Source organism: Asticcacaulis sp. P2_C5 (assembly GCF_056404555.1).
In genome coordinates this window covers 1-56861 of the sequence record NZ_JBFUDU010000008.1, presented here as the reverse complement: position 1 = coordinate 56861, position 56861 = coordinate 1, and the positions used below count along the sequence as shown (strand labels likewise).

General features: G+C 62.2%; 55 protein-coding genes and 1 tRNA gene (1 of these 56 running past the window's edge). 3 read left to right on the top strand and 53 right to left on the bottom strand.

Annotated elements, in window-relative coordinates; genetic code table 11:
• The 3 genes in view from AC1DXO_RS15015 to AC1DXO_RS15005 are tightly spaced (at most 28 nt apart) and all read right to left on the bottom strand, a layout consistent with a single transcriptional unit that may run on beyond the window.
• A protein-coding gene (locus AC1DXO_RS15015; RefSeq protein ID WP_476978981.1) for a CHAT domain-containing protein crosses the window boundary here: on the bottom strand, nt 1-1768 show its 5' portion. Its footprint begins 1463 nt before the window's first position; only the first 1768 of its 3231 coding nucleotides appear in the window; its start codon is at nt 1766-1768; its stop codon lies beyond the left edge, outside the window.
• The gene (locus tag AC1DXO_RS15010) at nt 1765-13269 is read right to left on the bottom strand and encodes a two-partner secretion domain-containing protein (protein WP_476978980.1); all 11505 of its coding nucleotides are present in this window, start codon (nt 13267-13269) and stop codon (nt 1765-1767) included. Before AC1DXO_RS15010 ends, AC1DXO_RS15015 begins: the two co-directional genes overlap by 4 nt.
• Before the next feature lie 28 nt (nt 13270-13297).
• On the bottom strand, nt 13298-15067 hold the full coding sequence (locus AC1DXO_RS15005) for a ShlB/FhaC/HecB family hemolysin secretion/activation protein (RefSeq protein WP_476978979.1): 1770 nt from the start codon (nt 15065-15067) through the stop codon (nt 13298-13300).
• A 402-nt stretch (nt 15068-15469) separates the two neighbouring features.
• Here AC1DXO_RS15005 and AC1DXO_RS15000 point away from each other — a divergent pair, with 402 nt between their 5' ends.
• A complete protein-coding gene (locus AC1DXO_RS15000) occupies nt 15470-15619 on the top strand; it encodes a WGR domain-containing protein (protein ID WP_476978978.1) in 150 nt (49 codons plus the stop codon).
• Between the two features lie 382 nt (nt 15620-16001).
• Here AC1DXO_RS15000 and AC1DXO_RS14995 read toward each other — a convergent pair.
• Together AC1DXO_RS14995 and AC1DXO_RS14990 are read right to left on the bottom strand one after the other, a co-directional pair.
• Nucleotides 16002-16086: transfer RNA gene (locus tag AC1DXO_RS14995), tRNA-Leu, on the bottom strand.
• Between the two features lie 461 nt (nt 16087-16547).
• Nucleotides 16548-16805: a FliM/FliN family flagellar motor switch protein gene (locus AC1DXO_RS14990; protein ID WP_476978977.1), complete on the bottom strand. Its 258-nt coding sequence runs from the start codon at nt 16803-16805 to the stop codon at nt 16548-16550.
• An 81-nt stretch (nt 16806-16886) separates the two neighbouring features.
• Here AC1DXO_RS14990 and lipB point away from each other — a divergent pair, with 81 nt between their 5' ends.
• The gene (lipB, locus tag AC1DXO_RS14985) at nt 16887-17591 is read left to right on the top strand and encodes a lipoyl(octanoyl) transferase LipB (protein ID WP_476978976.1); all 705 of its coding nucleotides are present in this window, start codon (nt 16887-16889) and stop codon (nt 17589-17591) included.
• On the opposite strand, the gene AC1DXO_RS14980 is transcribed toward lipB, so the two are convergent.
• The 4 genes from AC1DXO_RS14980 to AC1DXO_RS14965 form a co-directional block, all read right to left on the bottom strand.
• Nucleotides 17588-17995: a DUF805 domain-containing protein gene (locus tag AC1DXO_RS14980; protein WP_476978975.1), complete on the bottom strand. Its 408-nt coding sequence runs from the start codon at nt 17993-17995 to the stop codon at nt 17588-17590. The genes lipB and AC1DXO_RS14980 overlap by 4 nt on opposite strands.
• A gap of 188 nt (nt 17996-18183) precedes the next feature.
• Nucleotides 18184-19422, bottom strand: a complete 1239-nt coding sequence (locus tag AC1DXO_RS14975; protein ID WP_476978974.1) for a vWA domain-containing protein — start codon at nt 19420-19422, stop codon at nt 18184-18186.
• 338 nt (nt 19423-19760) lie between these two features.
• Nucleotides 19761-21500, bottom strand: coding sequence for a pilus assembly protein TadG-related protein (locus AC1DXO_RS14970; protein WP_476978973.1), 1740 nt, complete (start codon nt 21498-21500; stop codon nt 19761-19763).
• A 211-nt stretch (nt 21501-21711) separates the two neighbouring features.
• Nucleotides 21712-22521, bottom strand: coding sequence for an RluA family pseudouridine synthase (locus AC1DXO_RS14965; RefSeq protein ID WP_476978972.1), 810 nt, complete (start codon nt 22519-22521; stop codon nt 21712-21714).
• Nucleotides 22522-22681: 160 nt separating this feature from the next.
• Here AC1DXO_RS14965 and AC1DXO_RS14960 point away from each other — a divergent pair, with 160 nt between their 5' ends.
• Nucleotides 22682-25951, top strand: coding sequence for a PAS domain S-box protein (locus tag AC1DXO_RS14960; protein ID WP_476978971.1), 3270 nt, complete (start codon nt 22682-22684; stop codon nt 25949-25951).
• A 97-nt stretch (nt 25952-26048) separates the two neighbouring features.
• Here AC1DXO_RS14960 and AC1DXO_RS14955 read toward each other — a convergent pair whose 3' ends face one another.
• The 44 genes from AC1DXO_RS14955 to AC1DXO_RS14740 all read right to left on the bottom strand — a co-directional run.
• Nucleotides 26049-26546, bottom strand: a complete 498-nt coding sequence (locus AC1DXO_RS14955) for a DUF805 domain-containing protein (protein ID WP_476978970.1) — start codon at nt 26544-26546, stop codon at nt 26049-26051.
• 4 nt (nt 26547-26550) lie between these two features.
• Nucleotides 26551-27060 carry a DUF805 domain-containing protein gene (locus AC1DXO_RS14950; protein ID WP_476978969.1) on the bottom strand — a complete coding sequence of 170 codons (510 nt, stop codon included), beginning with the start codon at nt 27058-27060 and terminating at the stop codon, nt 26551-26553.
• A 6-nt stretch (nt 27061-27066) separates the two neighbouring features.
• Entirely contained in the window at nt 27067-27558 is a 492-nt protein-coding gene (locus tag AC1DXO_RS14945) for a DUF805 domain-containing protein (RefSeq protein WP_476978968.1), read from the bottom strand.
• Between the two features lie 27 nt (nt 27559-27585).
• Entirely contained in the window at nt 27586-28047 is a 462-nt protein-coding gene (locus AC1DXO_RS14940) for a DUF805 domain-containing protein (RefSeq protein ID WP_476978967.1), read from the bottom strand.
• 23 nt (nt 28048-28070) lie between these two features.
• The gene (locus AC1DXO_RS14935; RefSeq protein WP_476978966.1) at nt 28071-29423 is read right to left on the bottom strand and encodes a replication-associated recombination protein A; all 1353 of its coding nucleotides are present in this window, start codon (nt 29421-29423) and stop codon (nt 28071-28073) included.
• 36 nt (nt 29424-29459) lie between these two features.
• Nucleotides 29460-29963, bottom strand: coding sequence for a hypothetical protein (locus tag AC1DXO_RS14930; RefSeq protein WP_476978965.1), 504 nt, complete (start codon nt 29961-29963; stop codon nt 29460-29462).
• Nucleotides 29964-30069: 106 nt separating this feature from the next.
• A complete protein-coding gene (locus AC1DXO_RS14925) occupies nt 30070-32817 on the bottom strand; it encodes a TonB-dependent receptor (RefSeq protein ID WP_476978964.1) in 2748 nt (915 codons plus the stop codon).
• A 141-nt stretch (nt 32818-32958) separates the two neighbouring features.
• Entirely contained in the window at nt 32959-34395 is a 1437-nt protein-coding gene (locus AC1DXO_RS14920; protein ID WP_476978963.1) for a Do family serine endopeptidase, read from the bottom strand.
• A gap of 100 nt (nt 34396-34495) precedes the next feature.
• Nucleotides 34496-34867: a DUF1801 domain-containing protein gene (locus AC1DXO_RS14915; protein ID WP_476978962.1), complete on the bottom strand. Its 372-nt coding sequence runs from the start codon at nt 34865-34867 to the stop codon at nt 34496-34498.
• Entirely contained in the window at nt 34867-36162 is a 1296-nt protein-coding gene (locus AC1DXO_RS14910) for a TCR/Tet family MFS transporter (protein WP_476978961.1), read from the bottom strand. Before AC1DXO_RS14910 ends, AC1DXO_RS14915 begins: the two co-directional genes overlap by 1 nt.
• 115 nt (nt 36163-36277) lie before the next feature.
• A complete protein-coding gene (locus AC1DXO_RS14905) occupies nt 36278-37537 on the bottom strand; it encodes an alkaline phosphatase family protein (protein WP_476978960.1) in 1260 nt (419 codons plus the stop codon).
• 130 nt (nt 37538-37667) lie between these two features.
• Nucleotides 37668-37823 (bottom strand): hypothetical protein, encoded by a 156-nt coding sequence (locus AC1DXO_RS14900; RefSeq protein WP_476978959.1) that lies wholly within the window; start codon nt 37821-37823, stop codon nt 37668-37670.
• Nucleotides 37824-38143: 320 nt separating this feature from the next.
• The gene (rplQ, locus tag AC1DXO_RS14895; protein WP_476978958.1) at nt 38144-38560 is read right to left on the bottom strand and encodes a 50S ribosomal protein L17; all 417 of its coding nucleotides are present in this window, start codon (nt 38558-38560) and stop codon (nt 38144-38146) included.
• 234 nt (nt 38561-38794) lie between these two features.
• Nucleotides 38795-39811, bottom strand: coding sequence for a DNA-directed RNA polymerase subunit alpha (locus AC1DXO_RS14890; RefSeq protein WP_476978957.1), 1017 nt, complete (start codon nt 39809-39811; stop codon nt 38795-38797).
• 84 nt (nt 39812-39895) lie between these two features.
• Nucleotides 39896-40285, bottom strand: coding sequence for a 30S ribosomal protein S11 (rpsK, locus tag AC1DXO_RS14885; protein WP_023459532.1), 390 nt, complete (start codon nt 40283-40285; stop codon nt 39896-39898).
• 12 nt (nt 40286-40297) lie between these two features.
• The gene (gene rpsM / locus AC1DXO_RS14880) at nt 40298-40666 is read right to left on the bottom strand and encodes a 30S ribosomal protein S13 (protein WP_023452160.1); all 369 of its coding nucleotides are present in this window, start codon (nt 40664-40666) and stop codon (nt 40298-40300) included.
• A gap of 258 nt (nt 40667-40924) precedes the next feature.
• The gene (locus AC1DXO_RS14875) at nt 40925-41509 is read right to left on the bottom strand and encodes an adenylate kinase (RefSeq protein WP_476978956.1); all 585 of its coding nucleotides are present in this window, start codon (nt 41507-41509) and stop codon (nt 40925-40927) included.
• Nucleotides 41506-42876, bottom strand: a complete 1371-nt coding sequence (secY, locus tag AC1DXO_RS14870) for a preprotein translocase subunit SecY (protein WP_476978955.1) — start codon at nt 42874-42876, stop codon at nt 41506-41508. The genes AC1DXO_RS14875 and secY overlap by 4 nt, the downstream gene beginning before the upstream one ends.
• A gap of 120 nt (nt 42877-42996) precedes the next feature.
• Nucleotides 42997-43482 (bottom strand): 50S ribosomal protein L15, encoded by a 486-nt coding sequence (gene rplO / locus AC1DXO_RS14865; RefSeq protein WP_476978954.1) that lies wholly within the window; start codon nt 43480-43482, stop codon nt 42997-42999.
• Between the two features lie 161 nt (nt 43483-43643).
• Nucleotides 43644-43820, bottom strand: a complete 177-nt coding sequence (gene rpmD / locus AC1DXO_RS14860) for a 50S ribosomal protein L30 (protein WP_476978953.1) — start codon at nt 43818-43820, stop codon at nt 43644-43646.
• A 6-nt stretch (nt 43821-43826) separates the two neighbouring features.
• Nucleotides 43827-44396 (bottom strand): 30S ribosomal protein S5, encoded by a 570-nt coding sequence (gene rpsE / locus AC1DXO_RS14855; RefSeq protein ID WP_476978952.1) that lies wholly within the window; start codon nt 44394-44396, stop codon nt 43827-43829.
• Nucleotides 44397-44405: 9 nt separating this feature from the next.
• Complete coding sequence (gene rplR, locus AC1DXO_RS14850; protein WP_476978951.1) at nt 44406-44759, bottom strand: 50S ribosomal protein L18; 354 nt, start codon at nt 44757-44759, stop codon at nt 44406-44408.
• Nucleotides 44760-44762: 3 nt separating this feature from the next.
• Nucleotides 44763-45296 (bottom strand): 50S ribosomal protein L6, encoded by a 534-nt coding sequence (gene rplF / locus AC1DXO_RS14845; RefSeq protein WP_476978950.1) that lies wholly within the window; start codon nt 45294-45296, stop codon nt 44763-44765.
• A 42-nt stretch (nt 45297-45338) separates the two neighbouring features.
• Entirely contained in the window at nt 45339-45737 is a 399-nt protein-coding gene (gene rpsH, locus AC1DXO_RS14840) for a 30S ribosomal protein S8 (RefSeq protein WP_476978949.1), read from the bottom strand.
• Between the two features lie 15 nt (nt 45738-45752).
• The gene (gene rpsN, locus AC1DXO_RS14835; RefSeq protein ID WP_476978948.1) at nt 45753-46058 is read right to left on the bottom strand and encodes a 30S ribosomal protein S14; all 306 of its coding nucleotides are present in this window, start codon (nt 46056-46058) and stop codon (nt 45753-45755) included.
• A gap of 19 nt (nt 46059-46077) precedes the next feature.
• Nucleotides 46078-46650 (bottom strand): 50S ribosomal protein L5, encoded by a 573-nt coding sequence (gene rplE, locus AC1DXO_RS14830; RefSeq protein WP_476978947.1) that lies wholly within the window; start codon nt 46648-46650, stop codon nt 46078-46080.
• Entirely contained in the window at nt 46643-46957 is a 315-nt protein-coding gene (gene rplX / locus AC1DXO_RS14825) for a 50S ribosomal protein L24 (protein WP_476978946.1), read from the bottom strand. The genes rplE and rplX overlap by 8 nt, the downstream gene beginning before the upstream one ends.
• Nucleotides 46958-47326 (bottom strand): 50S ribosomal protein L14, encoded by a 369-nt coding sequence (gene rplN, locus AC1DXO_RS14820; protein ID WP_006273901.1) that lies wholly within the window; start codon nt 47324-47326, stop codon nt 46958-46960.
• 22 nt (nt 47327-47348) lie between these two features.
• Entirely contained in the window at nt 47349-47588 is a 240-nt protein-coding gene (gene rpsQ / locus AC1DXO_RS14815) for a 30S ribosomal protein S17 (protein WP_476978945.1), read from the bottom strand.
• Between the two features lie 12 nt (nt 47589-47600).
• Nucleotides 47601-47807 carry a 50S ribosomal protein L29 gene (rpmC, locus tag AC1DXO_RS14810; RefSeq protein WP_476978944.1) on the bottom strand — a complete coding sequence of 69 codons (207 nt, stop codon included), beginning with the start codon at nt 47805-47807 and terminating at the stop codon, nt 47601-47603.
• A 5-nt stretch (nt 47808-47812) separates the two neighbouring features.
• Nucleotides 47813-48247: a 50S ribosomal protein L16 gene (gene rplP, locus AC1DXO_RS14805; protein WP_476978943.1), complete on the bottom strand. Its 435-nt coding sequence runs from the start codon at nt 48245-48247 to the stop codon at nt 47813-47815.
• A 3-nt stretch (nt 48248-48250) separates the two neighbouring features.
• Nucleotides 48251-49006 (bottom strand): 30S ribosomal protein S3, encoded by a 756-nt coding sequence (gene rpsC / locus AC1DXO_RS14800; RefSeq protein WP_476978942.1) that lies wholly within the window; start codon nt 49004-49006, stop codon nt 48251-48253.
• Nucleotides 49006-49389, bottom strand: coding sequence for a 50S ribosomal protein L22 (gene rplV / locus AC1DXO_RS14795; protein ID WP_006273896.1), 384 nt, complete (start codon nt 49387-49389; stop codon nt 49006-49008). The genes rpsC and rplV overlap by 1 nt, the downstream gene beginning before the upstream one ends.
• A gap of 1 nt (nt 49390) precedes the next feature.
• The gene (rpsS, locus tag AC1DXO_RS14790) at nt 49391-49669 is read right to left on the bottom strand and encodes a 30S ribosomal protein S19 (protein WP_476978941.1); all 279 of its coding nucleotides are present in this window, start codon (nt 49667-49669) and stop codon (nt 49391-49393) included.
• Nucleotides 49670-49671: 2 nt separating this feature from the next.
• Nucleotides 49672-50508: a 50S ribosomal protein L2 gene (rplB, locus tag AC1DXO_RS14785; RefSeq protein ID WP_476978940.1), complete on the bottom strand. Its 837-nt coding sequence runs from the start codon at nt 50506-50508 to the stop codon at nt 49672-49674.
• Between the two features lie 15 nt (nt 50509-50523).
• The gene (locus tag AC1DXO_RS14780; protein ID WP_476978939.1) at nt 50524-50820 is read right to left on the bottom strand and encodes a 50S ribosomal protein L23; all 297 of its coding nucleotides are present in this window, start codon (nt 50818-50820) and stop codon (nt 50524-50526) included.
• Nucleotides 50821-50825: 5 nt separating this feature from the next.
• A complete protein-coding gene (gene rplD, locus AC1DXO_RS14775; RefSeq protein ID WP_476978938.1) occupies nt 50826-51458 on the bottom strand; it encodes a 50S ribosomal protein L4 in 633 nt (210 codons plus the stop codon).
• A gap of 2 nt (nt 51459-51460) precedes the next feature.
• Nucleotides 51461-52198 (bottom strand): 50S ribosomal protein L3, encoded by a 738-nt coding sequence (rplC, locus tag AC1DXO_RS14770; protein ID WP_476978937.1) that lies wholly within the window; start codon nt 52196-52198, stop codon nt 51461-51463.
• A gap of 4 nt (nt 52199-52202) precedes the next feature.
• Nucleotides 52203-52511: a 30S ribosomal protein S10 gene (gene rpsJ, locus AC1DXO_RS14765; protein WP_006273890.1), complete on the bottom strand. Its 309-nt coding sequence runs from the start codon at nt 52509-52511 to the stop codon at nt 52203-52205.
• Nucleotides 52512-52933: 422 nt separating this feature from the next.
• Nucleotides 52934-54082: a GNAT family N-acetyltransferase gene (locus AC1DXO_RS14760; RefSeq protein ID WP_476978936.1), complete on the bottom strand. Its 1149-nt coding sequence runs from the start codon at nt 54080-54082 to the stop codon at nt 52934-52936.
• 73 nt (nt 54083-54155) lie between these two features.
• Nucleotides 54156-54785, bottom strand: coding sequence for a glutathione S-transferase family protein (locus AC1DXO_RS14755; protein WP_476978935.1), 630 nt, complete (start codon nt 54783-54785; stop codon nt 54156-54158).
• Between the two features lie 86 nt (nt 54786-54871).
• Nucleotides 54872-55768 carry a retropepsin-like aspartic protease gene (locus tag AC1DXO_RS14750; protein WP_476978934.1) on the bottom strand — a complete coding sequence of 299 codons (897 nt, stop codon included), beginning with the start codon at nt 55766-55768 and terminating at the stop codon, nt 54872-54874.
• Between the two features lie 2 nt (nt 55769-55770).
• A complete protein-coding gene (locus AC1DXO_RS14745) occupies nt 55771-56283 on the bottom strand; it encodes a MarR family winged helix-turn-helix transcriptional regulator (RefSeq protein ID WP_476978933.1) in 513 nt (170 codons plus the stop codon).
• A gap of 248 nt (nt 56284-56531) precedes the next feature.
• Nucleotides 56532-56861, bottom strand: a 330-nt coding sequence (locus AC1DXO_RS14740; RefSeq protein ID WP_476978932.1) for an EF-Tu C-terminal domain-related protein, incomplete at its 5' end; no start/stop codon positions are given.

Here is a 56861-nt window from a genome sequence, read left to right as displayed (position 1 = left end):
CAATCGCCGTGGCATCCAGCGCCGTATTGCTCGAAATCTGATACCGCAACTGAACGACCTTGCGTTCAAGTTCCGAACGATCGCGCACCTTCGCGCCCAAGGTCGTCCCACCGGAGACGACCGTTTGCAGTTGCGCGACCTGACGCGCCACCGCTGGTTCACCGACCGCCTGGATCGCCTTGAAATAAAGCTCTGCCGCGTCGGGATCGGTGTTCGCTCGCTGAATTAAGATATCAAAGTAGGGTTCGAGCTCGACCGGCTGCCGCTCCACGACGTCGCTCGATGCCAACAGCGAATCGATCGCGGTGCTATAGGCTGCAATCACCTGGTCGGCGGTGTAGGCCGGATCCCGCGCCAGCAGACTGGCGCGCTCAAGTTCGGTTTCGGCGATCACCGGCCCGGCGAAGGCATTGACGCCGCCGGCCAGTAAGGCCGCGCTCGGCCCGAGGTCGAACAGGCAGCCTGTCTGATCCTTCAGCACCCCGCCCTGCAACAGGGCCAGGGCGCAGTCGAAACTCTTGATAGCGGCAGCGGTCTTGCCCGCACGCGCCTCTAGCCGACCGCGCTGGCGTTCGATCCGTGCCTTTGTCGGCAGCAGACTGTCGGCACGCACGCTATTCTGGAGCAGGTTGACGTAAACAATCGACTGTTCCAGCGCCGTGCTGGCCTTGTCATCTTCGCCGATACCGAGCCATGCCACCGAAGCCGCCCAGTGACGCTGGGCCTCCAGCAGCTTGCTGGCCAGTTCGCCACGGTCGACCACGGCGGTCGAACCGCTGGCGGGATTATTCTGCGACGGTTGGTTGAGCGTGACCAGGGTTGCCGGGTCCATTAACGGATTGGCCGTGTTCTCGCCCGATTGAAGCGCGTTCAACGCTTGCTGCCAGTTCCGCCGATTGATGGCGTCGAGCGCCTGATAGGTCGATTGCTTGCGCAGCAGGTAGGTGCCGATCTTGCCGGCGCCGGCGGTGGTCAGCAGGCGCTCGGCGTCCGCGAAGTGAGCGTCGGCGGACCCGAGCTGGCCGATATTGCTGTCGGCGACCGCAGCCTCCAGGTCGAACTCGGCACGGGTAAAGGCTGCCGCATCTGGACGCAGGCGGCTAAGACCGTCGTTCAGCATACGCGACGCTTCGACGAAGGAGCCCTGCTGGTTGAGCAGGATTCCCTGCGACAGGGTCACTTCGGGGATGAAGCTGGTGTCGGCAGGCGGTGTCGCAGCCGCTGTCGTCTGGACCGCTGGCAGGGCCTCGGGCTTGAGCGATGGCGTGTTGTCGGCATAGCGGTCGGTAACGGGCGCCGCCGCGCCGGACAGGGTACGCAGGCCCGTCTCCATCGGGCCGATGGCGGTGAACGCCGCTTCGCCCCGGTACAGCAACTTGCCGCGTGTGAACTGCGCCAAGACGAGCGGAATGCCTTGGCTGGCGTCGTAGCACTGACGCGCAGCGACGTCGCCAACGGCGGTGATATTCGCGGCCTGCTCCGGCGCACAGGCTTCATCCGGCGCCTTTGTCGCATATCGGGCATCGATGACGAACAGCGTACCCTGAGCGCGCGCGGCCGACACCCCGCGGCACGTGATGGTATAGGTTCGATCGTAGCGGCTGACCCGCGGATCGTTCCAGGTGCGCGTCGCCGTGCAAGGATCGCCCTTGGCATCGCGGCCGAGATAGAAACTGTCCTGGAGATCCAGCTCGGCCGCATGTGCCAGCATTACCGGAAACTGCAGGGCGAGTACGGCGGCGAGACTGAGGAGGAGGCGCGGCGTCATTGCTGGGTTCCCTGCGGCGGGCATGGATGGTCGAGGCTGTTCGGATCGCAACGCTGATCCAACGCCGAGGCCGGGGTGGCGATGTCGGTGAACAGGGTCTCGTTATTGGAGCTGATGACCGAGTCGAACGACAGGTCGGGCGCTTCGGTCTTGAGCACGCTGAGTTTGGAGCTGTCGAACACGTTAAGCGGCGGTTGGACCAGGGAGGATGACAAACACGCCGTGGCTGCGCCAATAACGCAGCCGTTGAAGCGCGTATTGCCGGCCGACACCGGGCCGCTGACGACGATGACGTCACGCCCGAGCAGGGCCGCCGCCACGCCGTCTATACCGTTGATCCGGCCATAGGCGGAGAAGGCGTTGAGCGCTGAACCGGTCGCGGCGTCGATGCCGATGGCGCCATCTACGGGCGAGGCGAGTTCGCCGCCGAGGATGACACCCGTGTTCTGACCGGCCAGACCGCTGTTCTGGAACAGGGCGAAGTTGGTATATTCGACCGTCATCCGTCTTGCCCGAACCAGGACCGGATCGCTGTAGGGCAGCCGCGCGCGGTAAAGGGTCGAGCCCGGATTGCTGACATAGGCACGCGCCGCCACCTCAGCGCTGATCGGGTTGCCGCCCACGTCAACGCCGATACTGTCGAGGAAACTCTCTTCCTGGCCGGCGCCAATGGCGTCGGCACGCAGGTCGAGCAACCCCTGTCCGACATCGATGCGGCCTCCCGCGTCCGGTGTGGCCGAAATACGGATCGTTCCAGCCTTGGAACCATCCGTCGTGTCGCCGCCGATGACCACCACCCGCGCCGCGGTCGATGTACTGCGATTATCCGCGCCGGGGTCGAGTACGAACCGGCCGGTGATATCGACGCGACTGGTGGTCAGGAGCTTGACCGTGGTCGCCGGGTTATCCACCGTCCAGGACGTGTCCCCTATACGGATCGCCTTGCCGTGTGCGTCGAGCAAGACCATGCTGTCGGCACCGCCGGCCTTGAGATGATTGAGTTCGCCGCTCGAAAGATCGAAGCCGGCCGTTCCTTCGGGATCGGTGCCCAGGCGCAGGTCGGACGTGGCGTTGACGATGATGGTGCGGGCGCGGATGTCGCCGGTCAGGTCGCCGTCGGCGCCGTTGAGCGTCACCGTATGATCCGCCGCCGTCACATCGGCCAGCCGGACCAGCTTGGCCGCGGTCAGATCGATATTGCCTCCGCTTGAGGTCAGCGAGGCCAGGTGCAGGTCGCCGTGTTGGGCATCCGCTGCGATATCGCCACCGGCGGTCAGGCTGCCGGTCAGATCGATGTCGCCGCTGCCGCTGTCGGTCAGTGTGGCGCCGGCGCCGGCCGTGCCGGTGCCAAGGGCGAGGCCGCCGCTGCTGGCAGTGAGGGCCAGTGCGCCCTGGGCATCGGCGCGGGCGACATCCACCGCACCACCATTGATGACAATATTGCCGCCCGTGCTGGTCAAGGTTCCGCCCTTGGCCAGCCCGCCCGATGTCACGGTCAACTGGCCGCCGGAGGTCAGCGAACCGCTGATGGTCGCCTTGCCGGTGGCGGTAAGGGTTGCCGTGCTTCCCGCCGTGCCCGTGCCAAGCGCGGTATCGCCGGAGCTCGCGGTCATAGCCAGCGCGCCGGCGGCATTCGCCGTGTCCACAGTCACCGTGACGCCGCTCACCGTTACGTCGCCGCCCGTGCTGCTGAGCAGCGCGACGTGGGTCGCTCCGCCCGACGTAAGCGAAGCCGTGCCGCCGCTGACCAGGGACGTCGTCACGTCCATCTTGCCAAAGGCGTTGAGCGAAGCTGTCATGCCCGCCGTGCCGGTCGCCAGCAGCAGATCACCTGTGGTCGAGCGCACATCGAGCGCGGTCCTGGCCTTGGCGCCAGTGATATCGACGCTGCCGCCGGTGACGGAGACATCGGCGCCGGTACTCTCGATATTGGCGATATTGGCCGCACCGCCAGCCTTGACGCTTGCCGTATTGCCCGAGGTCAGGCTGCCGATCGTCGCCGCGCCGACCGCATCCAGGCTTGCTGCCGTGCCGGCCGTGCCGGTCGTCAGGCGGAGATCGCCGGAGGTCGCGGTCAGGGTCAGTTGCTGCGCGGCATTGGCCGTTCCGACATCGACAGCTGCCCCGCTGACCGATACGTCGCCGGCTGCCAGCGATGTGGTCACAGTGACGTCACCGGTCGCGCTAACGGAGGCGGATGTCACTGCGGAGCCGGTGCCAAGCGTCGCGTCACCGTTTGTTGCCATCACCGACAAGGAGCCCGTATCGGCGGTCACCGACAATGCGTCGAGGGAGCCCGCGGTTAGTACGACCGCGTCACCGTCGACAGTGCCCAACAGGGCTGTGCCGCCAACGACCGTTTTCACCAGGCCCGCGTCGGCCATGAGGTCAGCGCGGGCCGAAGCGGTAGCGCCGGTCAGATCGCCCGTTGTGGTGACATTCACGTCGCCGCCGGTGCTTTCAACATCTGCCAGCCGCGCATCGCCGACAGACGCAATCGTCGTCGTGCCTCCGGAGGTCAGGCTGGTGACATGGACATCGCCGCCTCCGCCCGTCGTCGAAATATCGGACGTTGTGCCAGCCGTACCGGTGCCGAGCGTCGCGTCGCCGTTGCTGGCTGTGAGAGATAACGACGTAAAGGCATCGGCCGTACCGACATCTACGCTGGTACCGGTGACGGACACGTCCGCGCCGGTAGACGTGATTGAATCCACCTTCGCCAGGGTTCCGGCATTGACCGAAGCCGTGCTGCCCGCCGTCAAGGCAGCGACATCGGCAACCTGCCCGGCGGTGAGGGAAACGTTGCCGCCCCCTGTCAGCGTACTCGTCACGGTGGCATTGCCACTGACAGTCAGAGTGGCGTCGGTTGCCGCGCTGCCGTCAGCCAGGGTAATGTCGCCGCCGGTCGAGGCCAGGGACAGCGTGGCCGTGTCCGCCGTCGCAGATGTTACATCCATCGACGCCGCGATGATATCGACGGCATCACCCGTCACTATGCCCAGCAGAGCTGTTCCACCGGCATTTACCTTCACCAGGCCGGCATCCGCCGTCAGGTTCGCACGGTCGGAAGCGGTGGCGCCTGTCAGGTCGCCGGTCGTGGTGACATTCACATCGCCGCCGGTACTTTCAACATCTGCCAGACGTGCATCGCCGACCGACGTAATGGTCGCCGTACCACCCGAGGTCAGGCTGGTGACATGAACATCGCCGCCTCCGCCCGTGGTTGAAACATTCGCTGTCGTTCCGGCCGTGCCGGTGCCAAGGGTTGCATCGCCGTTGCTGGCCGCTAGGGACAAGGATGTAAAGGCGCCAGCGGTACCCACGTCGACACTCGCGCCGGTGACGGACACATCCCCCGCGGTGGAGGTGATCGAATCCACGCTCGCCAGGGTTCCGGCATTGACCGAAGCCGTGCTCCCCGCCGCCAAGACAGCGACATCGGCCGCCTGTCCGGCGGTGACGGAACCGTTGCCACCCGCTGTCAGCGTACCCGTAACGGTGGCTTTGCCACTCGCAGTGAGCGTGGCATCGCTTGCCGCACTTCCGTCAGCCAGGGTAATATCGCCGCTGGTCGCGACCAGGGACAGCGCGCCTGTATCTGCCGTAGCCAAGGTGACATCCATCGACGCCGCAGTGATATCGACAGCATCACCGTCCACCGCACCCAGCAGGGCTGTTCCGCCAGCATTCACCTTCACCAGGCCGGCATCCGCTGTCAGGTTCGCACGGTCCGAAGCTGTCGCACCTGTCACATCACCAGCCGTGACGGTGACATTTCCGCCGGTGCTTTCAATAGTGCTGAGCCGTGCGTCGCCATCGGATGAAATCGTCGCCGTACCGCCCGAGGTCAGGCTGGTGACATGGACGTCACCGCCTCCGCCCGTAGTTGAAACATCCGCTGTCGTGCCAGCCGTGCCGCTGCCAAGGGTTGCATCGCCGTTGCTGGCCGTCAGGGACAAGGACGTAAAGGCGTCGGCCGTACCGACATCTACGCTGGCACCGGTCACCGACACCTTGCCGCTCGTGCTCGTGACGTTGGTTACGTCGGCGAGGGTGTCTGCGTTAACCGAAGCTGCGCCGCCGACGGTCAGGGTGTTGACGTCAGCCACACCCCCGGCCGTCACCGTGCCGGCGCCACCGGCGTTCACTGTGCCCGTCACGGTGGCATTGCCACTGGCGGTGAGTGTGGCGTCTGTTGCCGCGCTGCCGTCAACTAAGGTAATGTCCCCGCCAGTCGCGGTCAGGGACAAGGTCGTCGTGTCGGCCGTGGCGGAGGTGGCATCCATCGATGCCGCAGTGATATCGACGGCATCACCCGTCACTATGCCCAGCAGAGCTGTTCCGCCGGCATTCACCTTCACCAGGCCGGCGTCCGCCGTCAGGTTCGCACGGTCTGAAGCGGTGGCGCCTGTCAGGTCGCCCGTCGTGGTGACATTCACGTCGCCGCCGGTGCTTTCAGCATCTGCCAGCCGCGCATCGCCGTCGGACGCAATCGTCGTTGTGCCGCCAGAGGTCAGGCTCGTGACATGGACATCGCCGCCTCCACCCGTAGTTGAAACATTCGCTGTCGTTCCGGCCATGCCGGTACCAAGAGTTGCATCGCCATTGCTGGCCGTCAGGGACAAGGACGTAAAGGCGGCGGCCGTACCGACATCTACGCTGGTACCGGTGACGGACACGTCCGCGCCGGTAGACGTGATTGAATCCACCTTCGCCAGGGTTCCGGCATTGACCGAAGCCGTGCTGCCCGCCGTCAAGGCAGCGACATCGGCAACCTGCCCGGCGGTGAGGGAAACGTTGCCGCCTGCTGCCAGCGTACTCGTCACGGTGGCATTACCACTGGCAGTGAGCGTGGCATCCGTCGCTGCGCTGCCGTCACCCAAGGTCACATCGCCGCCCGTCGACGCCAGGGACAAGGTCGTCGTGTCGGCCGTGGCGGAGGTAGCATCCACCGACGCCGCCGTCACATCGACTGAGTCCCCGTTAATGTCGCCAAGCAGAGCTGTTCCGCTCGCATTAACCTGCACCAGGCCCGCATCCGCCGTCAGGTTCGCACGGTCAGACAATGTCGCACCTGTCACATCACCAGCCGTGACGGTGACATCTCCTCCGGTGCTTTCAATAGTGCTAAGCCGTGCATCGCCGTCGGACGCAATCGTCGCCGTACCGCCCGAGGTCAGGCTGGTGACATGGACGTCGCCGCCTCCGCCCGTGGTTGAGACATTCGCCGTCGTTCCGGCCATGCCGGTGCCAAGAGTTGCATCGCCGTTGCTGGCCGTCAGGGACAACGACGTAAAGGCGTCGGCGGTACCCACATCGACGCTGGCACCGGTGACGGACACGTCCCCGGCGGTGGAGGTGATCGAATCCACGCTCGCCAGGGTTCCGGCATTGACCGAAGCCGTGCTCCCCGCCGCCAAGACAGCGACATCGGCCGCCTGCCCGGCGGTGACGGAACCGTTGCCGCCCGCTGTCAGCGTACCTGTTACGGTGGCATTGCCGCTGGCGGTGAGTGTGGCGTCGGTAGCCGCGCTGCCGTCACCCAAGGTCACATCGCCGCCCGTCGACACCAGGGACAAGGTCGTCGTGTCGGCCGTGGCGGAGGTGGCATCCACCGACGCCGCCGTCACATCGACTGAGTCCCCGGTAATGGCGCCAAGCAGAGCTCTTCCGCTCGCATTAACCTGCACCAGGCCCGCATCCGCCGTCAGGTTCGCGCGGTCAGACGCTATCGCACCTGTCACATCACCAGCCGTGACGGTGACGTCTCCTCCGGTGCTTTCAATAGTGCTAAGCCGTGCATCGCCGTCGGACGCAATCGTCGCCGTACCACCCGAGGTCAGGCTGGTGACATGTACGTCGCCGCCTCCGCCCGTGGTTGAAACATTCGCTGTCGTGCCAGCCGTGCCTGCGTCGAGCGTGACATCGCCATTGCTGGCCGTCAGGGTCAGGGATGTACCGGCGCCGGCGGTACCCACGTCGACAGTAGCGCCGGTTACCGACACATCCCCCGCGGTGGAGGTGATCGAATCCGCTCGGGCCAGAACAGCCGCGCTGACCGAAGCCGTGCCTGTCGCTGTCAGGTCATTCACGTCGGCTGACTGGCCAGCGGTGATCGTACCCGTGGTGCCGGCGACAAAAGTCCCTGTCTGATCGGCGTTGCCACTGGCCTGGAGCAGCAGCGACGTCCCCGAGGTGCCGCCGCCGAGCGTCGCATTGCCTGCGTCCGCGACTAGGGACACCGCGCCGCCGGCATCGGCTGTATCGACGTCAAGCGTATCGGCGGTGACGGTGATGTCCGTTCCTGCGGTTACCGTTCCAAGCCGGCCCAGGGTGCCGCCGGTTACCGTGACCGAGCCGGTCGTGGCGGTCAGGTTGGCGCGGCCGGCCGGCGTCTCGCCGGTCACCTCATTCGCCGTCACCGAGACATTGCCGCTGTCGCTGGTCATCGCAGCGATGCGCGCGTTGCCATCCGCCGTAACAGTGGCATCGCCGCCGCTATGCAGATCGTTCGTGATATGCACATCCCCGGCGCCGCCCGTGGTCATGACCTGGGCCGTCGTTCCCGCCGTACCGCTATCGAGTGTCGCGTCACCGTTGCTGGCGGTAAGCACCAGTGCCGTGGCGGCGTCCGCCGTTCCCACATCGATGCTGGCGCCCGTGACGGAAACATCCGCCGCGAGCGATGTGATATCGCTAACGGATGCCGATGTTCCGGCGCTGACGGACGCGGTGTCCGCCGCCGTCAGGCTGTTGACCGTGGCCGTGCCGCCGGCGCTCACCGTGCCCGCGCCGCCGGCGCTGAACGTGCCGGTCAGGGCCGCATTGCCGCTGGCCTGGAGCGTCGCGTCGCCGCCGGAGGACCCGCCGCCGAGTGTGGCGTCGCCGGCATCCGCAACCAGCGACACCGAACCGCTTCCGGCGACGGCGCTGTCGGCGCTGACGGTATCGCCCGTGACATCGATCGAGTCGCCGGCCTGCACTGTCCCAAGCCGCGCCAGCGCGCCACCCGTCACCGTGATCGATCCGGTGGCGGCAATCAGGTCGGCATTACCGGCACCGATGCCGGTGACGTCCCCGGCCGTGACGCCGATATTGCCACTGTCACTCGTGACCGACATCAGGCGCGCGTCGCCGTTCGATGCGATCGTCACGTCGCCGGTCGTGTGTAGCGACGTGGCAACAACGATATCACCGGCGCCGCCGGTCGTCGACAGACTGGCCGTTCCCGCCGTGCCGGTATCAAGGGTGACATCGCCATTGCTAGCCGTTAGAACCAGGGCGGTCGCGGCGGTGGCCGTACCGACGTCCACGCTGGCGCCGGTCACCGACACATCGGCACCGGTAGAGGTAATGCTATCCGCGCTGGCCGAAGTGCCGGCCTGCACAGATGCAGTGCCGTTCGCCGTCAGGTCGCCGGCGTGTGCGGTATCGGTTGCCGTGACGGTTCCGGTCGTGCCGGCAGTGAAGGTGCCGCCCAGGTCGGCATCGTCGGCCGCAGCGAGCAGAAGCGTCGTGCCCGACGATCCGCTACCCAGGGCGGCATCGCCGGTTGTGCCGGTGATCGACACTGCCCCGCCGGCATCGGCGCTGGTCACGTCGACGGATGGTCCGCTGACCAAGATATCTGTTCCCGCGCTGACGGCGCCAAGCCGCGCGTCGCCGGAGCTGGTCACAACGACCGTTCCGCCCACCGCCGCGAGGTTAGCGCGGCCGCCCGCGCCCACGCCGCTGGTCTCGTTGCCGGAAGTGACGGTAATATTGCCCGAGTCGCTCGTAACGGACGCGAGGCGTGCATTATTATCGGCCCCGATCACGGCGTCGCCCGTGGTATGCAGCGACGTCGCGACCGTCACATCGCCATTGCCGCCGGTGGTTTCGATATCGGCGCTGCCGGCCGTACCCGTGCCAAGTGTCGCATTGCCGTTGCTGGCCGTCATTGTAAGCATTGTCGCCGCGTCGGCCGTGCCGACATCGACGCTGGCACCGGTGACGGACACATCCGCCGTGGTGGAGGTCAGGGAACCTGCCGTGGCCGCCGTGCCCGCCTGTACTGAAGCCGTGTTCCCGGCCGTCAGATCGCCGGCATGGGCGGTACCGCCGCCAGTGACCGTGCCGGTTGTCCCGGCCGTGAAGGTTCCGGTGAGATCGGCGGCGCCGCCCGCCTGGAGCAGCAGCGACGTTCCCGACGATCCGCCGCCCAGGGTCGCATCACCCGACGCGATCAGGGCGACATGTCCTGTCGTTGCGTTGGCGCTGGTCACGTCCACCGTTGCGCCCGATACATCGATGTCGGTGCCGGCCACGACCGCGCCAAGCCGCGCCAGGGTGCCCGCCGTCACCGTCACGAGCCCGGCCGTCGCCGTCAGACCGGCGCGCCCCCCGGAGGTCGTTCCGCGCACCTCGTCCGCCGTTACGGTAATGTCGCCGCCGTCGCTGGTAACGGAGACCAGGCGCGCATCGTGATCCGAAGCGATGACGGCGTTGCCCGTGGTGTGCAACGCGCTCGACACCGTAACGTCGCCGCCGCCCCCGGTCGTCTCGATATCGACGCTACCCGCCGTGCCGCCAACGAGCGTCGCCGCGCCGTTATCGGCCGTCAGCGTCAAGGCGCCGCCAGTGGTGGCACTTGACACATCCAGCGTATCGGCCGTGACAGCGATGCCGGCATTGCCGTTCACGGTCCCGAGCAACGCCTTGGTGCCGCCGGTGACTGTGACCTGTCCCGCCGTCGCGGTGAGCGTGGCGCGCTGGGCGGCTGTCTTGCCGGTGACCTCGCCCGCAGTGGCAGTGACGTTCACATTGCCGGCCGTACTGGTCACCGAGGCTACGCGTGCATGGCCGCCCGCTGAACTCACCGTGGCCGTTCCGCCGCCGGTCAGCGAGGTGTTGATCGTGACATTTCCGGTCCCGGACGTGGTCCGCACATCGGCCGCGGCCGCGGCCGAACCCGTGCCGAGCACGACATTGCCGTTCGCCGAGCTGACCGACAGCGCGTCGCCGGAGGAGGTGGCCGATGTCACCTGGACACCGCCGCCGCTGCTGACCGTTACCGCACCAGGCGCGCTCAGCGTTCCGGCTGTGACGGTAGTACCGGCGCCGATGGTCAACGCGCCTGAATCGACAGTCACCCCTGTCGCAGTCACCGATCCTGCCGTCGTATGCACGTCAAAGCCGTTGGCGACCTTGACCGTGCCCAGGCTGAGGTCGCCGGCATACAGATCCCCGGCGTGGAAACCGTTCAGTGTATCGGCGTTGAGGTTGCCGAGCGCTACCGACGTGGTTGCCGGCCCCGTGCTCACGGCAACAACCGATTGCTTGGCCGAGCCGCCGTTCAGTGTCGTACCGGACAGGCTGATATTGCCGGTCGTAACGAGATTCAGCGCCTCCGTCCCGGCGCCGTCGCTGTTCGAGGTCACGGCCAGGCCACCGGAATGACCGGTACCGCCGGCGCCGGAGGTGATGGTGACAGCGCCCTTGGCACCTTGCGTGCCGCCAAGTGTCACCGCATTGGCGCCGCTGACATTGTAGTCGCCGCCGGCGTTGACCGTGCCCTTGACCGTCGCGTCGTGGTCAGAAGATATCGTAATGCCACCGCTGCCGCTCATGAGACCGCCGGTGACGACGTCGCCACCGCTGCCGGCGGCCGTCCTGACCTCGGTCGTGGTGCCCGCCGATCCGGAACCCAGCTTCGCGTTCCCGTTGTCGGCGATCAGGCTGACGGCGCCGCCGTCGGCCACGGCCGAGGTGACATCGACCGTATCCGCCGTTACTGTAACGTCGGTGCCGCCATGCGCCGCGCCGATCAAGGCCTTGCTGCCGCCGGTGACGGTAACCGAGCCCGTGGTCGCCGTCAGATTGGTGCGCGTGGCGCTGGTCGTACCGGTGACCTCGCCTGAGGCTGCCGTCACTTCGACATCACCGCTGTCGCTGGCGACGCTCTTCAACCGGGTGTCGGCGCCTGTGGCCACCGAGACGTTCCCGCTGGCGTGCAACGCGCCGCCGGCGCTGATGCCGCCGCTGGCATCCAGGATCAGATCCTGCGTCGCACCGCCGACGGTCACCGCCTGAGTCGAGATCGCGCCGGCGCTCGTCTTGAGCGTCAAGGCCGTGTCGACGGTGACATTGCCGACGGTGATATTGCCGTCGCGGGCGTCGAGTCCATGCAGACCCAGCGCATCGACCTTGCCCAGCGTCACATCCTGACCCGCTCCGGCGCTGAGATTCACGTTGGAGGTGCGCGTGGCGCCCCCGTTCAGCGCCGATCCGTTCAGGTCAAGACCGCCTGCCGACGTCAGGGTCATGGCCCCGGCGGCGTCGCCACTGGGGTGGGCGTCATCCTTGTTCGAGGTCAGGGTCAGCGCCGCGACACCACGCGCGATGGAGTTGCCGCTGATATCGACCTTGCCGCCGGCCGTCTGGACGTCAGACAAAGTCACCGCATCGCCCAAAACGCCATAATCCCCGGCGGCGGTCACAGTGCCCCTGATGTTGACGTCGTCCTGGCCTGCGACCACGATGTCGTCTGCCGAGGTCAGCGTGCCGCGCGTGTCGATCTTCGCCCCGCTGCCGGCATCGGCGAAGGTCAACCCTGCCTGGGTCACGCTCGCCGCCACATCCTCGCCCGTGCTGAGGATTATCCGACCGTCGACTGCGGTCGCCGTCAGGTTCGCGTTGGGACTGACGTTCAGCAGCAGGTCTGTGATGTCGGTCGCGCCGCCGAGGATGACGGATTGACCGGTCAGATCTCCGCCCGCGGCAACCTTGGCGTTGACCAGGGTCGTGCCGGCATTGATGGTCATCGAAAGCGGGCTGCCGGGGCTGTAGCTGAGGTTCAGATTGGTAGCGGCCACCAGGGCGATGTCACCGCCCGCTGTCATGGTACCGTTGGCCGAGATGTTCTGACCCACGGCGACAATCGGTCCGCCGGTCGTGATGACGCTCGATCCGCTGAAGCTGATGGGACCGAGCGAGGTCCACAGGGGATTGATTTCGCCGCCGTCGGACAGAAATTGCTTCAGCGTGTAACTGTTGTCGCCGTTACTGAAGTCCGAGTTTGAGATATTGAGCGTCGACAGGAACAGCGCACCGGTATTGATGGCGGCACCGTCGCCGACCAGAATTCCGGATGGATTGAGCAACCATACCGATATGTCCGCGTCCGAATTCAGCGTGCCGCGGATGTCCGATGGCCCGAGCACGCCCGAAACGCGATTGAGCACAGCCAGGTCGCCCGCGGCCGTGCCATGACCGAACGTCACCGAGTGACCGGTGGCAATATCGAAGGTCGTCCAGTTGATGACGGTATCGGTATCATTGAGTTTGACCGTCATGTCCGTACCGTCGGACGTAATGTCCGGCGTACCGACCGCGGGCACACCGACGGTCGGGAGTGGGGTACCGGCCTGGGCCTGGCTGGCTATGGTCCACACCAGCAGAAGGGCGGTCGTGCCGGCAAGGCGCCGGCGCTTGAGGATTAAGGTCGACGTGTGGGGGCTCATCGTTTCGACTCCTCTGTCCTGTTTAGTCTCATTCGCCGTGAGGCAGGAACTGCATGGTCAATGTGAACATGAAGCGGTCGTCGGCCTTCTTCGCATCGATCGATAACGCCTTGTCCATCGGCTTGGCGTAGTAGATTTCCGCCACCATCTTCGGCAGGTAGAAGCGCAGGCCCAGCCCCCACGAGCGCAGTTCGCGATCGTTTTCGGTCGTGCCCAGGTCCCGGTTCCAGATGTGGACGCTGTCGTAGAAGGTAAATGCCTCCGGCCTGACTGGAACCATCGGCGGCAGCTTGGCGCGCGCTTCCAGCCGCCAACCGACCGCGCTGTCGGCCGTGGTCGCGCCGGGATCATAGCCGCGTCCGATGTTGAGATTGCCGACGGAAAATTCCTCGTAGCTTAGCAACGGATCGCGTGCCCACTGGCTGCGCAGCGCGCCGGCAAGGCTGAATACCGGACCGACGGTCCACACGCCATCGGCGTTCAGGCGGACAACCGTCGCCTTCGGATTGCCGTCGAAGCGCGACGGCGAATAGCCCTGCGCCGTGACAATCCCGCGTTTGGAGGCGCCGAACCAGTCGAGACCCTGGCGGACTTCGATATCGCCGCGCAGCGACAGGCCGCCGCCATCGAAGCCAGACCTGCGCACCTGACCCTGCGCTCGCAGGTAGGCGACGCTCAGCTTGTCGAGATTGAGCGGCTGGGTGTCGTTGTAGATCTTCGTTCGTTGCTCGATGACGTCGAAGCCCGCCGCGACGGCGAAATCGCGCCGAACCGAGCGAATAATGGGATGGTAGAGCTCGACATTGAAGATGGTGGAGGTCGTACGCAGGTCGATTCCTATGTCCGGCCTTGATCGGGCATAGATGAAAGATGCACCCAGCGTCGTACCATTGTGGAACAGTCCCATCGTATGGCCGATCTGGAAGATCTTCTGTTCCTCGCTGTCGAAGGTGTCCGACAGGCCGATATAGGTCACGTCCTCGTGGTGCGTCAGGCCATAGAATTCAGCCCGGACATAGGCCGTTCCCGGCCCGATCTGCTCCGAACCCATGTTCTGCACATTGGCCAGCACGCGCCACGGAACGGTGTCGATGGTCAGGTCGCCGATGACCGCGCCGGGAGTCGTACCCGCCGACCGCAGCGACAGCCGCACGTCGATGCCGGGGACGTCGCTGGTCAGCAGCAGGATGCGCTCGGCATCGAACTCGTTCAGCGGATCGAGGGCCTGCAGCGCGGCGATGCGCTCGTCGAGCAGGCCGCGATAGGGGCCCGGATCGCCATGCACGCGCACTTCGGTTATATGAGCCGTCACCACCATCAGCTGCAACACACCGCCGGACAGGTCCTGCGGCAGGACCTGGACCGACGCGATGTAACCGGAGCTGCGCAGCAGCCTGTTGGCGCGATCGCGCATTTCGCAGACGTTGCGGATCGGCTGGTCGCCCGGCTGCAGCGGCGCGAATCCGCTCAGGACGTGCATGATGCCGGGAGACAGCTCGACGCCGCTGGCGCTCCTGAAATTCACACTGTTGATAGTGACGCGCAGGTCGGACGAATCGAGGGTGCATGGCGTCTTCGCTACGGCATCCTGGCTGTCGACGTGGATGCGCGGCTGGTTCAGCGCCGGTGCCGGTGCCGGAGGCGTCACTTCCTCGCGCGTCGTGCCGGGAATGGTGCCGGGCGGAGGGGGCGCAGGCGTGGCCGTCTGGGCGGCCACGGGTGACGCCAGTCCCAGCGCCGCCGTCATGGTCAGCAGGCTCGCCCCGCTGAAAAAGCCGCGTGTGAACCCTCGACGCATGGGTTGCCCCCTGTGTGTGCTGTTGGAATGTCGGTTTTAAGAATCTACATACGCGCTGTCACATTACGCCACTGCGGTGCACTTTAATACCGTAATGCGGAGTTGCAAGGGCTTTTCTGACCGGCGTTATGCAATTACCTTTGACCAGGGCAGCGATGACGCCGGCCTGCGGCGCATGTCAGCGTTGAAATCGCGCCCACCTTCGAAGCGGGTTGGGACGCTCGAGTTTACCGAATGGACGCCGGGAAATCGCCGACGCCATCCCTCGTTCCAGGACCGGGGTTTCGGGACAAGCCTGGCCATGCGAAACGACCGCCAGCGCGCCCTCCAAAATCACGTTTTGTTCTTGTTTCTCGAGGTCGGACAGCTGTCGTATCTCATTGGATTCAATGACGATTCCGCATGTCTATCACCCTGCTGCACCGTGTCGATACGGCCCGCAACATGGCTCGGTCGTGCGAACTGTCGGTCCAACCCGGCCTGTTCGGTGACGTCGCCGTGATGCGGCACTGGGGACGCATCGGATCGGCCGGGCAGGTGCGCGAATATTGATTCGACGGCGAAGACGCCGCCCTAAAGGAGGCCGACGCGGTCCTGCGCCAGCAACTGCGGGCGGCTATCGGATCAGGCCAGGCGGCCGGGCCCTGTCCCCGGATTCGGCCGCGACGGACAGGGCATGATCATGCCGCCTGCGTCCAATTGCGACAGTTCGCCGCCGCTTCGCCTTGCGTCGCGCAGACGCCGGCCATCTGCTTGTCGAGCCGCCTGAGCACGGCGCCGCCATCGTGTTAAGGAGCTCGCGCGAGCTCGGGTAAATCCCGGGCACGAAGGAATGTATATGAGGAAGGGCGCGATGGCAAAGGTGGACCAAAAGGTGGTCTGTATACGCAGCTTCCTGTAAAGGGAAACAATTTCAACACCTTATTCTCCAGATTGGTGCGGTCGAGAAGACTCGAACTTCCACGTCTTGCAACACAGCGACCTCAACGCTGCGCGTCTACCAATTCCGCCACGACCGCACGCCATCCGGAGAGGCGCGGGCATAGCAACTGTTTTTCGCTTTGTGAAGCCTTTAAAGCGCACCGACTACGGAAAAGCGCATTTATTTGTACCTTCCAAGCTGGAAACTGGTATTCCCGAAGAAAAGTAAGAAACCCCACCAGCCTCGCCGGCAGGCACACATCTCACGCCTCATTGGCTATCGCCAATTCGCGCTCGTGCGGTCGGCACGGGCCGCCCCGCCCCTCCCCGTCCCTTCGGGCCAGGGATGTATACTGAGGATTGGCTTTCTCTTAAATCTCCCTGCGCGAAGCCCTTGCGAAGCGTGGGGAGGGGGACCGCCCGAGCCATTGCGAAGCGAAGCGAAGCTTTGGCGACGGGGGGTGGTGGGGTTTCTCGCTTTCCGCGCTGTCAGCTTTCCCCCTAAAATCGTTCTCAGGTTACAACCAACCTTGACGGGTATTTATTTTGGGAAGCTAATCTAACTGCCTATAGCCATGAAGTCGTAGACATCGGCCGGGCGTGTCACGACAATGGAGATTTTTTCTTCGAAAATCTGGATTTCGCCACGGGCAACCGGGTGGTTATTGGCCAGAATCCACACTTCGTCGTGTTCGCGGGCGTCGAGCGGAATCACGGCGCCACGGCCCATGCGCAGCAGTTGCTGCATCGGCAGGACCGATCGCCCGAGAAGGACCGAAATTTCGACGGGAACCGATCCCACCTGAGATGTCGTCACGCGACCACCCTTACCACCACGCCTGCAAAGACCTACATTAGGCCCTTGCCTCTTAAAACTTTATAACTCAATGAAGCCTCTATGCTTTCCGACCCGTTAAAACCGCTGGATTTCCACAGCCAAATCGACGGCCCGCCCCCGCAATGGCAGGTGGCCCCTGCCCCGGTCCCCTATCCCGAGGCCGTGCGCTTCATGGAAGCACGCGCAGCGGCCATTGCCGATGGTTCCGAGCGTGAACTGGTGTGGCTGGTCGAGCATCCGCCGCTCTATACCGCCGGTGTGTCGGCCAAGGCGGAGGACCTGATCGCTCCCAACCGGTTCGAGGTCTTCCAGACCGGTCGCGGTGGCCAATATACCTATCACGGGCCGGGCCAGCGCGTCGTCTATGTCATGCTGGACCTCAACCGCCGCCGCAAGGACGTACGCCTGTTCGTCCAGGCCCTGGAACAATGGATCATCGACACCCTGGTGCAGTTCAATGTCGAGGGACATATCCGTGACGGGCGCGTCGGTGTCTGGGTTGAGCGCAGGGACAAGGGTCTTCCGGTGAGCGAAGATAAGATTGCCGCGCTCGGTATCAAATTGAGACGATGGGTCAGTTTTCACGGCATCAGCCTGAATGTCGAACCCGACCTGTCGCACTTTGGCGGAATTGTCCCGTGCGGCATTACCGAACACGGCGTGACCAGCCTGCTTGACCTCGGCTTGCCGGTTACTATGGATGAGGTCGACTATGCCCTGAAGGTCAGTTTCGAGGCCCTATTCGGCCCGGTCGAAGCGGCTTAAGCCGCCAATTTCGAGCGGAACAGCGTCTTGCCGTAACGGTTGTCGCCTCGCTCACCCGGCATGATACATAGATCCACAGCCGCCCAAAGAAGGATCACAACGGCAATAAAGTCGAAAAAGCCCTGTGGCCGCGGCCAGGCCATGATTACCGCCATCAGGATGACCGCCGCCCACCAGCCGGAGCGACCGCGATCGTGCAGACGCTTGGACAGGACGCAGGCGCCGACATATAGCAGTGCCGGATAAACAACCCAACCGGTCAGCAGCTCGACCGGCCCCTTGAAGGCGGATTGATAAAGCGCGACGCAAACCAGGATCAGGGCCGCCGCTACGGTAAAAGGCACCTGGCGGGCACGCCCCCCGGCGGACAGAAACAGTTCAGCCCAGTCGGTTTTCGGGTTCATGCAACGCCTCCGCTTCGATCACCCTGCCCTTATACCAAACCCGGACCGGAGACCAAGCCTAATTCTCTTTTGCAGCTCAAGCGCCGCATGGCTCCTCGCATAAGCTCGGGCGGCCAAAGAGCGTTTTCTGGCGCCCTTGCCAAGCGCGCGGCGCCCGGCCCGATGAGTCATCGTCATCGCGCTTGGAATTACATGCTCAGGCGGGTCTTGTTGATCGACTTGAAAATACCGGACATGGTGGCGTTCAACTGGCTGGCGCTGGTCAGGTCGTAGAAGTTTTCAGGCGCTGTTGCACAGGCGCGCAGCATGTTGGAATTCCCCTCGATGACCTTGACCGTGTAGACGGTGATGCCACGCGCCTTGGCGTCCTTGCACGCCAGTGCCGTGCGGGCGTCGATCTGGGCGGCGTTCCAGCTGTAGCGGTTCTTGGTATTGTCGCCGTCGGTCACCACGATCATGAATTTCCTGGCCGAGGTGTCGCCGAAGGGCACGGCACCGGTAAAGGGTTGGTTCGGCGACAGGACTTCCATGCCCCATTGCACGCCGACCGTGATGTTGGTGTAGCCGCCGGGCTTCAGCGACTTGATGAAGCTGCGCGAAGTGGCGATGTTGCTGTTCAGGCCTTGGACGGGCTGCAGGGTGTTTTCGTCGCAGTTGCTGACCGGATAGAGCGTCTTGGCGCTGCCCTTGAGCGCCGCATCGCCGGAGACGTCGTAGGATTGCGTGCGGTCGACGACGCAGTTGCCGCCGCCACCACTGCTCAGTCCCTGATTGGCGAGGTTGCTAAGATCGGTATTGGCCAGGCGAACCTGTGTGTTGAACGGCACGATGGCAACCTTGCTGCCCGATTCATTCTTGCCCTTGGCATCTAGCAGGCTGGCCAGGGCGCTGTCGACCGACGACTTCAGGTTCGGCATCTTGTTGCTGTCGGCCATGGAGCCGGTCGAATCGAGCACGAAGGCGATCTCGAAGACGTCGAGCGACGTCCTGGCCTGGGACACGACCGTCACGGGGTAGTTGTCCTTGCCGAAAAAGGCGCCGAAATAGCTCGAGACTGTGGCATGGACCGTATAGGTCTCATTGATGACGCTGCCCGCCTGGTCGCGTTCGAGGCTTCCCGAAATGCCCGAGACGCCGGGATTGCTGAAATTTTGAGCGAAAGAGCTGTCCGCGGCAATGGCCCGGGCTGCGTCGGTAGCCGATTTCATGTCGAGCGAGCGCAGGACGGCGATATCGGCAGCGTCCTGCAGGTGCCGGCGGGCTGCGTCGACCCGCGAGAAGTCGATGGCGGCACCGACAAATCCGAATATGACAACAGTGCTGAGGGCGAAAATCATCACGACATTGCCGCGCGTGTCGCGACAGATGGCGTCCACCCCATGGATGAGACATGCGAAACGGTTATGACGGTCAGGCTGCGTAGTCACGGCGTGATCCTCGGAATTGCGAACAAAATGCCAGTCCCCAAACGGGACAGTCACACAAGCTTTGCAAACCTCGGGCCGAAAATTAGGAGTTCATTAACCCTGCGGACAGGAAGTAGTCGATTATTCCAAGCTGCGATGCTCATCGCAGCTTGGCAAGGGCGCCAGAAAACGCCCTTTGGCCGCCCGAGCTTATGCGAGGAGCCATCGAGGCCGTCCGGGCGGCGGCTTGATCTGAAAAAAATGCAAAAAAAAGCCGCCCCGCTTTGCAGCAGGACGGCTCAGGAGTCGGCGGTCTTGGTGAGTCTTCGCCGGAGTGGGATTGACCTGATCAGGTCGGATTACTTTGTGAGACGGACCTTCTTGATCGATTTCATGATCTTGGCGAGGGTCGCCGGCAGGTCGCTGGCATTGGTCAGGTTGTAGTAGTAGCCGGTCTGCGAGGCGCAGCCCTGCAGCATGGTGGAGTCGCCCTGCTCCAGCCGCACAGTGAAGACGGTGATGCCGAGGTTCTTGGCGTTGGTGCAGGCGAGCGTCGTCCGGGCATTGATGGTTGCAGCCGTGGTACTCCAGCGATTCTGCGTATTGATGCCGTCGGTCAGCACGACCATGTACTTCTTCACCGTCGGGTCGGTAAACGCGCCGCCCGTCGAGAAGGGGGCCGTCGGCGACAGGACTTCCATGCCCCATTGGACACCGATCGTGATGTTGGTGTTGCCGGCCGGAGTCATGCCTGCCGCATAGGACCGGGCCGCAGCGATGTCGGTGGTCAAGGGCATGATGGGCAGCAGCGAGTTGGTGGCGCACTTCGAAGCCGGGTATAGGGTCGCGGCGGTGGTGGTGACCGGCGCATCGGCAGTGACGTCGTAGGATTGGGTGCGGTCGATGACGCAGCCCGACCAGTTGTTGGTACCGACACCCAAGAGGTCGTCATTGGTGGTGATGGTGTTGTTGTCCTTGTAGACCGTGGTCGATCCGCTGCCATAGCCGCCGGCTGTCGGAGTCGAGTAGGTTACAGTGCCGTTGTACTGGCTGTAGTTGTTGGGCTGCTGATAATAGGCATTATAGGTATAGTAGTCGCCGTCACTCGATGTGCTGTATTGCGTATAGGTTGAGCCGCTGACCCGATAGACGATCTGGCGGTACATGATATAGGTGTAGTTATAGGTGTGGTGATTGTAGGAATAGGTGTAGCTGGAGGTATAGTAGGATGTGGAAAAGACACCGAAGTATGTCGATCCATTGGACGACCAGCTGCGCGTATAGTTGAGCTTGTTCGACAGGCAGGAGGTATTGCCGTTACACATGGCTGTGTAGTTGTCGGACAGAATCTGGCATTGGGCCGAATTGTAGCCCGTGCAGGCATAGACCGGATTTACCGTGCCGAAATTCCCGGCATAACCGGTCATGCTGGCGACATTGTTGAGCGCGACCTGGGTATCGAACGGCACCAGGGCGACCTTGGTGTTGGCGATGTTCTTGCCTGTTGAATCCAGCAGTCCGGCCAGTGAGGCATCGAGACTGGATTTCAGATAGGTCATCTTGCTGTTCGACGACATCGAACCGGTATTGTCGAGCACGAAGGCGATTTCGGACGTGCTGGTACTGACACCCGCCTTGGCCAGGGCATCGATATCGACCGTGTCGATGCCGACCAGCCCCAGAAGGTAGGTCGGCACATGAGCCGTCGCCGCATAGCTGAGTGTCATGACGTTGTTGGTGGTCGAAGTGGTCAAAACACCCGAAGCCGTGGCCAGGGTGTCAAGGGACTTGGCGGCGCAGAAACTGTTCTGCAGCCCCCCTGTCGTCGCCTTTATGTTGGCGCAGAAGGCTTTCTTGGCCGCCGCGGTTCGGCTCGTCAGGGTCGCGTTCGTCGTCGGATCCAGTGTGGCGTCGACCACGGCGGCGTCGGCGGCGTCCTGAAGTCGGGCGCGGGCTGCCTGGATATTGGCAAAATCGATCCCACCACCGACGGCTGCCGCCGTCGGGATAACGGCAAAGGCAACAATCATCGTCACATTGCCGCGCACATCGGCGGACAAGCGACGAAGGAAACCGCTAAAAGACTTCATGGGCAACATGGGTGTGCGCCTTGGGTGAGAGAAACGACCTTTTCCGGGTTAGTTTCGCGATATTTTCACCAAAATAGCAGTCGCCCGTTAAAGAATTAGAAATAGATTAAGTAAACAGAAAATGGTTCAATGTTAACCCAACTATTCATTAAGCATGACCGATAATTAAACTTAATCAAATAATAAACAAGCCGATTACACAACCAATATATATGAAGTTCTAGATTACAATCCCCAGTGCCTGACACAGGCTGGTAAAGTCTTCCGGAACCGGGGCAGACAGGGTCTTGTCACCGCCGGCCGGATGCGGAAAGGTCAGGGAACGGGCATGCAGCATCAGCCGCTTCACGCCATGGCCACCCAGGCTCAATGCGCCGCCGTAGCGGATGTCGCCCGCAATAGGTGCCCCCATATGGGTCAGGTGAACGCGAATTTGATGCATGCGGCCCGTATGTGGGCTGCAGCGCAGCAGCACGGCATCGTCACCGCGCGCCAGCACTTCGAAGGCTGTCTGCGCCGTCTGGGCATCGGGATGATCTGACTCACAGATGCGTGACCACGCTTCCCTTCCGAGTTCTTCGCGCCGCAGGGCGGCGTCGACGCTAAAGTTGTCGGGCAGGTCGGCGCCCGAAGCCAGGCAAAGATAGGTCTTGTCAAAGGCGCGGCGAATCATCGCCTTGCCCAGGAACGACACCGCCGGCTGGGTCTTGGCAACCAGCAATATGCCCGAGGTGTCGCGATCCAGGCGGTGAACCAGTTTTGGACGCTTGCCGTTCGACCGTGCAAACGCCCACATCATGTCATCGAGATTGTGGCCGTCGCCGCGCCCGCCCTGGCTCGACAGGCCAGATGGCTTGTTAAAGCCCATGATATCGGCGTCCTCATAGATCACCATGGACTTCACCCAGGCGATCTCGTCGTCCGACAGCTTCCGCGGCAACCTGGACGCAGGAATTTGCTTCGGCGTCTGGACGGGGCGCGAGCCACGGCGTTGCAGGGCCTTCATATGTTGTGGGGAATGCTTCGCCATGCGGTCTCATAGCCATGGCGGCGGCGAAAGGCAAACCTGTAAGGACGTTATTCCAGGCTGAAAAAAGGCCGCCATAGAATCGCATTGCTCCGGCCTGAAAAATCACGCATGCCTTCCCGTCCGCCATTTACGCCAAGCTCGTCGGAGCCAGGAGCGCTGTTTGCCCCACAAGAAGGATATCAGCGATCGCACGGTCGCTGCACTGCAGGCCTCAATGCTCGACGCCGTGGTTGCGATCGACACCGACGGCCATGTCGTGGCGTGGAGTGAACTGGCAACCAAAATGTTCGGTTGGTCGTCCGAGGAGACGCTCGGCCGGTCGCTGAGTGACCTGATTATTCCCGAAGGCCACCGCGACGGCCACCGCCAGGGTATGATGCGCTATAATGAGACCGGCGTGGCCCATGTCGTTGGCCGGCGTATCGAAATAACGGCCATCGACCGGACCGGACGCGAATTTCCGATCGAATTGGCGATCGTTGCGGCGCCGCCGGGTGGAGACGCGGCTTTTGTCGGCTTCCTGCGTGACATCAGCGATCGCCATGCCGCCCAGGCGCGCCTGGCGCTGAGTGAAGAATCGCTGCGGCTGGCGACGGAAGCCGCCGAAATCGGAACCTGGGACCTGGACCTGGTGAGCGACGAACTGAACTGGTCGGACCGAACCAAGGCCATGTTCGGCATATCGCCCGGCGTACCGTGCACCATGAACGATTTTTACGACGGATTGCATGTCGAGGATCGCGAAGTCACCAGCAAGGCTTTCCTGGCGACGATAGATCCCGACCACCGCGGCACCTACGACGTCGAATATCGGACCGTCGGCAAGGAAGACGGTCGGGTGCGCTGGGTCGCCGCCAAGGGACGCGGCCTGTTCGACGCCTCGGGTCGCTGCGTGCGCGCCATCGGCACCGCGATCGATATAACCGCACGCAAGGCGGAGGAAACACGCCGGGCCGTCATGACGGAACTGACGGAACTGCTGCGCGGCCACGATACAGCGGCGGCCCTGCATCAGGCATGCGCGCTGATGGGCAGCCATTTCGGCGTCTCGCGCGTCGGCTACGGTCTTCTGGATCCGGTCGAGGACATCTTCAGCTATACGGTCTGCTGGACCGACGGTCGCGTACCACCACTGCTGGGCGAATATCCGGCGCACGCCTTCGGCACCCAGATCGTTGTCCGGCTGAGCGCCGGCGAAACCATCGTTGTCGGAAATCTCTTCGAGGATGCCATCAGCAACGAGAGCGAAACCCTGGCTACCGCCACCGAGGTCGATACCCGCGCTATACTGGTGGTGCCGTTCCTGCGCGACAAACGGCTGCACACCATCGTCTATCTCAATGACCAGAAGGCGCGACAATGGGCTGACGACGAAGTCGAGTTCATGCAGGCGGTCGCCGAACGCACACGGCAACTGATCGAACGCGCCGAAACCGAAGCCGCCCTGGCCGAACGCGAGGCCGAGTTCCGCACCTTTACCCAGGCTGTGCCGAACCATATCTGGACGGCCTCTCCCGACGGCCAACTCGATTGGTTCAACGACCAGACCTACGCCTACAGCGGTACCTCGCCAGGCGATCTGGACGGCGAGACATGGACGCAGATCGTCCATCCCGACGACCGCAAGGCGGCCGCCGAAACCTGGGCGGCTGCGCTGACCTCCGGTGAAACCTATGAAGCGCAGTTCCGCATCCGCCGTGCCGACGGTGTTTATCGCTCGCACATCGTGCGTGCCCTGCCCATTCGCGGCGCACCGCTATTGGGTGTCGCCAACCGGATTGTCCGCTGGATCGGCACCAATACTGATATCGAGGACCAGAAGGCCGCCCTCGATGCCTTTGCCCGCCTGAACGCCACGCTTGAGCACCAGGTCCGCCAACGCACCGAGGAGCGCAACCTGCTGGCCACCGTCTTCGAATCGACCGACGCCTTTATTCACGTCGTCGATCTCGACTATCGCTGGCTGGCCTTCAACAAGGCCGGCGCCGATGAATTCGCGCGCGTCTTTGGTGCCTGCCCCGAGGTCGGCCTGTGCATGCTGGACCTGCTCGACGACCAGCCCGGGCAGAGGGCCGCGATCGAGGCGGTTTGGTCACGCGCCCTGGCGGGCGAGGAATTTACGACCGTCAGTGAACTCGGTGAAGCGGGGCGGATACGCAACAGCTACGAAATGAAGTTCAACAACCTGTATGACGACGAAGGCCGACGCATCGGCGCCTATCAGATTGTGACCAACATCAACGATCGGATCGCCGCGCAACGCAGACTGGCCGAGGCCGAGGATGCGCTTCGCCAATCCCAGAAGATGGAGGCGGTCGGGCAACTGACCGGCGGCATAGCCCACGATTTCAACAATATGCTGGCCGTCGTCATGGGCTCACTGGAACTGCTCAACCGCCGCATCGGAGTCGAGGACGCGCGCGCCAGGCACTATGTCCAGTCGGCTTCCGAAGCGACCAAGCGTGCGGCAAACCTGACACATCGCCTGCTGGCATTTTCCCGCCAGCAACCGCTGCAGCCTGAGGTGCTGGATCCCAACCGGCTGGTGTCGAGCATGTCTGACCTGCTGCGCCATTCGATCGGCGCCGACATTCGCCTGGAAACCGTGCTGGCCGGTGGGGTATGGAAGACCGAGGTCGACCCCAACCAGCTCGAAAATGTCATTCTCAATCTCAGCGTCAATGCCCGCGACGCCATGCCGGACGGCGGCAAGCTGACGATCGAAACCCAGAATGCCCATCTCGACGCGCGCTACGTCGCAGCCGAAATGGGTGTGCCGGCAGGCCAGTATGTGATGATCGCCATTACGGACACCGGCACCGGCATGCCGCCCGAAGTCATGGCCAAGGCATTTGATCCGTTCTTCACGACCAAGGAGGTCGGCAAGGGAACGGGTCTGGGGCTGAGCCAAGTCTATGGCTTCGTCAAGCAGTCCGGCGGGCACGTCAAGATCTATTCCGAGGTCGGTCAGGGAACAACCATCAGGATCTACCTGCCACGGGCCGACGGCCAGGACGCCAGGTCGGCGCACGACGAGATCCCTGTTGAATGCCTGCCGGGCGATCCCCTCGAAGTCATTCTCGTGGTCGATGACGAACCGGCGGTCAGGCAGTTCAGCGCGGATGCCCTGACCGAACTGGGTTATCGGGTGCTGGAGGCCGAAAACGCTGCCGTGGCCCTGGCGCTGCTACAGGACCATCCGGAAATCGTGATGCTTTTCACCGATGTCGTTATGCCGGAAACCAACGGCCGCAAGCTGGTCGATCAAGCCCGCGTCCTGCGACCGGACCTCAAGGTGCTGTATACGACGGGCTATACGCGCAACGCCGTGGTGCATAATGGCGCCCTCGACAAGGGCGTGGAACTGATCAGCAAACCCTTCACCCTGGATGAACTGGCAGCCCGTGTGCGGGATATTCTCGATCGCTAGAGCGCAATCCGATAAAGTGGATGCCACTTTTCGGTTAAATTGCGCGACAAAGCAAAAACTAGAGCGAAATGACGATTCTACCTAAAGTCATTTCGCTCTAGAACAGGTCGGAAACGTCGGCGTCGTCAATCGTTTGCGACGGCAGGCTCCACAGGATCAGCAGGGCGATAAAGCCAAGCCCCGTCAGGGCCAGCAACTGCCACCAGCCACTGCGCCCGATATCGTGCAGACGCCGCGCACCGGCGGCAATCGCCGGCGCCAACAAAAGCACGGCGATCGTCATTGCGGGCAAGATGTCAAACCACCACGCTGCCACGACCGTCCCAAGCGCCAGCACCAGGGCCGGCAACATATAGCCCCAGAACTCGGCGCGGCCGGCACGCCCCTTGACGTCCAAAGTCTTGCGCACCGCTGTTGCAACGGCCTCCGGAACGGGCATCTCGACCGGCATGGGACCATAGGGATTGCGTCCGACCGGGCGCGCAAAGAACAGCGCCATGGCCAGGACGAGAGGCACAAAAACGAAAATGATTGCGTTGTTGAGACCAATTTCGACATTGGCGATAAACAGGTCGAAGTCGCGCGAACCCGGCATGGCGTTACTCGAACATGTCGGCGACTTGCATATCGCCGTCCTTCTGCGAGGGCAGAAGCCACAGGACAATCAAGGTGAGATAGCCGATACCGGTCAGGGCCAGCAATTGCCACCAGCCGCTGCGACCAATATCATGCAGGCGGCGCGTGCCAGCGGCCAGACCCGTGGGCAGAAAGACCGCCAGAACGATATAGTACAGTGTCTGGTCCACCCTATGGTCGCGCGTGGCCAGGGCGAAGGCGATGCCGTTCTGCACCGTGACCACGAACAGCATATACCACCAGAATTCCGATCGCCCTGCCCGGCTCCGCCACATGAAGGTCTTGCGATAGACAGTCAGGACGGCGCTGGCGATCGACTTAGGCCGGGGCCTCGGGCCAAACGGACTGGGGGCGCCGGCGGGCCTGATAACAGCCAGCAGACCGGTGGCCACAATGGGCAGAACGACAAAATACAGGACAACATAGACCATGAAGTCCGTCGGAAGATCAGAGATTTCCGGCATGGCGCTCATGGGCTTCTAAAAGATCTCCGCTGTGCTGTCGGTCTGCGTCGGTTGAAAGAACCAGTATAGCAGGACGAAATAACCGAAACAGCCCAGGAGCAGCAGCCACCAGCCGCTGAGATTGATGTCATGCAGGCGGCGTACAGCCACCGCCAGGCTGGGCATGGCCATGACCGGGATGACGATCAGCGGCAGGGCCGACCATGCCGTTGGGTGCACGCTGTTGACGAACACCAGGCCGATAGTGCCCACCAAACTGAGCCCGCAGAGCATCAACACAAATATAGCAAAAAACCAGAAGTCCATCGGGTTGGATCGACCGGCAAAATCTAGCCCGCGCCGCAGGCCAGAGACTATCGCCGTGCCCATGCCTTGTGTCTTGGAAGGTGCGCCGAACCGGTTATCGCCCCGCCTGGATTTGAGCAGAAAGGGCAGCGCGCACAGGAAGACAATCACCGCGGCCACGGCCGCAACACCACTCAGCATCAGCAGAAATATAAACGCCATATCGCTTTCCAGTATCACCGGCTCCCCCTAATCAAAGACCCTGATCATCTTCTCGTCGATTTTCGAAGGGGGTTGGACCAGCATGTATAAAAGGGAAATCATACCCAGGCTCACGGGATATCCGATCAGAATCCACCAACCACTACGGTTAATGTCGTGCAGCCGGCGCGCCGTCACCGCCAGAAACGGAATAAAGACGACCCAAAACAGCAACCCGGCAACAGTCACGCCCCGGAACACCGCAATCCCGATGGCGAAAAGTGCCAGCATGAAAAACAGAAAGAACCACCAGTATTCCGACCGGCCGGCACGGCCTTTGAAATCGGCATATTTCCTGAAACAGCCTGTGATGGCGCTTGTGAAATCCGCGACGGCTTCGGCCTGATGCCCAAAACGGTTGTTGCCAGGCGGCCGAGGAACGAACAAAGGCAGGAAGGCTGGCACAATGGCGACCAAAACAAATATCGCAACTGTCGAAAACCCGACCATCGTCCCCTCCCCCCAGGTTTGTGTTATTCCCCGCGCGCCTTGCTTTTCTTGTCGCGCAGTTCCGCCCAATAGTCCAGTCGCTGACGGACCTTGCCCTCGTGACCGGCGCCGGCCGGGTCATAGAGGCTGGGACGCGATAGGCCGTCGGGAAAATAGTTCTGTCCGGAAAAGCCGTCGGGATCGTCGGGATCGTAGATATAGCCCTGGCCGTAGCCGATGTCCTTCATCAGCTTGGTCGGCGCATTGAGAATGACCACCGGCGGATCGAGATGGCCGGTTTCGCGCGCCAGGGCCGTGGCCTTCTTAAAGGCGGTGTAGACGGCGTTGGATTTCGGCGCCGACGCCATGTGGACGACGGCCTGGGCCAGGGCCAGTTCGCCCTCGGGCGAGCCCAGGACCTCATAGGTGTCGCGCGCCGCATTGCACATCATCAGCGACATGGGATCGGCATTGCCGATGTCTTCGGACGCCATGCGGATCAGGCGGCGGGCGATAAACAAGGGGTCGTCGCCGCCGTTCAGCATGCGCGCCAGCCAGTAGAGCGCCGCATCCGGATCGGAGCCGCGCACCGACTTGTGCAGGGCCGAGATCAGGTTGTAGTGGCCTTCGCGATCCTTGTCGTGATTGGGCCGGCGCTTTTGCAGGTTGTCGAGCAGTCCGGCGGAATCGAGCGGCTGGTCAAAGCCCATATGGTCCAGCGCCTCGATCAGGCTGAGGATATAGCGGCCGTCGCCGTCGCTGAGCAGTTTCAGCGTATCATAGGCTTCCGGCTGCAGCGGAAGGCCATGACCGATATGGGCTTCGGCCCGGGCGATGATCAGGTCCAGCGCCGCGTCATCAAGGCGTTTCAGCACGAAGACCTGGCAGCGCGACAGCAAGGCGCCGTTCAACTCGAAAGACGGATTTTCGGTCGTGGCGCCGATCAGGGTCACGACACCGGCCTCGACAAAGGGCAGGAAACTGTCCTGCTGGGCGCGGTTGAAGCGGTGGATTTCATCGACGAACAGGACCGTGCGTTGTCCCATCTGGTGACGCTGCTGGGCCTGTTCGAACGATTTTTTCAGGTCGGCGACGCCGGAAAAGACGGCCGATATCTGCTGGAACTCATAGCCGGCAGCCTCGGCCAGCAGGCGGGCAATGGTCGTCTTGCCGACGCCCGGCGGTCCCCACAGGATCAGGCTGGGCAGGAACCCGCGCGCAATCAGACGCGAGATGGCGCCATCGGGGCCGAGCAGGTGGTCCTGCCCCACCACTTCGGTGACCATCTTGGGACGCAGGCGGTCGGCCAGCGGCTTTTGGGCGTCATCGACCTGCGGGATGGCGGATTTCGAGGTCGGCGCAGTGTGTCCGAACAGGTCTGTATTGGGGGCAGGCATGAAACAAATATAGAACGATCGGCCGTGATTTCAATTCTAAAAGCGGCTAAGGGCGAGTTGGGCCACGGCTTGGGCCTTGGAAAGGGCATCCAACTCAGGCAAGCCGCTTGAGCTGACGTCTATACGCAGGCGATCGCCATCGTAGATGTACAGGTACCCGATGCCGCCAAGATGTTCAGGATCATAGTGCCAGATAGCCCGAGTGCCCACACCGGCGATATCGATATCCCATCTCTGTATCACGCGCCGTTGAGCAATCTCTGTTTCCGAGTCGAAATCGTGACGTGGAAAATAGATATCGACAGCAACCTGCTGCGGCTCTCCCCGCACCTTATAGACGCACACCCGGCCGTCTCTGAGCTCACATTTGCCGCCACAGTTATCAAGGCGGCCGGCATAATCCAAGTCCAGAGTAAGCCCTGTCAACTGGGAGATTTCAGGAGCCGGCAGCCGATCGCAGCCAGTCGCCTCGGCCCTGGCCATCAGCGGCGCTGCCATAAAGCCGAAGGCCAGAAGGCTAGTACGGATAATGTTCTTCATACTCCCCTCCTCGACTTGAATTGCAAACGGTAGCCGGAGCGCGAGGCCAAAAAAAGGCGCCGCCGGATGAACCAGCAGCGCCATTCAAGTTGCAGGAAGCGCGATTTTAGAAATTGAAGCGCAGACCCGTGACATAGCGCGCGCCAAAGCGCTCGTGCTCGATCGGCTTGTCTTCCGAGCCACCGTAACGGACAGCTGGCTGGTTGCCGATGTTAGAGGCGTCGGCGTACCATTCCAGGTTCGTATTGATCTGGTAACGGACCGACAGGTCGATTTCTTCGTCGGCTGCCCAGTAGATGTCGCCGTTGTCGGTCGGGACGGCCACGCCACCGACCATGGTGTAGGCGCCGATATCCTGGATCCAGTCGGTACGGTACTGATAAGCAAGGCGCACGGTCAAGCCGTACTTTTCGTAAATGGCCTGCAGGTTATAGACGGCGTCCGAGGTGCCCGGCAGCTTGACCTTGCGTTCCGGAACGATAACCGGCGTCGTCTTGGAACCAACATTGTAGGCCGGGACGCTGACTTCCGAGTCGGCGAAAGTCGCCGAGGCGTGGACGCCGAAGCCGCCCAGCCAGTCGGGCAGGTTATGCGCTTCGACAAAGTCTTCGGCCGTCGTGGAGGTGAAGACTTCAAAGCCTTGCAGGTGGCCGTTGCCGCCGTTGCGCAGCGTGGTGAAAGCGTATCCCGAGCGATCGGTGCTGCCCGAGTTCAGGGCGTCCGAGCCAAAGGTGCCGGTCTGGCTGAACAGAACGTCCTTGATATCCTTGTAGAAGAAGCCCGCCATGACGAAGCTGTTGTGCGGATACCATTCGAGATAGGCGTCAAAGCCGTTCTGCTTTTCGGGCGTGGCGTCGGGATTGCCGCCGCTTACCGTCTGGTTACTGTCGCTGAAGGTGAAGTTCGGCCGCATGTCGTCGTAGTCGGGGCGCGAAGCCGTCGAGGTCAGGCTGAGTCGCGCCTTCAGGTCGTCGGTCAGGTTCCAGTTCACGTGGACGCTGGGATAGGCCAGGGTGTCTTCGCTCTTGGTGTGAACCAAAGTCGGCGTGCCGGTCGGGCTGATATAGGCTTCACCGGTGTTTTCCACCTTTTCGACGCGGACACCGTAGACCAGGTTACCCCAATCGAAGGTCGTGGTCGCCATCGCGTAGGCGGCGGTCAGGTTTTCGCTCACCTTCCAGTAGTTCTGGACGGCGCCGGCGTCGTCACGAACCAGGGCGCCCGCGTCGGCGTAGGTCTGGACCAGGTCATAGGCCAGGGCCTTGTCGGTATAGCGGAAGGTGTAGCCCAGTTCCTGCTTGCCCTTGTAGGGAATGTCGGCGGCGAGCGTTCCGTAGGTCGGTACGACGAAACCCTTGGCGGTCAGGGTCGCCTGCGTTCCCGTATATTGCACGGGCGTGCTCTTCTTGCGGCGGCTGGTCACCATGCCACCCAGTTCGAGCTTGGTGTCATGGCCGAAGAACTGAGTGTTGTGATCGTAGTCGACCTTGGCGGTATCAGCGATGGTCAGTTCGCCGCCCTTGATCTGGAATACCGACGACATCGGCGCCGGGAAGCTTTCGATCGAAGTGACCGCGGCGCCTAAGGTGCGCGCCGTGTCGGTGCCCGTGGTGCGGAACAGCGAGATCGTGTTGTGATCCGGATCGGTGAAGTCGTAGACGACGGAAGGGCGGTCCGTGAAGGTCGACGGGCTCTGGAAGGCAAAACCGACCGGTTCATCGGCGCCGTTGGAGGCCTCGGTGTGGTTGACGCGCCACGAAATGGCATTGTCGTCCCACTTGTGCTCGCCGCCGATCGTCGAGGTGCCCAGGGTTTCGACCGAGTCGCGGTAATCGACACGGCCATTGGCGCGGGCGCCATAGACCGTGCCGTGAGTTGGGTCGTTCGCGGTGAAATAGTCGTCGCTGTTGTAGGACTTCTTGGCAGAGTTGGTGCCCTGGTCGAGACGGACGATGAAGTTGTCGCGCAGTTCGTCGTCGTGGAAGCGGGTCCAGATGGTCGAGGCGAAGATGGTATTGCTGTCGTCGAGCTTATAGTCGGCGCGGAACGAGGCCGAGTCGTTGTAGCGCGTCAGACGGTAGTTCTTGTATTCGAACTCGCGGGCGAAACGCTTGCCGGGGGCGGCGGCGCGTTGTGTCAGATAGGGATCGACTTCCCAGTTTTCGGTCGCCATTTCGCGTTGGTAGTGCGAGGCCTGGGCCACTAGGCCCAGCTTGCCGTCCATGAAGATATTCGAATAGACGAGGCTACTGTCATATTCCTGGCCACCGCCGAGGTTGACCGCGCCGACGCCGATCTTGCCGGTGATCTTCTGGCCCTTGTAGTCGAAAGCGCGGCGCGTGCGGATGTCGATATTGCCGGCAACTGTATCGCCCGGCATGGACGGTACGATCGCCTTCTGGATCGTCACCTGGGAGGCGATGGCCGACGGAATATTGTCGAAACGCGAGTCGCGGCCCTCGGCCGAAACGACGCTCAGGCCATCGAACGAAATGGTCGTCCAGCGGCGCGGCATGCCGCGCAGGTTGACATAGCGGGCCTGGCCCTGATCGCGTTCCAGGGCGACGCCGGGCAGACGGCCGACGGCGAAGGCGATGTTCTGGTCGGGCAGGTCGCCGATGGCGTCGGCGGCCAGGACGCTGACCAGCGAGTCCGAAGCCTTTTGCGCCTTCATGGCTGCGGCGTCGGATTCGGCCAGCGGACGACGGCCGACAATGGTTACTTCCGTGGTGTCTTCCGTCGCCAGAGCCGCGCCTTGAGCGGCATCCTGCGCCCACACATGGCCACCAACGGCCCAGGCCGCACCGGCCATCAGCACCAGGCGCAAAGCGCCCTGCTTTGAATTCGTCATCATCACTACCCCATGATCGCCTGGCGCACCGGCACCGGCATATGGGGCGGGTGATAGGCAGGGTTTGTGACAGGGGTGCGAAGTTAAATTACGCTTATTGTGACAGGGCGCGGCGGTAGCCGAATTGCCACAGTGGAGCTCAACTTAGCCGAACCGGGCCGTGATGATCTGGCCGCCACGCTGGATGGTGACGCGCCACGACCGCGCACCGGCCTTGACCAGGGTATCGAGCGCACCCGACGAGGTGATGTCCTGACCATTGATCTGACGGATGATGTCGCCCGGCTGAAGACCGACGCTGGCGGCATAGGTCTGGGCCGACTCGATCGAGTAGATCATCACGCCCTTGGGCGCGTCGAACGGATCGACACCGATTTCATCGGCCACGGCCGGTGACAGATTGACCACATGGGCGCCGGAGAAGGGATTTTCGCCCTTGATGACGCGTTCGTCGCGCGGGGGCGAATCGGACGGCGGCAGGGCCTTGATGCGGACCGTCAGCGGCTTGCCGGAGCGGAGGGCATCGACCGCCACGGTCTGGTTCAATTGCATCAGATTGATACGGTAACGCAGCGCCGAAGAATCGTTGATCGGCTGGCCGTCGATGCGCAGGATGACGTCCCCCGTCTTCAGCCCCGCCTGATCGGCCGGGCTGCCCTTATAGACGTCCGACACCAGGACGCCTTCGGGCCGGTCCATGCCCAGCGACTTGGCGATGTCTGACGTCACCGTATCGCCGCGCGCCCCGAGCCATGGCCGTTGCAGGTGTGTCGCCCCGCCCGCCGCACTGTCGACGATGCGTTTGACCAGAGTAGCGGGGATGGCGAAGCCAACGCCGGATGATTGGCCCGATTGCGACAGGATCATCGAATTGATGCCGATCAGCTTGCCGTTCATATCGACCAGGGCGCCACCTGAATTGCCGGGATTGATGGCGGCGTCGGTCTGGATATAGGTGCCGCCGTCCGGACCGACATCGGTGCGGTCAAGCGCTGAGATGATGCCGTTGGTGACAGTCTGACCGACGCCGAACGGGTTGCCGATGGCCAGGACGAGATCGCCGACCTCCAGGTCGCGGTCGTCGTCGAGGTCGATGGTCGGGAAGTTTTCACCCTTGGTGTCGATCTGCAGCACGGCCAGGTCGGTGCGCGGATCGGCCAGCAACAGCTTGGCCGGATATTCGCGGCGATCATTCAGCACCACCATGAAGGCCTGACCACCTTCGATGACGTGGTTGTTGGTGACGATAATACCGTCCTTGCGCACCAAGACGCCCGAGCCCAGAGACTGCTGAACCTGGTTGCGCGGCACGCCGTAGCCGAACATCGACCAGAACGGATCGACCTGCTGGCGGACGACGCTTTTGGCATAGACATTGACCACGGCCGGGGCGACGGTGCGCACCACGGGAGCAAACGACGTCTTCATGCCGACGGCCGAATCCGGCACCTGGCGCGGCGTGTTACCGAAGCCCGCACCGGCGTATTTTTGCGTGTCTTTCTGAGTGTCCTGGGAATGGCCGGGACCGCAGGCGGCGAGCACGAACAGAATCGGCAGAAGGGAAACAGGACGGCATTTCATAAGGCAAACCCCTAACTTGAATTCGCTCTATATGTAAAAACCAATGCGGCGGTATCAAGGCTTGGCCTGAGCAGGATTAGGCCACAATTGCCGCGTGTCTCTATAGCTGGGCGATCCATTGCCGCAAGATTGCCGTAAACGCCGGCGTCCTGCGCGCGATGTCGGCCATGGTGTCGAACTTCACCGAGGCGCGGTTGCCGTCAAGCCAGGTCAGCAAGCCTTCCGGGTCGGCGATGTCCGCCATGTCGTCAGGGCGCTTTTTCGCCCCTCGGTGCAGGATGATCTGGACGCCGGTCTTGGCCCGCAGGTGAAAGGTGGCGAACCATTCGCGGCACAGATAGCTCGGTGCGTTCCATTTCACACCTTCGGAAATCACTGGATCGGCGGTCAGGATGATAGCACGCAGTGCGTCGATCTCGGCGCGACGCGGATGATCAGCGACCAGCGCGTCGGCATCGGCAACCGCCGGCATCAGTGCACTGCGCCGCCGTCATAGGCGGTCGCGACCTTGTGCGATTGCTTAACGCCTGTCGCCAGGACCACAGACAGCACCATGAAGGCGCCGGCGACCAGGAAGGCCGCGCCGCTGAAGACCATCGGTATGCCCGGTTTGGTGACAAAGGACAGGGTTGAACCGAAGATCAACGGGGCAAAGATGGTCGACATGGACGACAGGCTCATATTGGCGCCCTGCAAGGTCCCCTGCTCTTTCGGGTCGACCTTGGACGACATCAGGGCCTGGATATTGGGCGTCGCCAGCCCCCACAGCGAACCCAGTGGGATGGCCGCGATGAACCAGTGCCAGTTGGGCGCCAGACCATAGCCGCAGAAGGCCAGCACGCCGCAGATCAGGCCCAGGAACATGGTCTTGCGTTCGCCCAGCTTCTTGACGATGACGCCGGTCAGGCCGGCCTGGACGACGGCCGAGCAGATGCCGACGATGCCGAGCATCAAACCGACCTCGGTCGGGCCCCAGCCGAAACGATAGGCGCAATAAAGCACAGTCGTGGTCGGAAAGACGTTCTGCGAAAACATCATCAGCAGGTACATGACCGAGAGACGCAGGACCTGACCCGATTTAGCCAGGAAGCGGAACGCGCCCAGCGGATTGGCCGTGTGGAAGCTGAACGGCTTGCGTTTGTCCTTGGCCAGGGATTCCGGCAGAACGAAGAAACCATAGAGAAAGTTGAGTATGCTGAGCGCGCTGGCGAAGTAGAAGGGATAACGCGCATTGCCCTGGAATTGCAGGAAACCCAGGCCGTGGGCATCCAGCCAGGCCCAGTGCAGACCGCCGCCCAATATGCCGCCCAGGCTGGGGCCGACAATGAAGCCGACGCCGAAGGCAGCCCCCATCATGCCGAACACGCCGGCCCGCTTTTCCGGCGCCGTGACGTCGCTGATATAGGCATAGGCGGTCGAGATACTGGCCGAGGTGATGCCGGAGACGATGCGTCCGACCAGCAGCCACCACAGATTGGGCGCCAGGGCCATCAGCAGATAATCTAGCCCGAGCCCAAGGTTGGAGGCCAGGACGACGGGACGGCGGCCGATACTGTCCGACAGTCCGCCCTGGATGGGCGAGAAGATGAATTGCGCCATGCCCCAGACAGAACCGAAGATACCGGCCCACATGCCGGCTTCTGAGACCGTGCCGACAAAATCTTCGATCAGATGGGGCAGGACCGGAATAATGACGCCGATCGACAGCATGTCGAGAAAGACGGTGAGCAGGATGAAAGGCGCTGCGGCCTTGAGCTTGTCCGACATATGCAGTCCCCGTGGAGTCGCCGTTGTTCTTAGAGTAATTCCGTCAACTCGGCTATGGGGTGTCGCACGACTGCTGCCACGACACGTCAGCAGTGTCCGCTGCCCCTTGCAAAAACTACTTCAAGGCCGACCGAAGTGGCGCGATGCTGCCGTCATTCGCCTCGGGGGGGAGGTGCAGCAGCTTCATCTCCAGGTCATAAACATCGACATTGTCGAAGCGCGGCAGAAGGACGCCCGGCTTGATATCCGGCCCATTGGCGATAAAGATCGCCGTCATTTCGGGAATGTCGGGATCGTAGCCGTGGTTGCCGACATCCGTGCCGATACCGACGCGGGCAATACCGCCGACCTGCCAGCCGGGATTGCCGAGGCAGACGACGCGGGTGACCCGCGGATTGTGGCCATAGCGGAAGCGCGCCGGAATATCGGCCTTGTCCCAGCACTGCATATGATCGTGGGGCACACCCGTCACCTTCGCCTTGAATATATCTTCAAATCCCGGCGCCGGGTTAAGCATGGCCAGTGAACCCCAATAGATCAGGTCGTAGCGCGGATCGGTCCTGCCCTCAGCCGGAGGATCACCCAGCAGATCGGAGACATAGGTCACGCGCTCCGGCGAAACATCGATCATGCCGTGGTCCGAGACGACGATGATATTGGCCTCGATGCCCCGCGCCTTCAGGCCCGCCATAACCTGCCCCACCATGCCATCAACCATGGTCAGCGACGCATCCACTTCGGACGAATTCGGGCCGTGATGGTGACCGTCCTGGTCGACCGCATCGAAATACAGCATATAGACGCCCGGTCGCTGGTCCGCCGGCAAATCCATCCAGGCGAGAAGCTGGTCGACCTGGGTCTGCGGCGTCATGGTCTTCGACCACGCCATAACGTGGCTGGGCAGCGTCGCGTCGATCGTCGCCCAACTGCCTGGCCACGCGGCCGAGGCAACCTTGACGCCCGCCTGCTCGGCGCTGACCCACATGGGCTTGGCGCCCTGCCACCAGAAGCCGTCGCCGGACTTGGTCTTGTCGAAATAGGCCGCTTTCGCATCGTTCGGATCGGCGGGATGGGTCGGGTCGTACATGTAGTTGGCGACGACACCATGATGGTCGGGAACCTTACCCGTCACCAGGGTATAGTGATTGGGGAAGGTCAGGCTGGGGAAGGACGGCTTCATAGTGCCACGCGCGCCAGTGTCTGCCAGGGCCTTCAGGTTCGGGGTCAGGCCACGATCATAATAGTCGGCGCGGAAGGCGTCGATCGAGATCAGGACCAGAGGCTTGGGTGGGGCCTGCGTCGCAGGTGGCAGGCTGGCGCAGGCCGACAGCACCAATAGTCCCAGCAGCGCACATAGCCTGGTCAATGCTTTCATGAGGTACCTCCGTCTCGCACCGTATTGACCTTCGTGCCTTCACGTGACACCGTCAAGACCGTGCGCAAGGAAAAAGCCCCCGGCGCACAGTCCGGGGGCTTTCCTGGTTTTTACGGCGGGGCAGCCTGCCTCAGTCGCTGGTCCGGATACGATCCAGAACGGGCGAGCAGTACACGGCAGTTCCCGTCTCACCGGACGCTTCCAGCGTGGATGAGTCACTCAAGGTGGTATCGCCAGACGCGTCTTGCGTCAGTTCGGCGGGATCGGCCAGGCTTTCGTCGGTCATTGTACCCTCCTGATTTGAGCGTTGAATTGTGGGATTGGCGGCGGAAGGCAAGGCTTCCGATGATAAGGCTAGCCTACTTCAATCCGCGGGGGAAATAACGCTTGCTGACGAAACATCACAGGGTTGTTAACTGAGATGAAGGAAATCTAAAGAAGCGACAATTTTTTTCAGCTCAAGCCGTCGCACGGGCGGCCCCGATGGCTCGCGCAACCGTGCGCGGCGGGCGGGCGCCCTTGCCAAGCGCGATAGCGCGCTTGGAGTAAACGCAAAAGGCCTCCGGTTCGCACCGGAGGCCCTGTCGTCGGCATTGCCGAAGATATTTATTCGTCGTCGCCGGCCACTTCAAAGACCGGACCCGAATCCTGGCCCTTGGCGGCTTCGTCGCGATCGACAAATTCGATGACGGCCATAGGGGCGTTGTCGCCGTGGCGGAAGCCCGCCTTCAGGATGCGGATATAGCCGCCGTTACGATCAGCGTAACGCTTGCCCAGCACTTCGAACAGCTTGCCGACCTGTGCCACGTCGCGGATGCGCGAAAGGGCCATGCGGCGGTCGTGCAGTGTGCCCGACTTGGCCAGGGTCACCAGCTTTTCGACGAAGGGACGCAGTTCCTTGGCCTTCGGCAGGGTGGTGATGATCTGTTCGTGCTTGATAAGCGAGGCCGACATGTTGGCGAACATGGCGATACGGTGCGAGGTGGTGCGACCGAGTTTGCGATAGCCGGAGCCGTGACGCATGGGTAAATCTCCAAAGACCGCCCTGTCCTCGGACATGGCGCGGCCCCAAAAACGAGCCCGGAAGCAAAGGTCATGAGGCCTGCGGCCCCTGCCCGTTCCGAACGTCCACGCCGTGAGACGTGGAAATTATCGCGACAAGGTCTTGGGTCTTTCGCGATAAGTGAAAACGAATTTCGCAGAAATTCATCTTCTAAAAAAAGCGAAAGCCGGACGATCCGCCCGGCTTTCTCTGTGTCAGATTTGGTCTTCGAACTTCTTCGCCAGGTCTTCGACGTTTTCCGGCGGCCAGTTCGGGATGTCCATGCCCAGCGAGAGGTTCATGGAAGCCAGGACTTCCTTGATCTCGTTGAGCGACTTGCGGCCGAAGTTCGGCGTGCGCAACATTTCCGATTCCGTCTTCAGGATCAGGTCGCCGATATAGACGATATTGTCGTTCTTCAGGCAGTTCGCCGAACGGACGGACAGTTCCAGTTCGTCGACCTTCTTGAGCAGAGCCGGGTTGAACGGCAGTTCGGGCTTGCCTTCTTCGATGACAGGCGCCTTGGGCTCTTCGAAGGTGATGAAGATCTGCAGTTGGTCCTGCAGGATGCGGGCAGCAAAAGCCACCGCGTCAACCGGCGTGACGGCCGCATTGGTTTCGACATCGAGGATCAGCTTGTCGTAATCGAGCGACTGACCCTGACGGGTCGGCTCGACGCGATAAGCAACCTTCTTGACCGGCGAATAGAGGGCGTCGACGGCGATCAGGCCGATCGGCGCATCTTCCGGACGCAGGCGGTCGGCGGGGACATAGCCCTTGCCGTTCTGGATCGTGAACTCCATGCGAACGCTGGCGCCCTCGTCCAGCGTGCAGATCACGTGGTCGGGGTTGAGCACTTCGATATCGGCCGGGACATCGATCTGACCGGCGGTTACCGGACCGGCGCCCGATGCACGCAGCACCATACGCTTGGGGCCTTCCGCATGCATGCGCAGGGCCAGTTGCTTGATGTTCAGGATGATGTCGACGACGTCTTCGCGAACGCCTTCGATGGAAGAGAATTCGTGAACCACGCCGTCGATCTGGACGGAGGTCACGGCCGCGCCTTGCAGCGAGGAGAGGAGTACGCGACGAAGCGCGTTACCGAGCGTCACGCCGAAACCGCGTTCCAGAGGCTCCGCGACAAGACGCATCTTGCGCGAAGGGTCGGAACCCGCTTCGACTTGTGGCTTCTCGGGACGAATAAGCTGTTGCCAGTTTCTTTCGATCATTTACGTCCCTCAAGACAGGAAAGGCCGCCCCGCCACAGACCGGAACGGACAGGCGGAGCGACTAAAGAATGGGGTAGAGAAAAATTAAACGCGACGACGCTTCGGAGGGCGGCAGCCGTTGTGCGGGATCGGGGTCACGTCACGAATGGTCGTGATGGTGAAGCCCACCGCCTGAAGGGCGCGCAGAGCCGATTCACGGCCCGAACCCGGACCGGCGACGCTGACTTCGAGCGTCTTGACGCCATGTTCGATGGCTTTCTTGCCAGCATCTTCGGCGGCGACCTGGGCGGCGTACGGCGTCGACTTACGCGACCCCTTGAAGCCCATCGCACCGGCCGACGACCACGACACGGCATTGCCCTGCGCGTCGGTGATGGTGATCATGGTGTTGTTGAACGACGCGTTGACGTGAGCCACACCCGACGTAATGTTTTTGCGTTCGCGCTTTTTAACGCGTGAAGGTTCTTTGGCCATCTGGGCTAATCCTTACTTCTTCTTGCCGGCGATCGGCTTAGCCGGGCCCTTGCGCGTACGTGCATTGGTGTGGGTGCGCTGACCGCGGACCGGCAGGCCCTTACGGTGACGCAGGCCACGGTAGCAAGCCAGGTCCATCAGACGCTTGATGTTCATCGAAACTTCACGGCGCAGGTCGCCCTCAACCGTGTAGTCGCGGTCGATGGTTTCGCGGATCTGCAGAACTTCGGCATCCGACAGCTGGTTGACGCGGCGGGCGTCTTCGATGCCGACCTTCTGGACGATCTCTTCAGCCTTTTTGGGGCCGATGCCATGGATATACTGAAGCGCGATGATTACGCGCTTGTTGGTCGGTATGTTGACGCCTGCAATACGGGCCACGAGGTAATCTCCTGCAATGCACCCGACGGGCGCACCTGTAAAACGAAAAGACGACGCGTATGCATCCCCCGTCAGCCGAACCTCGGCCCACGTAAGGCTCATACGCGTGATTTCGCGGAAGCTTGCCCTTATAGAAGGGTTTTCGCTCCCGTCAATGGGTTAATCCGCAAAAAAAGCAAGTCGGAAATTTTTCCGTCACACTTTTTTAAACAGTCTTCTTTGCCGCCCCCTTTGGCCAGGGCCGGCGGTCGCCACAGCCTACTCGGCCGTGGCAGATTCATTCTTGCCCAGCACATGCTCGACGCGGGCGGCGATATCGTCGACCGCGCCCATTCCGTCGATTTCATAGAGCTTACCCTGCGCCGCATAGTAGGGCAGCAGAGGCGCGGTTTGGGCGTTGTAGGCCGCCAGGCGGACCTTGTAGGATTCGGGGTTGTCGTCGGCACGACCTTCTTCATGAAAGCGCTTGGCGATGCGATCGATCAGGGCCTGCTCGTCGACCTTCAGGCGAACGACCTTGTCGATCATCGCGCCGCGTCCGCCCAGCATGGCATCCAGCGCCTCGGCCTGGGCCACAGTGCGCGGAAAACCGTCGAAAATAGCCCCGCCGGCCGCCTCGGCTCGCGGCAGGTTGTCCTTGATCAGATCGATGACAATCGCGTCGGAGACCAGTCCACCGGTCTCCATGATGTGCTTGACGCGCGTGCCCAGTTCGGACCCGGAGGCGATCGCTGCACGCAGCATATCGCCGGTCGACAGTTGCACCATGCCGCGGGTGGTGACGAGGCGCTTGGCCTGGGTCCCCTTACCCGCCGCCGGCGGTCCGAACAGGATGATATTCATCGCAGCGCTCCCCGGGTAGCGGCCTTCCCGCCATTCTTCATCTTCGATTTGCGGATCAGGCCATCATACTGGTGAGCCAGCAGGTGCGACTGAATCTGCGCAACGGTGTCCATGGTGACGGTGACCACGATGAGGATCGAGGTGCCGCCGAAATAGAAGCTCTGGCCCAGGTTCGAAATCAGGAACTCGGGCAGCAGGCAGACGAGTGTAATATAGCCCGCGCCGATCACGGTGATGCGCGTCAGGACGTGGTCGAGATATTCCGCCGTGCGCTTGCCGGGACGGATCCCTGGCAGGAACCCGCCATATTTGCGCAGGTTTTCCGCCGTTTCGTCCGGATTGAAGACCAGTGAGGTGTAGAGAAAACAGAAAAAGACGATCAGGGTGGCGTAGACCGCCATGAAGATCGGATTGCCGTGCTGCAGGGTCGAGGCCGCCGTATGCAGCCACTGCATCCAGTCCGCCGGATTCTTGCTCTTGTCCAACACACCCAGGACCGTGGTCGGCATAAGCAGCAAGGACGAGGCAAAGATCGGCGGAATGACACCCGACGTATTGACCTTCAAGGGCATGAAGGAGCTTTCGCCGCCCATCACCCGGTTGCCGACCTGGCGCTTCGGATACTGCACCAGAAGACGGCGCTGGGCGCGTTCCATGAAGACGATGAATACGACGGCAGCAATCAACAGCAAGACGATGCCGATAACGACGGCCGGGTTGATGTCGCCGGTCGAGCCCATGCTCAGAAGGCTGCCGACGGTCCGCGGCAGAACAGCCACGATGCCGGCGAAAATGATCATCGACGAACCGTTGCCGATGCCGCGCGCGGTGATCTGTTCACCCAGCCACATCAGGAACAGCGTCCCGGCGGTCAGGGTAAAGGCCGTGCTGACGATAAACATTATGCCCGGATGCAGGGCGGCGTTGCCCGACTGCAGGCTGATGGCGATCGGGACGGATTCACAAAGGCCCAGGATCACGGTCAGATAGCGGGTATATTGGTTGAGCTGTTTGCGCCCCGCCTCCCCGCCTTCCTTGCGCAGTTTTTCCCACGGACCGTAGACCGAGCCCATCAACTGAATGATGATCGAGGCCGAGATATACGGCATGAGGTTCAGCGTGAACACGGCGCTGCGTTGCAGCGCGCCGCCGGCGAACAGGTTCATCATGCCCAGCATGCCCTTCGACTGACCGTCGAATATCTGGGCAAAGACGGCCAGATCGATGCCCGGCAGCGGCACATAGGTGCCCAGCCGGTAGACGATCAGCGCGCCAAGCGTGAACAGAATTCGCTTGTGCAGATCAGTCGCCTTCGAAAAGGCGCCGAAGTTCATATTGGCCGCAAGTTGTTCAGCAGCAGATGCCATGAAGTCCTCAAACCCGAAAAATCACTGTCATATGGGGAGGACAGCCGTCCCTGCGCATGACACAGGTTTCAACCGCCCCGGACCCATATGGGGTAGGCTTAATGAAAGGTCAATCGCGGCTTAGGCCGCGGCTTCCGCCTTGGCCGGGCGCTTCTGGACCAGGGTGCCGCCTGCCGCTTCGACGGCCTTGACCGCCGACGCCGACGCCGACCAAACGGTCAGGTTCAGCTTGGCCTTCAGTTCACCTTCGCCCAGCAGACGCACGCCGTCGAGCTCACGACGGATGACGCCGGCCACAACCAGGGCAGCGCCGTCAACCGGCTTGGAGGCGTCGAGCTTGCCGGCATCGACGGCGTCCTGCAGACGCCACAGATTGACTTCGGCCAGCTTGAGCGCGAATGGATTGTTGAAACCGCGCTTGGGCATACGCATGTACAGCGGCATCTGGCCGCCTTCGAAGCCCAGGAGCGAGACGCCGGTACGCGACTTCTGGCCCTTCACACCGCGTCCCGCGGTCTTGCCCTTGCCGGAGCCGGGGCCACGGCCCACGCGCATGCGGTTCTTGGTGGCGCCTTCGTTGTCGCGGATTTCGTTCAGCTTGGTCATGATAATGCCTTTTCTCGATTGACGCCGGCCCGATGAGGACCGACTCGGCCAAAAACGGAAGTGATAACAGATTCTGAAAACAGAAAGAGCGTGCCTGTTACAGCACGCTTACAAACAGATCAAGCGTGCGATGCTCAAAATGCAGCGCACGCTCAATAAGATTACTCGACGATGGTCACCATGTGCTGGACCTTGGCGATCATGCCGCGGACCGAAGGGGTGTCTTCCAGTTCGGAAACACGGCCCATCTTGTTGAGACCGAGACCGGCGAGCGTGGCGCGCTGATCCTTGGTGCGGCGGATCGGCGAACCGGTCTGCTTTACTTTAACGGTAGCCATGATGACTTAGCCTTCCATCGATTCGGGCGACGAGGCGCCGTCGTTGCGGCGCGTCAGGATGTCGCCGACCTTCTTGCCACGCTTGGAGGCAATCTGGCGGGGCGAGGCCTGGACCTTCAGAGCTTCGAAGGTCGCACGCACCATGTTGTAGGGGTTCGAAGAACCGAGCGACTTGGCGACGACATCGCCCACGCCCAGGGTTTCGAGAACGGCGCGCATCGGACCGCCGGCGATGACGCCGGTACCCGGAGGGGCCGCGCGCATCTGAATCTTGCCAGCGCCCCAACGGCCGTAGCCGTCGTGGTGCAGGGTGCGCGATTCACGGAGCGGAACGCGGATCATCGACTTCTTGGCTTCTTCGGTCGCCTTGCGGATGGCTTCCGGCACTTCGCGCGCCTTGCCGTGTCCGTAGCCGACGCGACCCTTCTGGTCACCAACGACCATCAGGGCAGCAAACGAGAAGCGACGGCCACCCTTGACGGTGGCGGCGACGCGGTTGATGGCGACGAGCTTTTCGACGAACTCCGAAGGTTCCTCGTTGCGGTCGCGGTTGCGGTTTTCGCTGGGACGGGCCATGAGAATTCCTTAGAAGTTGAGACCGGCTTCACGCGCGGCTTCCGCCAGCGCCTTGATCCGACCATGATAGATATAGCCACCGCGATCGAACACGACGTCCTTGACGCCCTTTTCGATGGCACGTTGCGCGACCAGCTTGCCGACTTGCGTCGCCGCTGCGGAATCGCTGCCTTGTTTCTTTTCGCTTTCCAGCGAAGAGGCGGCAACGATCGTAGCGCCGGTGGCATCGTCGATGACCTGGGCGTAGATGTTCTTGTCCGAACGGAAGACCGACAGGCGCGGGCGGCCGTTGGAGAGCTTCTTGAGGCGGGTGCGATTGCGTTGCGCACGACGCGCCAGTTGCTGACGAGGAGACAGGGCCATGGCTTACTTCTTCTTGCCTTCCTTGCGGCGAACCTTCTCGCCGGCGTATTTGACGCCCTTGCCCTTATAGGGTTCAGGCGGACGGATCTTGCGGATCTTGGCAGCCATCTCGCCGACGGCCTGCTTGTCGATACCGATGATCTTGACTTCGGTCTGCTTCGGCACGGCAAAGGTGATGCCTGCCGGCGGATCGATGACGACCGGGTGCGAGAAGCCGAGCGACAGCTCGAGCTTGGTGCCCTGCAGGGCGGCGCGGTAACCGACGCCGACCATTTCCAGACCGACTTCGTAACCGTCCGTAACACCCTTGACCATGTTGGCGATCAGGGTGCGCGACAGGCCCCACATCGCCTTGTGGCGCTGGGTTTCGCCACGCGGCGTGATGTGCAGAACATTGCCGTCCTGCTTGACTTCGATTTCTTCCACGACCTTCCAGGCCAACTGACCCTTGGGGCCCTTGACCGAGACGTCCTGGCCCGCCAGCGTGATGTTCACGCCTGACGGGACAGAAATGGCCTTCTTACCGATCCGAGACATTATAAAACCTTTGTGCCTTAAGTGTCCCCTGCCCTGTCTAAATTAATAGACGCGACAGAGAACTTCACCGCCGACGTTGTTTTCGCGGGCAGCATTGTCAGACATGACGCCCTTGGGCGTCGACAAGATCGAGATCCCCAGACCGTTCTTGACGGGCTTGAGGTCCTTGATCGACGAATAGACGCGGCGGCCAGGCTTGGACACGCGGGCAATTTCCGCGATGACCGGCTGGCCGTCGAAATACTTCAGCTCGATTTCGAACTGCGGGAATTCACCCGGAGTTTCAAGCACTTCGTAACCGCGGATATAGCCTTCGTCGCGCAGCACGTCCAGGACGTGCGCACGCAGCTTGGAGGCCGGGGTCAGCACCTTCGAACGCTGGCGCATGGCGGCGTTCTTGATGCGGGCGATCATATCGCTGAGAGGGTCGTTGACGAACATGGTTTCTTCCCTCCCTTACCAGCTGGCCTTGGTCATGCCCGGAATCTGGCCTTCGTTGGCCAGTTTACGGAGCGAGATCCGGCTCATGTGAAGCTTGCGATAGTAGGCGCGCGGACGCCCCGTGATTTCGCAGCGGTTACGAATACGTGTCGGTGCCGAGTTACGCGGCAGCTTGGCCAGCTTCAGGCGAGCGTCGAAACGCTCTTCCAGGGGCAGGCTTTCGTCATTGGCCTTCGCCTTGAGGGCTTCGCGGCGGGACGCATATTGCGCGACCAGCTTCTTGACCATCTCGTTGCGGTTGACAGCGGATTTCTTTGCCATTGTGTCTCTCTACCCGCCCTTAAGCCGTGAACGGGAACTGGAAGTGCTTCAGAAGCGCCTTGGCTTCCTTGTCACTCGTGGCCGTGGTGCAAACGACGATGTCCATGCCCCACATCTGATCGATCTGGTCGTAATTGATTTCCGGGAACACGATGTGTTCGCGCAAACCCATGGCGTAGTTGCCGCGACCGTCGAACGAATTGCCGTTCAGGCCACGGAAGTCCTTCACGCGCGGCAGGGCGATGGTAATCAGGCGGTCGAGGAACTCGTACATACGGTCCTTGCGCAGGGTCACCTTGGCGCCGACCACCATGCCTTCGCGCAGCTTGAAGCCGGCGATGGATTGACGGGCGCGGGTCGGAGCGGGCTTTTGACCGGTGATGGCCGCCAGGTCCTTGATGGCCGAATTGACCTTCTTGGAGTCGGCAGTCGCTTCACCGATACCCATGTTCACGACGATCTTGTCGAGCTTGGGGACCTGCATTTCGTTGGTATAGCCGAATTCTTCCTTCAGCGCGGCGCGGATCGTTTCGAGATAGACCAGCTTGGCGCGGGGGACGTACTTCGTCTCTGGGGTTTCAGTATCAGCCATTGATGACATCTCCCGTCGTCTTGGCGTAACGCACCTTCTTGTCACCTTCGACCTTGAAACCGACGCGGGTCGGCTTGCCGTTGGAGTCAACGTGCGCGACGTTGGAAACGTGGAGGCTTGCTTCCTTGTTGATGATGCCGCCGTTCGGGTTGCCCTGAGACGGACGGGTATGGCGCTGGACCATATTAACGCCCTGAACGACGACACGGCCGTCTTCAGGGAGGACCTTGGTGACAGTGCCACTACGGCCCTTGTCCTTGCCGGTCAGGACGACAACCGAGTCGCCCTTCTTAATCTTCGCAGCCATTTAGATGACCTCCGGAGCCAGCGAGATGATCTTCATGTGGTTCTTGGCGCGCAGTTCACGCGGCACAGGCCCGAAGATACGCGTGCCGATCGGCTCGCTCGACTTGTTGACGATGACAGCGGCGTTGGTGTCGAAACGGATCACCGAGCCGTCTTTGCGCTGGATATCCTTGGACGTCCGCACGACGATGGCGCGCAGAACGTCGCCCTTCTTCACGCGGCCGCGAGGAATCGCTTCCTTGACCGAAACGACGATCAGGTCACCCACCGAGGCGTAGCGGCGTTTCGAGCCACCCAGCACCTTGATGCACATGACCCGGCGCGCGCCAGAGTTGTCGGCGACTTCCAGGTTAGTTTGCATCTGAATCATGGTTCAAACTTTCCTTGGCTGACTATTGAGCGTCGCGCGGGAGGACTTCCCACGTTTTCAGCTTGGATTTCGGCGCGCACTCGATGATCCGAATGGCTTCGCCGGTCTTGTAGGTATTGGCTTCGTCATGAGCGTGATAACGCTTCGACTTACGCACCGTCTTTTTCAGGACGGGGTGCAGGATCGTACGTTCCACTTTCACAACCACGGTCTTGTCGCCCTTGTCGGAGACGACCAGACCTTCGAGAATGCGCTTGGGCATGGTCTATTCCTCTTAGGCGGACTTGGCAGCGGCCTTTTGGGCCGTTACCAGGGTCTGGATGCGGGCGACATCCTTACGGATTTCGTTGACGCGGTGGGTCTTTTCGAACTGACCGGTCGCCTTTTGGAAGCGCAGGTTGAACTGCTCCTTCTTCAGGCTCAGCAGCTGCTCGTGCAACTGGTCGGGGGTCAGGTTACGCAGTTCGGCTATCTTGGTCATGGTTCCTACTCCGCAGCCAGCGCGACGCCGGCGTCGAGACGGGTCACGACGCGGGTGCTGACGGGCAGCTTGGCGGCGCCGAGACGCAGCGCTTCACGCGCCACATCGTCCGGCACGCCGTCGATTTCAAACAGGATGCGGCCCGGATGGACGCGCGCGGCCCAATAGTCCACAGCGCCCTTACCCTTACCCATCCGCACTTCGGCAGGTTTGCCGGTGACGGGCAGGTCCGGGAAGATACGGATCCAGACGCGGCCTTGACGCTTCATCTGACGGGTGATGGCACGACGGGCGGCTTCGATCTGACGGGCCGTCAGGCGTTCGGGTTCGACGGTCTTGAGGCCATACGAACCGAAGCTGAGCGTGTAGCCCCCCTTGGCGTTACCGTGAATACGGCCCTTGAAGGCCTTCCGGTATTTCGTACGCTTAGGCAGCATCATGGCTTAGGCTTCCTTCTGGTTACGGTCACGACGCGGGCCGCGCGGATTGCGGTCCGAACGTTCGGGACGTTCGCTGGAAGACGGGCCGGAGGCCTCTTGCGACCAGCGCTTGTCTTGCGCCATCGGATCGTGCTCAAGGACTTCGCCCTTGAAGATCCACACCTTGACACCGATGATGCCATAGGTGGTCAGGGCTTCGGCGAAGCCCATGTCGATATCGGCGCGCAGGGTGTGCAACGGCACGCGACCTTCGCGATACCATTCCATACGGGCGATTTCCGCACCGCCGAGACGGCCCGACAGGTTCATCCGGATGCCCTTGGCGCCGAGACGCATGGCCGACTGGATCGAACGCTTCATTGCGCGACGGAAGGCAACGCGGCGTTCCAGCTGCTGGGCGATCGATTCGGCGACCAGCTGGCTGTCAACTTCCGGCTTGCGGACTTCGACCAGGTTCAGGAACACTTCGCCATCGGTGATGGCAGCAACGTCCTTGCGCAGCTTGTCGATGTCAGCGCCCTTCTTACCGATCACGACGCCCGGACGGGCGGCGTAGATGGTGATGCGGCACTTCTTGTGCGGACGCTCGATGATGATGCGCGACACGCCGGCGGCATTCAGCTTTTCCTTCAGGTCCTTGCGGATCTTCAGGTCCTGGTGCAGCAGCTTGGCATATTCCTGACGCTGGGCGAACCAACGGCTGTCCCACGTACGGTTGATGCCGAGGCGCAGACCGATCGGATTTGCTTTCTGACCCATTACGCAGCCTCCTGGCCGAGTTCGCGAACGACGATCGTCAGTTCGGAGAAAGGTTTCATGATGCGCGACGAACGGCCACGGGCACGCGAAGCGAAGCGCTTCATGACCAGGCCCTTGCCGACATAGGCCTCGGCGACAACCAGGTTGTCGATGTCGAGGTTATGGTTGTTTTCGGCATTCGAGATCGCCGAATAGAGCGCCTTGCGGACGTCCTTGGCGATGCGCTTGCGCGAAAATTCCAGCTCGTTCAGAGCGCGCTGGACCTTGAGGCCGCGGATCGAGGCGGCAACCAGGTTGAGTTTTTGCGGCGAAATACGCACGGAAACCAGCTTGGTGCGGGCTTCGTTGGCATTGACGCGGCGCGGATTCTTGGTCTGCGACATGTTACTTCCTCTTCGCCTTCTTGTCGGCGGCGTGACCGGGGAAGTTGCGCGTCGGCGAAAATTCGCCGAGCTTCATGCCGACCATGTCTTCCGACACCAGCACCGGCACGTGCTTCTGACCATTGTAGACGCCCATCGTCAAACCGACGAATTGCGGCATGATGACCGAGCGGCGCGACCAGGTCTTGATGACTTCCTTGCGACCCGAATTCTGCGAATTTTCCACCTTCTTGAGAAGATGGCCATCCACAAAGGGGCCTTTCCAAACGGAGCGAGCCATGTTTAGCGAGCCTTCTTCACGTGACGCGAACGGATAATGTACTTGTCCGTCGACTTGTTGGAACGAGTCTTGCGGCCCTTGGTGGGAACGCCCCACGGGGTCACAGGGTTACGGCCGCCCGAGGTCTTGCCTTCACCACCACCATGCGGGTGGTCGACCGGGTTCATGGCGACACCACGAACGTGCGGACGGAAGCCCATGTGACGCGAACGACCAGCCTTACCCAGGTTGATGTTCATGTGGTCGGGGTTCGACACGGCGCCGACGGTGGCCATGCAGGTGTCGAGCACCATGCGCAGTTCACCGGAACCGAGGCGGATCTGGGCGTAGCCGGCATCGCGGCCGACCAGCTGAGCGTAGGCGCCGGCCGAGCGGGCCAGCTGGCCGCCCTTGGCAGGCTTCATTTCCACGTTGTGGATGATGGTGCCGATCGGCAGCGAACGCAGCGGAGCCGCGTTGCCGGGCTTCACGTCGACCTTTTCGGAAGCGATGATATTGTCACCGACCTTGAGGCGTTGCGGCGCCAGGATATAGGCCTTTTCGCCGTCAGCGTAGTTGATCAGCGCGATGAAGGCTGTGCGGTTGGGGTCATATTCCAGACGCTCGACCGTACCCAGTACATCGAACTTGCGACGCTTGAAGTCGACGATGCGGTACAGGCGCTTGGCGCCACCGCCACGGAAACGGACAGCGATGCGGCCTTGCGCACCACGGCCGCCCGACTTGGTCAGACCTTCGACCAGCGACTTTTCCGGCTTGCCCTTGTGGAGTTCCGAACGGTCAACCAGGATGAGCTGACGACGGCCGGGAGAGGTAGGATTGTATTGCTTTAATGCCATGGTTCAAACCTCCCCTTACAGACCGGTCGTGACGTCGATGGACTGGCCTTCGGCCAGCGTCACGATCGCCTTCTTCATGTCACTGCGACGGCCCTTCATGCCCTTGAAACGCTTGGTCTTGCCCTTGGTGACAATGGTGTTCACCTTGGTGACCTTGACGTTGTAGATGGCTTCAACGGCGGAAGCGACTTCGTCCTTGGAGCTGTCGAGCGCAACCTTGAAGACAACCTTGTTCTGCTCGGAAAGCAGGGTAGCCTTTTCAGTGATGTGCGGCGCCAGCAGGACGTCGAAATTGCGGATGGTAGCAGCCATAACTCTTAGGCCTCCACTGCGAAGCGGGCTTCGATAGCTTCAACCGCCGACTTCGTCAGGACCAGCTTGTGGCGGCGCAGGATGTCATAGACATTCAGGCCCGCCGTCGGCAGGACGTCGATGTTGGGGATGTTGCGTGAAGCGAGCGCGAAATTGGTATCGACCTCGGCGCCCGTAATGAACAGGGCGTTGCTCAGGCCCAGCTTCTGGAAGGAAGCCAGCAGAGCTGCGGTCTTGGGCGAGTCGACGACGGCCTGGTCGAGGACGATCAGCGAACCGTCCTTTACCTTGGACGACAGGGCGTGACGCAGACCGAGCGCACGAACCTTCTTGGGCAGGTCGAACGCATGCGAGCGAACGACCGGACCGAAGGCGCGCGAACCACCGACGAATTGCGGTGCACGGCGCGAACCGTGACGAGCGCCGCCGGAGCCCTTTTGCTTGTACATCTTCTTGCCCGTGCGCGAATTTTCATTACGCGTCTGGACCTTGTGCGTACCGGCGCGGCGCTTGGCCAGCTGCCAGTTGACGACGCGCGACAGAATGTCGCCGCGGATCTCTTCAATCCCGAAAACGAGATCGCTGAGGTCCACAGAACCGGCCGTCGAGGCGTCGAGTTTGAGAACGTCGAGTTTCATGATTATTCAGCTCCCTCAGTAGCCGGAGCTTCTTCCGTCACAACCGGCGCTGCATTCGCCGCCGACTTGATGGCGCCCGGGAATTGAAGACCGGCTGGAGCCGCCTTCTTTACCGCGTCGCGGATCTTGACATAGGAGCCTTCAGCACCGGGAACGGCGCCGCGGATGAAAACCAGACCGCGTTCCGCATCGATGCGGGCGACTTGGAGGTTCAGCGTGGTGACGGTTTCGACACCGAGGTGACCCGCCATCTTCTTACCCTTGAAGGTACGACCCGGATCCTGGCGCTGGCCGGTCGAACCGAGCGAACGGTGCGAGACCGAGACACCGTGGGTGGCGCGAAGGCCGCCGAAGTTCCAGCGCTTCATACCGCCCTGGAAACCTTTACCGATGGTGATGCCCTGGATGTCGACACGCTGGCCGGCTATAAAGTGGTCCGCACTGAATTCGGCGCCGACCTCGATGAGGTTCTCTTCGGAAACGCGGAATTCGCTGAGGATAGCCTTGGGCTCGACCTGAGCCTTGGCGAAACGAACGCGCTCGGCGTTCGATGTGTTCTTGGCCTTGCGGCTGCCGGCGCCCAGTTGCAGCGCGACATAGCCATCCTTGGCCTTGGTCTTCTGGGCGACGACCTGACAGCCGTCGAGAGCCAGAACCGTTACCGGTACGTGCAGGCCATCCGCGTCAAAGAAACGCGTCATACCCAGCTTTTTGGCGATCAAACCTGTTCTCATGGCCATCACCTTAAATCTTGATCTCGACGTCGACACCGGCCGACAGGTCGAGCTTCATCAGCGCGTCCACGGTCTGGGGTGTCGGATCGACGATATCGAGCACGCGCTTGTGCGTGCGGATTTCAAACTGTTCGCGCGACTTCTTGTCGACGTGCGGCGAACGGTTGACGGTGAAGCGCTCAATCAGCGTCGGCAGGGGGATGGGTCCCCGCACGGTGGCGCCAGTTCTCTTGGCCGTGTTTACGATTTCGCGCGTGGAATGATCCAGGACGCGGTGATCGAAGGCCTTGAGCCTGATGCGGATATTCTGACGATCCATATCGCTCGTATTCCAATAAGGTTGGTGCGTTACCGCGTCCAGTGAACCATTTCAAAGACCAGGCCCAGTGAGGTTACCCAAGAAAAGGCAATCTCGCCGGAAGCGTATCCGCAAAAACAAAGCCCAACATCAGGTTTCCCCGATGCGGGCCGTTGAACAAACCGCTCAATTCCTTTTAGAAGGAGCGCCGAACGGTTTGAATTTCGTGCTTTGCGAACCGCGTCTGACACGTTGCCATGTCACAGCCGATCCAACAGAGTGCGCGTATATGACCGAACGACTCGGACAGGTCAACCCCAAAAGCTGGAATTTCCCGGAAAATACGCGGAAAGTACTCCAGGCTGCGATACCTTATCGTATCCTGGCAAGGGCGACCGCCCGCCGCGCACGTTTGCGCGAGCCATGCGGCGTTTGAGCTCTCTTTAAGCGTGGCGGATGACGCGCAGGCGCATCAGGGCGCGCTGCAGCAGGCTGATCACCGCCCTGCCCCATCCGACATAGCCGGTTTCGGTCGCACGGATTACCTTGACGCGGCGGCGCAGGCTCAGGCGCGCCGCATCGACCCGCGGGCGTGCCAGCGGCACCGTGGCCTGGGCGGCATCGACCAGCAGGCTGATATTGCGCGGAACGAACATCAGATCGCCTTCGAGGCATTCGCCTCCGGCGACCGTCATCGGTGACTTGTAGTCCTCGCCGCCGGTGCCGAAGTCAAAACGTTTGATCCCCAGTGGCGCACAGTTGCGGATGATGGCGATGGTCAGCAGGATGCCGACCGAATAGCGCGCATAGTCCGGGTCATAGGCCGGGAACCACAGGTGACAGTCTTCGCCCCGGACCAGTCCGATCTCGGCGGCGACGATTCGGCCCTGGTGGCGGAAGACGCCGGCACGCAGGCCGAAGTCGCCCTCGCCCGTCGCCGCAAGCCGGTCCAGCATATTCAGGGTCCAGCCACAGTCGAAGACGTCGTGCATGCCGCTCTTGCGGTACTGGTCCCGCTTCAGCGCAATGACCCAATCCATGAGTTCCCGGTTGACCGGTTCCCAACTGAAGTCGAAGCCGCCAAAATCCTTTTCGATATTGCGCTGGCAACGTCCGATATTCTTGAAGAACTTGTGATTAGCGGCGTCCTGCGTCGCCCACCAGTGGTCGAAGCCCTGTGATGCGTCGGCCAGGCGGCGCGTCAGGCGCAAAGACCGCGCCCGCTCGCTGACCGGTCCGAGCCAGCCCTGGAACTCCAGCCGCCGGGCCCGCGTCGCCCTGAGCAACTGGTTGAAATCGACCTTGACGCCCGGTTCGGCTATGACGCCGTGGTAGTCGCTGAGCGGCGCGCCCATGGGCAAGAGGACATCGCCGCGCTTCTGATAGGCGAAGTAGCCGGCTACGTGATCGCCTATGTACAGGCGTGCGACGGCGGCGCGCGGCACGACAGGCCCGATCGCCTTGACATAACGGACGTCGAAATAGGGTCCGGTCAGGTCCGGATTTGCCGCCACAAATCCGTTCCACAGCCCTTCGTCGTCCGCCGTCAGATCCTGTATGCGGATAAGTTCTATTCGTTCAATCATTGGCATAAATGCCGACCCCGGGAATTACGCTGGATGGCAACGTAACAGAACGAGGTTTAATCCTACCTAAGACACAGGGTTAATCGCCGTTAGGACCAATAAATCGCTGCGATATGGCCTCGAAGACCGGTAAAGCCTCGCAGCGTTCGCTGTGGGCCAGCAGGGCCGGACGGCCGCTCCAGTCGATGGCATCGCCATGGGCTTCGCGCGCATGGCGGATGGAACAACCCAGCGCGATATCGGCGTGGTTGAGGCAGTCCCCGAACAACCATGGGCCTGACGCCCCGGCGCGTATGCCCTCCAGAACGTCCAGCACTTCGGACACCTGGGTCTCGAGCCGCGAGAGCCAGATATCGGAGGTTTGCTGGTGCAGGACCTTTTCGTAGAACAAGGCGACGCACTTGTCCGAAAAGCCCATGGTCAGCGCTATATAATAGAGTGCCTTGCGCCGCGCCTCACCGGAGGGCGCGATCAGGGCGCGTTCCTTGACCTGTTCGTCAGCCCAGTCCAGCACATAGGCACTTTCGATGACAATACCGCCGTCATCCAGGACGAGCGTCGGCACGCGGCGCAAGGGATTGTACGGCTTGATCCTGTCGCCCTCGCCAAAGGTCGACCAGGGACGATGCTCGAACACCAGGCCGTACAGGGTCATGGCGATGCCACAGCGACGGACGAAGGGGGAATCGTATTGGCCAATCAGGATCATGGGGCGCCTCCTCTTGCCTCACACTAGAGAAGGCGCCCCCGCTCCGCTACGGGCGTTTTTGCCACCCGCCGCAGATATGGTGCCAATCAGGCGATGCGGATGCGCCGGTTGGTCGCATCAACGGTCAGTATGTGATCGCGGACACCCTGCCAGCCGAGATTGCCGACGGGCGTCGGCGCCGGCCAGGCAATCTCAGGCACGGTGAGCGGGACGCTACCGAGATAGACCGGCGCATCGAGCCTGGCGGCGAACATCTCGATTGTTTGGCTAACCGTGTGGGCCGTCCCTGCAGAATGGGGTTCCCCCGCGGTTTTCAGGGTCGCAGCCACTGGCTGCGCCACGATAAGCGGCGCACGTTGCTGGCCCGTGTCGAGATCGCAGGTTACGCGGACATTGCCCACCAGGATGTCGACGCGCAGGGTCGGCCCCATGGGCGACTGGAAGATGGTCTGCCCATCGGCGTCCGGCAGCGCGCCGCTTACCAGCCCGATCGTCCCGGCTGGACCATCGAAGGTCAACAGCCATTGCTGGAACAGGTCCAACCCCAATATGCCGTCAAGCTTTGGCCCCATGCCGCCAAGTTCGCTCAGCTCCACCAAGGGCGGATTCGTGAAGACCACACCGCCGACATTCAGCGACGATGCCTGGAAAATACGCCGCCGTTGCGGATTCTTGCCCGATGGGTCTCCCGCCAGGGCCTCGCCGACGACCGGCATGTTCAGGCTTTCAGCGACGGCCGCCGATATCCGGCCGTATCCCGCAGCACCCGTGTCGATGCCAAACCACAACGGCTGGCCGCCATTCACGGCAACCTCAACCGTCGGCAGGTTGTAGCCGCCGTTCAGTGTCAGGTGGGCGCTGTCACCCGTCGCGACCAGAGCCGGCGGCGGCCCCGCCCGACGCACGCGCTGGGGTTCTTCGGCCCGGGTACAGGGCGCTACGGCCAGGACGGCGGCGGATAGTAAAAGGGTACGGCGGTCCATGATCATTCTGCAGCCTCGACAGGTTGCGCTTGCTGGTTCAGGCGTTTGGAAAAGGCAATGTCGTCAAGGGCTGCGTCAAGCCGATCAACCATGGCCAGCAGATCGACACCGATCTGCTCCGACAAGGCGGCATAGGTGGCGCGAATGACGGGCTCGGCGACATCGAGCTTGGTAATCTCGCCCTCCCCGGCCTCGGTGAGAAACACCAGACGCCGGCGCCGGTCATCATCGTCGGCGCAGAAGGTGACGAGGCCCAGGCTCTCGAGCTGCGACAACAGGTGAATGACCAGAGGATGGGAAAACTGCAGATTGTCGGCGATCTGGGTAACGCTGAGACCCGGCCATCGCGCCAACATGCGCAGGGTCGAAAACGACCGCGCCGGCGCCTTGATCCCGTCCTGCTGCAGATAGGCCTGAATGTCGTCGACAAAGGTGTCGGACAGGCGCTTGAAACGATGGGCCAGAAAGGCCGGACCGAGCGAAGAAATGAAATCGGGCTGGATATGTGTAGACATTTACGTAAATATTTACATAAAAGCGCGAGGTCGTCAAGAAGGGTAAGACGAGGGGCCGCAGGCCCCTCACCCCATAACGCGACAGCGCTGATCAGAGTCCAGACGATAAAGACTAACGCCCAAGAAAAAACCCCTCCGGCCGAAGGCCTGTGGAGGGGTTTTTCCTTGGGCATTGATCCTTGCCGCTTGAGCTCAGACCAACACCGTCATGTGACGGGGTCCACGGGTCCGCGACCCCTGGCCTTAACCTACTCGACGATCTTCGACACGACGCCGGCGCCGACGGTGCGGCCACCTTCACGGATAGCGAAGCGCAGCTTCTCTTCCATGGCGATCGGGGTGATCAGTTCGACGTCCAGTTCCGCGTTGTCGCCCGGCATGATCATTTCCACGCCTTCCTTCAGACGGACGATGCCCGTCACGTCGGTGGTGCGGAAGTAGAATTGCGGACGATAGTTGGTGAAGAACGGGGTGTGACGGCCGCCTTCTTCCTTGGTCAGGATGTAGGCTTCGGCCACAAACTTGGTGTGCGGCGTGATCGAACCGGGCTTGCAGAGAACCTGGCCGCGCTCGACGTC

What these genes read in the sequence shown, in the direction of transcription:
- AC1DXO_RS14915 (WP_476978962.1), bottom strand. Translation starts at nt 34,867, where the DNA reads ATGCCGGCGGTTGCCGATGCCGACGCGCTGGTCGCTGATCATCCGCGT.
- rplP (WP_476978943.1), bottom strand. Translation starts at nt 48,247, where the DNA reads ATGATGCTGCCTAAGCGTACGAAATACCGGAAGGCCTTCAAGGGCCGT.
- rpsH (WP_476978949.1), bottom strand. Translation starts at nt 45,737, where the DNA reads ATGTTCGTCAACGACCCTCTCAGCGATATGATCGCCCGCATCAAGAAC.
- AC1DXO_RS14945 (WP_476978968.1), bottom strand. Translation starts at nt 27,558, where the DNA reads ATGGCGTTTATATTTCTGCTGATGCTGAGTGGTGTTGCGGCCGTGGCC.
- AC1DXO_RS14950 (WP_476978969.1), bottom strand. Translation starts at nt 27,060, where the DNA reads ATGAGCGCCATGCCGGAAATCTCTGATCTTCCGACGGACTTCATGGTC.
- rplX (WP_476978946.1), bottom strand. Translation starts at nt 46,957, where the DNA reads ATGGCTGCGAAGATTAAGAAGGGCGACTCGGTTGTCGTCCTGACCGGC.
- AC1DXO_RS14935 (WP_476978966.1), bottom strand. Translation starts at nt 29,423, where the DNA reads ATGCCTGCCCCCAATACAGACCTGTTCGGACACACTGCGCCGACCTCG.
- rpmC (WP_476978944.1), bottom strand. Translation starts at nt 47,807, where the DNA reads ATGACCAAGATAGCCGAACTGCGTAACCTGACCCCCGACCAGTTGCAC.
- rpsN (WP_476978948.1), bottom strand. Translation starts at nt 46,058, where the DNA reads ATGGCAAAGAAATCCGCTGTCAACCGCAACGAGATGGTCAAGAAGCTG.
- AC1DXO_RS14930 (WP_476978965.1), bottom strand. Translation starts at nt 29,963, where the DNA reads ATGAAGAACATTATCCGTACTAGCCTTCTGGCCTTCGGCTTTATGGCA.
- rplE (WP_476978947.1), bottom strand. Translation starts at nt 46,650, where the DNA reads ATGGCTGATACTGAAACCCCAGAGACGAAGTACGTCCCCCGCGCCAAG.
- AC1DXO_RS15005 (WP_476978979.1), bottom strand. Translation starts at nt 15,067, where the DNA reads ATGCGTCGAGGGTTCACACGCGGCTTTTTCAGCGGGGCGAGCCTGCTG.
- rpsK (WP_023459532.1), bottom strand. Translation starts at nt 40,285, where the DNA reads ATGGCCAAAGAACCTTCACGCGTTAAAAAGCGCGAACGCAAAAACATT.
- AC1DXO_RS14780 (WP_476978939.1), bottom strand. Translation starts at nt 50,820, where the DNA reads ATGGCTGCTACCATCCGCAATTTCGACGTCCTGCTGGCGCCGCACATC.
- AC1DXO_RS15010 (WP_476978980.1), bottom strand. Translation starts at nt 13,269, where the DNA reads ATGAGCCCCCACACGTCGACCTTAATCCTCAAGCGCCGGCGCCTTGCC.
- rplO (WP_476978954.1), bottom strand. Translation starts at nt 43,482, where the DNA reads ATGACCAAGCTGAACGAAATCCGCGACAACGAAGGCGCCACCAAGAAC.
- AC1DXO_RS14925 (WP_476978964.1), bottom strand. Translation starts at nt 32,817, where the DNA reads ATGATGACGAATTCAAAGCAGGGCGCTTTGCGCCTGGTGCTGATGGCC.
- AC1DXO_RS14940 (WP_476978967.1), bottom strand. Translation starts at nt 28,047, where the DNA reads ATGGTCGGGTTTTCGACAGTTGCGATATTTGTTTTGGTCGCCATTGTG.
- lipB (WP_476978976.1), top strand. Translation starts at nt 16,887, where the DNA reads ATGCTTTCCGACCCGTTAAAACCGCTGGATTTCCACAGCCAAATCGAC.
- AC1DXO_RS14755 (WP_476978935.1), bottom strand. Translation starts at nt 54,785, where the DNA reads ATGATCCTGATTGGCCAATACGATTCCCCCTTCGTCCGTCGCTGTGGC.
- AC1DXO_RS14970 (WP_476978973.1), bottom strand. Translation starts at nt 21,500, where the DNA reads ATGTTGCCCATGAAGTCTTTTAGCGGTTTCCTTCGTCGCTTGTCCGCC.
- AC1DXO_RS14745 (WP_476978933.1), bottom strand. Translation starts at nt 56,283, where the DNA reads ATGTCTACACATATCCAGCCCGATTTCATTTCTTCGCTCGGTCCGGCC.
- AC1DXO_RS14890 (WP_476978957.1), bottom strand. Translation starts at nt 39,811, where the DNA reads ATGATCGAAAGAAACTGGCAACAGCTTATTCGTCCCGAGAAGCCACAA.
- AC1DXO_RS14760 (WP_476978936.1), bottom strand. Translation starts at nt 54,082, where the DNA reads ATGCCAATGATTGAACGAATAGAACTTATCCGCATACAGGATCTGACG.
- rplV (WP_006273896.1), bottom strand. Translation starts at nt 49,389, where the DNA reads ATGTCGCAGACCAAGAATCCGCGCCGCGTCAATGCCAACGAAGCCCGC.
- AC1DXO_RS14910 (WP_476978961.1), bottom strand. Translation starts at nt 36,162, where the DNA reads ATGTCGGACAAGCTCAAGGCCGCAGCGCCTTTCATCCTGCTCACCGTC.
- rplQ (WP_476978958.1), bottom strand. Translation starts at nt 38,560, where the DNA reads ATGCGTCACGGCTCCGGCTATCGCAAACTCGGTCGCACCACCTCGCAC.
- AC1DXO_RS14900 (WP_476978959.1), bottom strand. Translation starts at nt 37,823, where the DNA reads ATGACCGACGAAAGCCTGGCCGATCCCGCCGAACTGACGCAAGACGCG.
- rplR (WP_476978951.1), bottom strand. Translation starts at nt 44,759, where the DNA reads ATGGCCCTGTCTCCTCGTCAGCAACTGGCGCGTCGTGCGCAACGCAAT.
- rplD (WP_476978938.1), bottom strand. Translation starts at nt 51,458, where the DNA reads ATGAAACTCGACGTTCTCAAACTCGACGCCTCGACGGCCGGTTCTGTG.
- rpmD (WP_476978953.1), bottom strand. Translation starts at nt 43,820, where the DNA reads ATGGCTACCGTTAAAGTAAAGCAGACCGGTTCGCCGATCCGCCGCACC.
- rplB (WP_476978940.1), bottom strand. Translation starts at nt 50,508, where the DNA reads ATGGCATTAAAGCAATACAATCCTACCTCTCCCGGCCGTCGTCAGCTC.
- AC1DXO_RS14980 (WP_476978975.1), bottom strand. Translation starts at nt 17,995, where the DNA reads ATGAACCCGAAAACCGACTGGGCTGAACTGTTTCTGTCCGCCGGGGGG.
- AC1DXO_RS14920 (WP_476978963.1), bottom strand. Translation starts at nt 34,395, where the DNA reads ATGAAATGCCGTCCTGTTTCCCTTCTGCCGATTCTGTTCGTGCTCGCC.
- AC1DXO_RS14965 (WP_476978972.1), bottom strand. Translation starts at nt 22,521, where the DNA reads ATGGCGAAGCATTCCCCACAACATATGAAGGCCCTGCAACGCCGTGGC.
- AC1DXO_RS14875 (WP_476978956.1), bottom strand. Translation starts at nt 41,509, where the DNA reads ATGAATATCATCCTGTTCGGACCGCCGGCGGCGGGTAAGGGGACCCAG.
- rpsC (WP_476978942.1), bottom strand. Translation starts at nt 49,006, where the DNA reads ATGGGTCAGAAAGCAAATCCGATCGGTCTGCGCCTCGGCATCAACCGT.
- rplN (WP_006273901.1), bottom strand. Translation starts at nt 47,326, where the DNA reads ATGATTCAGATGCAAACTAACCTGGAAGTCGCCGACAACTCTGGCGCG.
- rpsE (WP_476978952.1), bottom strand. Translation starts at nt 44,396, where the DNA reads ATGGCCCGTCCCAGCGAAAACCGCAACCGCGACCGCAACGAGGAACCT.
- rpsS (WP_476978941.1), bottom strand. Translation starts at nt 49,669, where the DNA reads ATGGCTCGCTCCGTTTGGAAAGGCCCCTTTGTGGATGGCCATCTTCTC.
- rpsJ (WP_006273890.1), bottom strand. Translation starts at nt 52,511, where the DNA reads ATGGATCGTCAGAATATCCGCATCAGGCTCAAGGCCTTCGATCACCGC.
- AC1DXO_RS14955 (WP_476978970.1), bottom strand. Translation starts at nt 26,546, where the DNA reads ATGCCGGGTTCGCGCGACTTCGACCTGTTTATCGCCAATGTCGAAATT.
- AC1DXO_RS14905 (WP_476978960.1), bottom strand. Translation starts at nt 37,537, where the DNA reads ATGAAAGCATTGACCAGGCTATGTGCGCTGCTGGGACTATTGGTGCTG.
- AC1DXO_RS14750 (WP_476978934.1), bottom strand. Translation starts at nt 55,768, where the DNA reads ATGGACCGCCGTACCCTTTTACTATCCGCCGCCGTCCTGGCCGTAGCG.
- rplF (WP_476978950.1), bottom strand. Translation starts at nt 45,296, where the DNA reads ATGTCTCGGATCGGTAAGAAGGCCATTTCTGTCCCGTCAGGCGTGAAC.
- secY (WP_476978955.1), bottom strand. Translation starts at nt 42,876, where the DNA reads ATGGCATCTGCTGCTGAACAACTTGCGGCCAATATGAACTTCGGCGCC.
- rpsQ (WP_476978945.1), bottom strand. Translation starts at nt 47,588, where the DNA reads ATGCCCAAGCGCATTCTCGAAGGTCTGGTCGTCTCCGACAAGGGCGAC.
- rplC (WP_476978937.1), bottom strand. Translation starts at nt 52,198, where the DNA reads ATGGCCATGAGAACAGGTTTGATCGCCAAAAAGCTGGGTATGACGCGT.
- AC1DXO_RS15000 (WP_476978978.1), top strand. Translation starts at nt 15,470, where the DNA reads ATGTCTATCACCCTGCTGCACCGTGTCGATACGGCCCGCAACATGGCT.